Raw genomic sequence first — 55,888 nt, 5'->3', positions numbered from 1 at the left:
AGTTAGGATTTAAAGTAAGACTCCATGAGCTTCTTATCTTCCGATCTAAAGTGGGCTTCTTCTTGGCTTATTTCGCCAGCGATATAGAGGTTTTTGATAGATTCATCCATAGTGATCATCCCTACATTTTTACCTGTTTGCATGATGCCTGGTAGCATGAAGGTTTTACCATCACGGATGGTGGCAGCAACCGGAGCAGTGTTCACAAGAAGTTCTAGCGCCATTACGCGGCCAGTACCGTCTGCTTTAGGAATGAGTTGCTGGGAAATGACTCCTCTCAGTGACTCGGCAACCATGATGCGGATTTGAGAACGCTGATCGGTAGGGAACACGTCAAGAATTCGGTCGAGAGTTCGTGGGGCATTGCCCGTGTGAAGAGTGGCGATCACTAGGTGGCCGGTTTCGGCGGCAGTGAGCGCTAACTGAATAGTCTCAAGATTGCGCATTTCACCCACCACAATGACATCGGGGTCTTCACGTAACGCACCACGTAGTGCTCGTGGAAAGGACTCAGTGTGGGAATGTACTTCACGCTGGTTGATGTGGCAGTTCTTTGATTTGAAGACGTATTCGATTGGGTCTTCCAGTGTCAAGATGTGGTCTTCTCGATCTTCATTGATGAAATCTACCAATGCAGCCATGGTAGTAGACTTCCCTGAGCCAACTGAACCTGTAACTAGAATAAGGCCGTTGTGGTAACGGGTGAGAGGGACGATGTGTTCTTTCGGCAACTTCAAGTCATCGATAGAGCGGATCTCGGTGGTAATGATACGAAATACAAGATCGTAGCCTAGACGCTGGCGAACAACGGATACTCGAAAGCGTCCAAAATCAGTTTGATAGGCAAAGTCGACGTCGCCTTTTTCTTTAAGGTGTTCCCAGTGTTCTTTAGGCAGAAAGGAATTTACCAAGCTCTCTGTGTCTTGTGCTGTCAGAGTTGCGGCATCTTCCCAAATCGGTTGGAGGTTACCAAACCGACGCCATGTTGGACGGCTTGTCGTAGCTAGGTGGATGTCTGAACAATCGAACTCAATACCGATCTGTAGGTAGGTGTCGACGTTGTCGTATGTTTGGATTTGAGACATTAGGTTATAAAATCTATCGCGTGAAGACACTAACAAAGCAATCTGGACGTAGATGACACGCAAAAAATGGTGGAGATGAAAGATTTGTTCAAATACGAGGTTGACGAATGAGTCCAATTAAATAATCATGCTCACATGAACACAATAATAAATGTTATGCAACAGTCCGTGGAGCATCTGAGAGAGATTCTTTCTGATTTGAGACCGAACAGCAAGTCAACAGTTCAGGTTGAGCAAATGGAATTCAGTTTTGGAATGGTCAGAGAGTTTGAGATAAGCTCTAGTGTTTCACGGAAAACTACGAATCGTTAGCCGTTTCTAGCTGCTGAGGGATGTTTGCCCTAATAATTGTCAACTGTTTAGGCCTAATTCTAGGAAAGAGTGTGCTGATTACGTAAGAATTCTAAAATTTCTCATTTTGAGCTTACGGTGGGGTAGTGATCTGTGTATAAACGCCGTCGAACCTATGGTAAGATCAATTTTTGAAAACAGCGAAGGTATTCGCTGGGTGAGTAAAAATCTCGCTCAGTCCTGCTTGCTCGGCATCACCGTCGGAGCGGTTCTATGCTCACATGCCTATGCCCAGAGCTATGATTCACAATTAGCTCAGCAAGAAATAGCAAAACGTTCTGAGAGTGTTGTGCTAGCACAAGAATTACTTCTCAATGGCGATGCTCACTACAATAAAGGGGAATACAAAGAGGCTGTTTCAGTTTATGCTCAAGCTTTTTCTCTGATTCCAGTTGGAGGTTTGAGTAAAGATCTCAAGGGGGCCGCTTCAGAGCGTTATGCACAAGCGGCAGTTGAATATTGTAAGTCACTCTCACGATTTGGTCAGTATGACGAAGCCCGGCAGGTACTCAGTGATGTACTCCGTCCAGGTGTGGCTAAAGGCCATGCTGGCGCGACGCTGATGCTCGGAAAGCTGGATGATCCGATTCGTACGAACCCAGCTCTCTCAGCACAATTATCTCGCGATGCCGAGTCTGCTGGGCAGTGGCTGCGGAAAGCCGAAGGCTATTTCAATCTAGGTAAATTCGATGACGCTGTTTTAGCCTATGAAGAAGTTCTCCACTTAGACCCCTATAATAGTGCCGCTCGTCGAGGCATGGAGCGCGTAGCTGGTGCCAAGTCGGAATATGCGGGTACAGCCTATGATCAGACTCGTGCAGAGATACTGTTGCAGGTGGATAGACAGTGGGAGACTAAGGTCAATCCGAGGATTGAAAACCTACGCACAAGTGAGGCATTGGGCGAAGAGGAAAATAGAATTCAGGAGGTTTATGCAAATAAGCTCCGACAAATCCTTGTGCCAATCGTAGACCTTCAAGATGTTAGCCTTGGTGAGGCCTATGACATGATCAGAGTCTGGTCTAAGGAATATGATCAGTCTTCAGTCGATGATTCTCAGAAAGGTGTCAACTTTGTCCTTAATATAGGTTCTGATGATTCTGAATGGGGCAAAAGTATCCGTCAGAAGCGCGTGACTTTAAATCTCCGCAATGTACCACTCACTAATATTTTAGATTTTGTGAGCCGAGCGACTGGAACACAATGGCGCTATGAAGATTATGTCGTAGTTGTTACACCTAGTGGCGCAGCTGATTCCTCAATCCACCGCCGAACTTTCCGTGTGCCTCCTACCTTTATGCAGGATGCAGCCAGCCAAGCCACAACAAGCAATGATGATCCATTTGCTGAGGATACTGGTAGCAATGGAGCACTGAGCCCTCGGGTGACAGCGAAAGAGTTTCTTAAAAAAATGGGAGTAACCTTTCCTGAGGGATCAGTAGCCAAATACATTCATGGTACAGGCTCTTTGATGGTCGCGAACACACTTCAAAATATTGATCTAATTGAACAGTATGTGACGAGCTACGCACAAGCTGAGAATGTGCAGGTCGTGATGAAGCTTACTATTATTGATGTAGCTCGTAGTGATTTGGAAGAGTTGGGCTTCGATTGGCTAATTGGGGCAAGTGAAGGAAAAACTATTGTTAGTGGCGGAACTCAAGGCAACGGTGAAGATATTACGAGTGACCTAGTTACGACGGTAGATGGTCTAGCGCCAGTGACTTCAGGCTTGAGGAGTGGTGATTCTCTGTCTGATACACGCTTGTTCGATCAAACTGTGACTGGGGATGCTAGGTCTTCACTCGTTAGACAAAATACAGATAGAGCGCCAGGCATTCTAGCGTTGAGAACTGAGGATGTCGCCGTTTTGATGCGTGGTTTGAGCCAGGCAAAAAGTACGGAGCGTATGGAAACCCCTAGTATCGTTGCGGGTGCAGGTGTGAAGGCCACACTTTTTAACGGACGGGATATGTATTACGCTACTGAGTATGAGCCACCAGAGCTTCCTCGTTCTGCTGGTGCTACTGATGCATCAGGAGTCTTCCCCGTGGTACCTGCCAATCCGACAGCATTTGAGCAAAGATTTGTAGGTGTGAACCTTGTAGCTGAAGCGACTATTTCTGAAAATAATAATTATGTCGATGTTAAGGTTGAGTTAGAATCGTCTGATTTTCAAGGCTTTATAAACTACGGCTCACCAATTACCTCATCTTCCCTGGACGCTCTCGGCAATCCTGTACTAATAGAATTAACCAGAAACGCAATTTTGATGCCATTCTTTAAGGTCAAAAACGTAAATACAGCAGTCACTGTGCGGGATGGAGCCACCTTTGTGATTGCTAGCTTAAATGAGAGTTTAATCGAAACCGTGGAGGACAAGGTTCCTTTGTTAGGAGATATTCCTATGCTGGGGCGCTTTTTCAAAAGCGAAGGTATAAAGAAGACTGATAGAGCATTAGTGATTTTTGTTAATGTCGAGCTTAAGGATCCAACTGGTAAAAACTGGAGAGAACGCTAGGTTCTACTTGTTCAAAATTCAGCATAGTTAGTTTGAACTCTTTGAACTCTTTGAATTCGAATTCCAACGATGAAGCATCAGCTTCAAGATCAAACGATCCTGAAGTGAGACGCCGACGAGTTCGGAAACGTGTGACTGGCTCGAGTTCCTTAGGCATAGGAAGCGAGAAGATACGAAGGAGCCACCATCGTTCTAAATCTACCGATAAGTCAGCAAGTCTAAAGCTAAGAAAGAGGCAATTCTATGTTGTCCTGATAGTTTTTCTTTCGGGGTTTTCTATAATCTTAGCTGGAACATTTTCTATAGGCTATCATAATAGCCGTAGTTTCCGAGGTAAGTTACTTGCTGATTTAGAGAGTGGTTCTGGTGCGACTGTGAGCTTGAGTCAACTGCGCGTGAGTCCGACCCTGACAACGGCACGCAAAGTTGAGTACACTTGGGACGAAGAGGAGAGAGCTCTTGGAGGGGTGGTTTTAGAAAACGTATCAAGTCATTATTTTATAGGAGGCCTATTGGGCGGAACTTGGAATGGATCAGATCTTTCAGCTCAGTTAGGAAATATTTATCTGAAACGAGGTAACTCTAGTGAGGCTGATGAGGTGGATCACTTCGACTATAAATCAAAATACGGGTTAGACCGAATAAAGTGTGATGCTTTGAATATTTATTCAGCAGATGGCGGACTTTTGATTAAGGAGAGTTTTGCGTATTTTAAGTGGGGAGCAAATCCGATGCAGTTACAGCTCTCAGGAGGTTCACTGGGTGATACTGAGTTTGGTGACTTTGTTGTAGAGCAAGGTTATGTTCAAATTCGACCTGACTCTAACGAGTTTTTTTTACAATTAAGTGAGGGGAATGGAGAAGGAAGAGTAGAAGTTAAAGGAATCATTGGGGGAATTGATTCCGCTCCATTGGCATTGAAAGTAGAGAACCTACCTTCCTCTGTGATATTCGGAGATATACTAGGTCTGCTTATTCTTGGCGATTGGAGCGGTGACAATGGGCAGCTCTTTTTTAAGCAAACTAACGCAGCAGGCTCCCTGTATGATATTCATCTAACTGCACCCAGCCTGAACCTTGGTCGACTGGATTGTTTTGCTGTGCTGGCGGATGTTTTACAAAAGAATAATTACCGAAGACCAAAATTTAGAAATAGTGGAGAGCTTCAGGTCATTAAAGAGAATGATGGAGTCATGATCCGTGATTTGTCCTTTAGCGATAGGAAGATGTTGGCTCTGAGGGGGACTCTACGGGCTAAGGCTGATGTAGTCGAAGGGATGCTTACAATAGGCATTCCCATACATGAAAAAGTGATTTTGGAGAAGCATTTTAAAGAAGGGACGTTTTCTTCTAGTAGTGATGGTTATTTGTGGGAAACTGTCCATGTGACTGGCAAGTTAGGAGCATTAGAAGATGACTTGAGAGAGAAGCTAAGAGGTAAAGGGACGCAGCAGGCTCAACAACATGATCAACCCGTAAAGAGCATCTTTAATAAAGCTCCTAAAACCCAGGAGGAGATTGAGGCGGCTTTCGATCAGCTTATCTCTAAGTGATGCGAGGATGCTTTATATTTTGGTTGATTGGTCTGATGGCGACCACTTTGTTGGCAGCGCCTCAGCAGTGGAAGAATTCTACCGCGTTAGAGCACATCTCTAAAGTTCAGCAAAGGTCAGGTCCGCTCAATGACCTTTTTATTATTGCTGCGGGGGTTCCTCCTGATCGTATGGTTTGGTTGGAAAGGAAGTTGGCTTCTATCAAGTTGAAGAATCTATCTGAGGAATATCGTTTTAGCGTACTATCGTCTCAGCAGCTTGGTGATTTTGCTATGGTGATTGTAGCGGTCGAAGATCCTAGAAATCCCTTATTCTATGAAACTGTTTCATTAGGTTTTTGTTGGAAAAATCAAAAGTGGAGAGCTGCACCTCTACCTGGTATATTTTCACTCACAGATGTTGGCCGTTACCAAAAAGGTGCTAAAAAACATCGTGAGGCCTTGGAGCTGTGGGTTCATATTGAGTCTAAGCGGCTTCAGGAATTAGGTGAACGCACATTATTGAAAGCATTGGATCAGAAGCTAGCAAAGTACAAGCAGCCGGGTATGCCTCTGCGTGATGGAACTAAGGATGAGGCTGTGGAGTATTTCATGCAGATGGCTCAGCAGAAGGATACTGTAGGCTTGCTGGCTTGTGTGCTAGACGACAGGTACAATGTAGCAGTTGGGGTGCTGAGTCATAAATCAGTGTGGTCACAGCTTCTTCAGAAAAATTTCACTTACAGCATTTTACCCGATGTCGGCATTGATGGTGTAGTGAGTGTTGGGGTTTACTTCCCAGACCGTTCACCATCGCAAGGAATTCTTGAGTTTAGACTCACTATGAGTGAGGGGTGTTGGGTAATCAAAATTCCGGAGAGCCTAAAGTCGCGTATTGATGGGGATTTTCCTAGTAGGCTATCGCAGCATGCCCATCTAGAGCCTTTGAACCGAAAGCGAGTTTCGAATGTAAAGTCATTGATTTTACATTCCTTGAGTAAAATTTCAGTGGAGTCAGATCGAGAGCTACTAGAAAAATTGTTAGTAGTAGCTGCAGAGCAAGATTTCCATAGCTATATCCAACTGATTGATTGGAAAGTTTCTTTTCTGGACGGTGGTCTAGAGCTGTCTTCGGGTGAGCTGGATAAGCGCTTCTCATCGGCTTTCGAATTGTGGCAAAAATTGTCAGTCAAAAAGAGCTCTATACGAGAATATCTTTATGAAGATAGAGGTGATAATTACGTGTTGTGTAATCTTGTGCGTTATTCGGCCTCAACTCCATTAGTGTTATCAAGTCAGCCGCTTCTGATCGTCAATAATGAGACATCATGGACACTCGTTCCTGAATTCACACTCAAGGATGATCACGATCCCAGTCTTTTGAGTAAGCAGAAACTAGCTGAGTTAAGGAAGCACATAGAGGGCGCTAAATCAAAATTTCATAAACGGCTTCTTCAGAAAGCTGTCGATGGAATGAGCTTGGTACTAATGCCCCTCACTGAGAGTGAGCGTCCTCAGATTATAGCCTTCTATAATGGATTCATCAAAAATATAGCTTCTCAGAAACTAGAAGAGGCACTCGGTTGTATGGCTAATACAAGTAAAAAACCGGAGGTTCTATTGTCTACTGTGGGGGCAGATGCTAAGCGGTGGAAGAGTCCAATTAGTCACTCGGAGTTGCATTCCGTTTTGATGGGGGAAAAAATAGCCCTCATTATCCTGAAGGAAACCTATAAAGATAATACCAGCATAGATTTTATAGCTTGTCCCGTTGTGCGTAGCAGCGATCATGGCTATAGGATATTTCCAAATTACTTTAGATATGAGCATGGTCGTGGTGAAAAGATTGCTAATCAAAATATGCTCAAAGAAATGGAAACATCTTTGGACAAAGAATTTAATCAAATCTACCTCAAATTGATCAAAAAATTCACACTGATGGTCAATGAGGAAATAAAACAAGAAAATGGCAATAATGGTGAGTAGTGGAGTGATGGAGGTTGGAAACCAGATTGAGCAAGCTATTGCCAAGGTGGTTCGTGGTCAGGATGGATTGATTCGTCGTTTAGTTTGCTGTCTAGGAGCCGGTGGGCACGCCTTGCTAGAAGATTATCCCGGTACTGGGAAAACGACTCTAGCGAAAGCTTTGGCTTCGACTATCGGCGATGCTAACTTCCAGCGCATCCAGTTTACCCCAGATCTGTTGCCGTCGGATATTCTTGGGGTCTCGATACTGAACCCTAAATCAGGTGAGTTTAAATTCCACCGTGGCCCTATATTTGCGAACATATTGTTAGGTGATGAGATTAATAGAGCCTCGCCACGTACGCAAAGTGCGCTGTTAGAGGTTATGGCTGAGAAGCAGGCTACAATCGAAGGGACTCGCCACACTATGGAGGGATTATTTTTTGTAATAGCCACTCAGAATCCAGTAGAATTTCGTGGAACGTATCCTTTACCCGAAGCCCAGATGGACCGTTTTTCTATGCTTTGTTCTCTGGGGTATGTGGGAGTGGAAGATGAAATTAGCATTCTGACTGACCAGCAAGGTGTGTCACACCCAGTTGAGAATATTGAACCAGTCGTTAGCCATGAAGATGTAATCGAGTGGCAACGTGCCATTACCAAAGTGAGAATAAGTGACGAGCTCAAGCATTACATTGTGAGTCTCTGTGCTGCTACTCGATCGATGGAGGAGGTTAAGCTAGCAGCGAGTCCGCGGGCGTCGATTTCTCTGATGAAGGTAGCGCAAGCTATGAGTTTGATGAGGGGGACTGACTTTGTGACGCCAGAGGTGATTCAAGAGGTGGCAGTGGACGTGATAGCTCACAGGCTAGTGTTAGAAAATGAATCTAAATATTCTGGAAGGTCAGGCCGCTCAGTGGTTGAGGAATTACTGGCAACATTACCAGTGCCGGTGTAGCTAATTATTTTTTGATTTATCGATGAGTGATAAATTACAGAGGCGATTGTTCCATATCTATAGCGTTGGTTCGTTATTAGGGTTTGCGACGAAGCAACGCGTGTCATCGCTAGGCTGGCTACTACTAGTGGGGGTGCCTTCAGTAGGGTTCATGTGCTTGATCTATCCTCGTGATACATTGTTCCGGCTTTTTGGGATACTCGCTGCCCTCATCATTGTGGCATTTTTTGCGGCACTCTCTAGACGGGCGAAGCTGCGGGTTAATCGGCATATGCCAGCGTATGGAACCGTGGGTGAAACCATTGAATACACAGTGGAGTGTGCGAACTCCGGAAGGTTTACCCTCGCGAATTATTATTTGCAGGATCTCGCGCCTGATCCGCGGCCAAGTAAGCCATTATTTTTAAATGGACGTGAGCCCGGTGAAGAGCTGAGGAATGGCTTTGATCGGAGGTATTTAGCTTACCGATGGATGTGGATGACGCGTCGCCGCTTGCTCTTTAAGTCTAAGCCAATGATGGGTGAGACATTGGCTGTAGGAGCAAAAGGTACAATGAGATTGCAGTTTTCACCTCTGAGGAGAGGGGTGATTCAGATGGAAAGGATGCAGGTCATTTTGCCTGATCCTATGGGAGTGTTTCAGCGGGTGAGTAGAGCGGAGCAAGAGTCAGACACCTTGATCGTTTTGCCTAAGCGTTACGCATTTGATGGTGTGAATTTCCAAGGGCAGTCTAGAAATCAGCTTGGTGGTGACTCAACCTCCTCACTTGCTGGTCAGAGTGGCGAGTTTGTCTCACTGCGTGAGTATCGCCCGGGAGATCCACCGAAACATATCCATTGGCCGAGCTGGGGGAAGGCTGGGAAGCCTATCATCAAAGAATATGAGGACATCTTTTTTCCTCGTTACGGCTTAATATTGGATACGGCAGTGAAGGCCGAGCAAGAAGATATTTTTGAGGAAGCAATTTCGATAGCTGCAACATTCGTCTGTAGCCTCGATACAGAGCAAGCTTTGTTGGATCTCATGTTTGTTCAGCAGGGGGCTCGTGTAGTTACTGTTGGAAAAAATGTGGAGCGAGTGGATAAAATGCTCGAGGTGCTGGCTGGATTAGAGATGGAGAGCCAGCCTGACTGGGAAGCTTTGAGAAAGATGGTTTTAAGTCACGCGGATGCCTTGACGACCTGCATTGTCGTTTTGTGCGACTGGAATGACGAGCGAGCCCATTTAGTAAATCGTCTCGCAGCAAGTGGAGTGCAACTCTGCGTTTTACTCGTCATAGATGGGGAGAATGAACCCGTGCTGGTAGAGGACAGTAGTGTGTCGATTGTTCAAATAAAGGTAGGTCAGGCGGAGGCTGGACTTTCCGCACTAGCGAGGTTCTAATGAATGCTCTTAATTTCAGAGAGCCAAACAAAAGTTGTTGCGTATTTGGGCGATGACAGTTAGCAGTGATTCGAACACAGAAATTTTAAATTTTATGGCAGACAAGGAAGATATAAATCCGGAAAACGTAGCTGGAACATTCTACGTAGATAGCCAGTGCATTGATTGTGATCTTTGCCGAGAGACCGCTCCTAATAACTTCACACGTGAAGATGATGAAGGCTACTCCTATCTCTACAAGCAACCCGAAAATGATGACGAGCGCGAACAGTGTGTCGAAGCCATGGAAGGTTGCCCAGTTGAGGCAATTGGTGACGATGGCGCAAAATAAAAAGCCATCTCATTCAAAGAAAAAGGCACTCCCGCACACGAGGAAGTGGATGCGGGAGCTTACTTTACGCCAATGGCGTCATGGGGACCCTGTTGCGGATCCCAATAGAAATATCCATCAAGCCTCAGAGCATCTCGATAAGCTGCTCTCAAAATTGGGAGTATCGGGCGGGATGGATGAACAAAAGCTCCGTAATGCCTGGGTGAAGGTAGCTGGCGACTTTGTGGCCAAGCATGCTGAGCCTGAATCTCTTAAAAAAGGCGTGTTGGTTCTCACTGTGATCCAGCCGTCCATGCGCTTTCATTTAGAACAAATGAAGGGGAAGTTGCTTAAAAACTTCCGTGACGAACTGGGCGAGGGAGTCGTCAAGCAAGTGCGTTTCAAGGTCGGGTAATCAATTTCGATCGATTCTTGAAATTCTCGGAGAGCGAGGTACAAAAAGTACGTGAGTACACAGGATTGGAATTGGATCTTTGATTGGTCAGGCACATTAGTGGATGACTTGGCACTGGTGATTTGTGCCACCAATCATGTCATGCGGATTTACGATAAACCTGAGTGGCAGCGTGAGAGCTTCCGCAGGAGCTTCCGTTTGCCTTACGAGAAGTTCTACAGTGAGCACATTCCTGGAGTTGAGCTCGAAGAGATAGAAAATCATTTCCGCCAAGGTTTTGCGCAATCTCATGAGGCCGTGCCAGTCTTACCGCACGCTGAGGATTTTCTAGCATTTCTAAAAAAGCGCGACAACAGAATGTTCGTGCTCACGAGCATGTGTGCGATAGCATTTTCTGAGCAAGTGGAAGAGCTAAAACTGAACCATTATTTTGAGAATACCTACGCCGGAGTGTTGGATAAGCGCGACCTGATTGGTAAGATTATCAAAGAGAATGGACTCGACCCAAAGAAGACGATTTTTGTCGGTGACATGACACATGATGTTGAGACTGCCCACCATGGTGGTGTGTACTCTGCTGGAGTTCTTACTGGTTATAACCACCGCGAGCTATTGGAGTCTGTTATGCCTAATTTAATTTTAGAAGATTTAGCGGAATTTAAGGCAATTCTCACTGACGAAACCAATTTGCAGAGTTTGATGGAGGTAAAAGCATGAAAGATACGATTTTAGTCAAGGGCTTGGAAGTAGCACTCCACATCGGGGTGCCCGACGAAGAACGTGAGCAGCCACAAATTCTAAAACTCCATCTCGAGCTTGTCCCCGAAAATGGGTTTTCAGGTCTCAATGACGACATAGAGAAGACGGTGAACTACTATGAGGTCTCTTTACGGGTGAAAGAGCTCGCAGCTGAACGTCCGCGCAAGCTGATTGAGACGCTCGCGGAGGAAATTTCTGATATGATCTTGCGTGAGTTCGCCGTGGTTGAATTGGTCTTGGAGATCGAAAAATTCATTTTGCCCGACACCGACTTTGTCGGATTGAGAATGAGCCGCAGCCGAGTCTAGATGATTTCTAAATTCTGATTGATTCGGGTGTAACAGCCGGCAGGTAGTTGACCGAGGGTAAGCTCGCCAATTTGTGCGCGATGGAGGCCTACGACTTTATTTCCTATGGCGTGAAACATCCTTTTGATCTGGTGGTAGCGACCTTCGTAGAGTGTGATTTCTACGCTGGTCTCGCCAAGGATAGTCAGCTCTACCGGACTTGTCGTTAGGTCTTCAAAGGCGAAATAGATTCCTCGCGAAAATATCTCTGCGCAATCGGCTCTGACCGGGTCGCGGAGCTGGACGCGGTAGATTTTAGGGACTTTTTTATCTGGTTCTGTGAGCGATCGCGACCATCTACCGTCATTGGTAAGCAAAAGGAGCCCAGTCGAGGCGCGGTCGAGCCTTCCCGCAATATGCAGATCCGCAGCATAGGTCTCATCGATAAGGTCGATGACTGTGGGATGCTGAGGGTCACTTGTGGCGCTGAGGTAGCCTGCTGGCTTATGCAACATGAGATAAATAGCCTCATTTTCTTGAAGCACTACGCCGTCCATCTCGACCGTGGTGAAGTGGTCGACCTCGAAGCGGTTGAATAACTCGACATGGCCGTCGACGGAAACCATCCCCGCATCAATTTTTTGGCGGACTAGCTTTTTACCTAAACGGGTCTGATGGCTTAAAAAACGATCGAGTCGCATGCTGGCAGACTACGCTCGTGAAGTGGCAGCCCAAGTAAAAAGCCCTTTTTTAAGATTCGGATGGCACAACTTTCTTGCAAATGCCTCATGGTACAGTATCTCAACCCACGTTGAGAGACCTCCTTACAAACCCAGCTTGGACTGACGATGACCTTGGCGCGCCTTTACCGGATGACCGCCATGCGATCTCCGTGTGCCTACCTACCTGGGATGCAGTGCTGGGCTATGAAGAGGGACGAGACAAAATTCTCAAGAGATTACGTTGTGGTTATCCTCGTTTTTTCAAGCACCCTTTAGTTGAGCGTCTTTTTAGCACCGCTGCTGATCAACTTGCTGTTGAGTCTGAGCGGGTCGTTGTTTTTCCTCACCGTGCTGCCGCCCAGCGAGCTTTACGGTTTGTTGAGAAGCGCACTGGAGCTGCTGCCCGCATTGTTAGTTTCGATGGGATGCAGGCATTGATTGTGCCCGAAGCCGCTGCGGTAGTCGCCATGGAATACTGGCGCTACACTGGCGAGATTGTGAGTAGCCGACAGGCTCTAGACGTCCTAGATGGCGATGGGTTTTGGAAGTACGACACCTCTGAGTTACGTGCTAGAATTGCTAATTTTGGTAATTATGGTGCTGAAGATGTCTTTCTCTACGAAAGTGGAATGTCTGGAGTCTATGCCGTGCACCGCGGGGTGACTGGTATGTTTGCAGGTAAAAAGACCTTACAGTTAGATTTCCCCTACGTTGACGTGCTGAAAATTCAGAACTACTTTGGTGCTGGAGCAGTACTGCTCAACGAGAGTGTGGGTGAGTCTTTTGATGAAGCATTGAAGCGGATTCGCCAAGGTGAATTCGCCGCAGTTTTTTGTGAGGTGCCTAGTAATCCACTATTGCGTTCGATCGATCTTAAGAAAGTACATCAAGCTTGCCGTGATGGCGGTGTCCCACTGGTTGTAGATGACACCATTAGTAGTGTGCTCAATGTCGACGTTGCACGCTATGCTGATATTGTAACGACTTCTTTAAGTAAATGGATTTCTGGCAAAGGGGATGTTCTTGCCGGCTGTGTTCAGCTAGTGAAGTCGTCACCTTTCTACGATGATCTAGCGGAGTTTTTCACTGATGATTGTGAGGATGGCAGCCGACTATACGCCGCAGATGCAGCTGTGTTAGATGAAAACTCTAAAGGATTTCCTGAGAGAATGGCACCGGTGAATGCAAATGCGCTCGCTTTGGTCGAGTTGCTTCAGGCTCACCCAAAGGTCGATAAAATTTGGTACCCATCGCTGAGTACGCCAGAATTCTACGCTCAGGTGATGCGTGAGGGGGCTGGCTTTGGTGGCTTGATCTCCTTCACTGTAAAGAATGAGAAGAACTCGGCTAAGGTCTTCGATGCTCTACAAATTTCTAAAGGTCCTAGCTTGGGTACTGATTTTAGCCTCGCTTGCCCCTACACACTGCTCGCGCATTATGACGAGCTTGATTGGGCAGCGGGATGTGGCGTTCCAGCGCACTTGATCCGAGCTTCTATCGGACAAGAACCACAGCAAGTGATTCTCTCTGCCTTCCAGCAAGCGCTAGAGTTCGCATAATTCTCCCTCGTTCTATTTTCTGCAAACGGGTGATATCTATCCACCCAAATAAAAAGCCAACTCGTTGACGAGTTCGCTTTAAAAATGAAATGAGCTTCGAGTTTTATTTGGATGAGCTAGGAAGGAAGCGGTAGTAAACTTCGAGCATGAAGGTGGCCAAGCAGGTGCTCATGTGGAGGTTTCCGCTGTGCTTGTTACTATTTTTCCAAGAGCCGTTCTGATTTTGGTTTGTGAGTAGTTCGTCGCGGAACAGGTCGTTGTAGAATTTCCAGTCTTCACCGCCACGGTTGATCATGGCTTGAGCATTGTAGTAGTGGTAGTAGAGGTCGGAGCTTGGCCCATCCCACTTGAAGTCGGTGTTTGCGCGGATGTATTTGACACCTTGGCGTACTTCTTTAGCATTCGGTTTGCCCCACATTTGAAAGGCGAGTACGCCGCTGCTGTCAGTTTGGCCGGCGATGATCATGTCGCCGGCAGTCTTAGTGACCTCTGCGAGGTTGGGGATCTCGAATCCGAGGCTGTCGCAGAAGGTGTAGGCTTCTGCTAAGGCGTAGGTGGCAATGCCATGTTCGTAGACCCAGTGGTGTGATCCCACTGCGGCAGTTGCTAGCCTGCCGTCACTCTCCATACCGAGATTCACAAGGTAAACGATCGCATTTTCTACTGTTTCACCAAATTCAGCTGAGATTGGTGTTTCACAATGACCGAGTAAGGCGAGGACGGCGAAACCGGTCATGGCGCCTTTGTTTCCTTTGGTCCAGCTGCCATCACTGTTCTGGGTTTTCTGGAGCCAGCGGAGTGATTTCATCACGGCTTCCTCACATTGTTCGCTACCGCCGTTAGCGTCGAGGCGTGCGAGACGGTCAGCTTTGGAACAGCGTTTTTTAATGGTGGTGGGTAGATTTTTGAAGTAAACGCCACTATCGTTTCCGTCACCGTCATTCAAGCCGTCATCGAAGTCGTGATCATTACCAAAGTCGAGTGAAGGTTCAGTGACCTCAATGTCGGGGACTGGAACAGCAGTAGGAGAAGAGGAGGCGCTGGCAAGCATTTTCGCCATAGAGGAGGACGGTGAGGATGGTGAGGATGGTTTGCGCATTACCTCGTTGGGTATTTCGGGGAGATCTCTTTTAGGCTCATCAGTGTTTACTGGTGGATAAGAAATGATTTCTGGTGGACTCTTGATATTTACCGTGAGTGCGATGACCATCAAGATAAGGATGACAAGGCCAAATGCTAAGACCGAAATGATCAGTGCAGAAATGGTTGAGGTTCTTTTTTGCGCGGCTAAAGCAGCTTGTGCTTGAGGGCTCAATTGTGCGTGTAGGCTCATGGAGTTGGTTGTGGTTTTTTTGGGGGGGGCTGAAAGCGTTGACTCACAGGGGGAACTCAGGAGGAATCGGGTTTCTTAGTGAAAATGATAACAAAGATGTATTTATTTCGAAGGGCCTCGCAACTTTCGGGACCTCAGTCATTGGCTGAGTGCGTGGAAATACGCATGCTTTCGCTACATCGTATAATACCATTTGAGCGGTTAGATTGTCGAAATGACTCAGATAGTCTTGAACTCTAGCAAGGAGCTAGGAAAGGAAGCTAGCGAGCTATCTGACTGACGCGTAACGCGGCTAGAGTTTGAAAGGTACAGGGCCTTTCAACGATTCAGCTCTACTGCTAAAATAAAACCTACAAATCCATCATTCCGACAAGATACCTGAGAGAATGGTATAATGTAGGCCACATAGTGGTGCAGGCTCTTCCGCACTAGCAATTTTTTGTGAGTAGTTGGATGCTTCTGGGCAAAGAAAAAGCCAACTCGTTGACGAGTTGGCTTGGAAAATGAAATGAGCTCCGAGTTTATTTGGATGAGCTAGGAAGGAAGCGGTAGTAAACTTCCAGCATGAAGGTGGCCAAGCAGGTGGTCATGACCGGGTTTATCGCACCATGCCCGCCGCCGGTTGGCCACGAGCCGTCTTTTTCTTGTAGGCTCAGCAGGTCATCCCGGAAAAACTCGTTGTATTTTTTCCATTCACTTCCGCCATGGTTGATCATAGCTTGAGCGTTGTAGTAATGAAAGTAGAGGTGACTCAAGCTAAACTTATGGCCGTCGAGGCTTTCAGTGACGTATTTAATGCCGGCTTTGGCTGACTTCGAATCACCCAAGCCCATCACCTGAAGGCAAAGCACACCACCACCGGTCAGTCCGGGGTTTTGAGCTGGGTTAGCGCGGTAACCAAAGGTGCCGTTTGCACCCTGGACCTTAGAGAACCACACTTCTGCACTTGCGTAGACTTTCTTGAATTTGCTATCTTCACTCCACAGTTCGGTCAGGTGGCAGGCTTTGACCGCCTGAATCTGCCAGTATCCTATCGAGTTGTCACCTCCTCCCTTGCCGTAGTTGTATGCCCAGCTTCCGGCATTTCCTTGGCCATCCATTACTATGTCACCTGCTTTTTTGGCGACTATGTCGAGGTTGGGAATGTCTTCGCCCAGTCCCTGGCAGAAGGTGAAAGCTTCGGCCAGGGCGTAGGTTACGATCGCATGTTCGTAAACCCAATGGCCGCCCGCGCCGGGGGTGGTGAGCTTGCCGTCGTTTTTCATGCCGAGATTCACAAGATAAACGATCGCTTTTTCTACTGTTTCACCAAATACCGGGGAATTCGGTGACTCACAATGCCCGAGGAATGCGAGTACGGCGAATCCGGTCATGGCGGCGCGGTACTTTTCTGAGCCCGCCTCGTGACTCCAGCTGCCATCCTCTTCCTGATTCTCCTGTAGCCATAGCAGGGCATCCACCACGGCGTCTTCGCATTTCTTATTTCCTCCATTTTCTTTCAGTAGCTTAAGACGTTCAGACTTGGAACAGCGCTTCTTCATTGAGGATGGAAGGTTGCCGAAGCCGCCACCACCGAAACCTTCTCCATCACCTTCACCCCAGCCTTCACCGAAGTCGTTACCATTGCCGAAGTCGAGCGCGACTTCGGAGGTTTCCATGATGGGTACAGGAACTGCTGTTGGGGAGGCTGAGGAAGTTGCAATCACCTTGGCCATGGAGGAGGAAGGAGCGGAGGGCTTGCGTTCGACCTGATTTGTCGTCTCAGGGCGCTCGATTTCCTCCTCTTCGGAGGTTCCTGATGAATAAGAAATGATTTCTGGTGGGCTCTTAATGTCTATTGTGAGCGCTATCACCATCAAAATTAGGATGACGAGACCAAAGGATAAGATCGAAATAATCAGTGCTGAAATGGTCGAGGTTCTTTTTTGTGCAGCTAAAGCAGCTTGTGCTTCAGGGCTTAATTGTGCGTGTAGGCTCATAGAGTCGGGTCGTGTGTTGGGCTGAGAGTGTTGGGCTGAGAGTGTTGGGCTGAGAGTGTTAGCTCAATGGGGTAACTCCGGTGGAGTCGGGTTTCTTAGCTGTATGCATAACAAATATCTATTTATTTCAAAGCACATACTTTCGGGATTTATGCCATTGGCTGGGTGCCTGGAAGTACACATGACTTCGCAACATGCTCTAATGTCGGCCTCATAGAGGTGCTGGCTCTTTCGCTCTAGCAATTTTTTTGCGAGCAGTCGGATCCATCAGCCCAAAAAAAGCCAACTAGTTGACGAGTTGGCTTGGAAATTGAAATGAGTTTCGAGTTTATTTGGCCGAGCTAGGAAGGAAGCGGTAGTAAACTTCGAGCATGAAGGTGGACAAGCAGGTGCTCATGTGGAGGTTTCCACTGTGTTTGTTTCTGTTTTTCCAGGTGCCATCTTCATTTTGGTTTTTGAGTAGTTCGTCGCGGAACAGATCATTGTAAAATTTCCAGTCTGCCCCACCAGCATTGATCATGGCTTGGGCATTGTAGTAGTGGTAGTAGAGGTCGGAGCTTGGCCCACCCCACTTGAAGTCAGTGTTAGCACGGATATATTTGATACCTTTGCGCGCCGCTTCGGATTTCGATTTGCCCCACATTTGAAAGGCGAGTACACCACCGCCAGTAAGTCCAGGGCTTTTTGAAGAACTGCGACTGTAACCGATCGCACCATTTGCCCCTTGTGCTACGGTTAGCCACTCGAGAGCTTTGCTGGAGACGGATTTAAAGGCGCTGTCTTTCCATAGTTTACTATTTTTGCAGGCTTTGAGAGCCTGAATTTGCCAGAATCCTACGGAGTTGTCACCACCACCGCCGGATTCGTATCTGTAGATCCAGCCGCCGCTGCTAGTTTGGCCGGCGATGATCATGTCACCGGCAGTCTTAGTGACCTCTGCGAGGTTGGGGATCTCGAATCCGAGGCTGTCGCAGAAGGTGTAGGCTTCTGCTAAGGCGTAGGTGGCAATGCCATGTTGGTAGACCCAGCGGTGTGAGGTGGCAGCGGAAGTTGCGAGTCTACCGTCATTTGCCATACCAAGATTCACAAGGTAAGCGATCGCTTTTTCTACTGTCTCACCAAATTCAGCTGAGATTGGTGTTTCACAATGACCGAGGAAGGCGAGGAGGGCGAAACCGGTCATGGCGCATTTGTCTTTCTCCATCCAGCTGCCATCACTGTTCTGAGTTTTCTGGAGCCAGCGGAGTGATTTCATCACGGCCTCCTCACATTTTTTGTTGCCGCCGTTGGCGGTGAGGCGTGCAAGACGGTCAGCCTTGGAGCAGCGCTTCTTGATTGAAGCTGGGAGGTTGCCGAATCCGCCACCGCCAGTGCCTGAGCCATCACCATCTCCCCAGCCGTCGCCAAAGTCGTCACCATTGCCGAAGTCGAGTGCTACTTCGGAGGTTTCCATGATGGGTACAGGAACTGCTGTTGGGGAGGCAGAGGAACTTGCAATCACCTTGGCCATGGAGGAGGAAGGTGAGGAGGGTTTGCGCTCGACCTGATTTGTCGTCTCAGGGCGGTCGATTTCCTCATCTTCGGTGACTCCAGATGAATAAGAAATGATTTCTGGTGGGCTCTTGATATTTACTGTGAGCGCTATGACCATCAAAATTAGGATGATTAGTCCAAAAGATAAGATCGAAATGATCAGTGCAGAAATAGTCGAGGTTCTTTTTTGTGCAGCTAAAGCAGCTTGCGCTTCAGGGCTTAATTGTGCGTGTAGGCTCATAGAGTTGGGTCTTTGTGTAGGGCTGAGAGTGTTAGCTCAACTGGGTAACTCCGGTGGTGTCAGTTTTCTTAGAAACAAGGATAACTAATTTGTATTTATTTCAAAGAACGCTTGCTCACCAAGGTGTCATTGACTGTGAAAAGTGGAAATATGAATGATTCTGCTGTTTGTGTATTACCGATAGAGAGGGAGGCTGTCAATCTGGGAAAAGGCGAGCACACCATAGGAGCCTATGTGCGTGCACCGAATCTATTCAAAAGACTTAGTGATGCCTGATTCGAGTGACTCGGAGAGCCAGTTGAAGAGTTTGTCGACTTCTTCTGAGTCGTTACGGATGGCATCAAGCGCTGCCCAGTCGAGGTGTGGACGGGTGTGTGCCGCCGCAACTCGATTGATGTCTAGGCGCTCCATCAGGGCTTCAGTCTCTCGTGGGTGCGCATTGAGAATGTGTGCTGGGCGGGGGAGGTCATCGAGTTGTTCTAAGCTCAGTCCGAACGATGTCACGCCGAGTCCAAAAGTAGCATTGAGCTTACGGAAGGCTTCATTGAGAGCTTCGTCGTCGATACGAATAGCGTAGAAGAGTTCCCCACTATTGGCCCAGACAGATGCGCTGAGAGCTTGGAAGAAATCCTCACGGAAAGTGTGGATGTTGGCTTGGATGCGCAGGCGTCCTGCGCAGAGGTGGAATGGCGGCAGGCTGAGAGTTTGCTTGAGGCGTAGAACTGCATTCGGGGAGTCTTCTTCGCCAGCTCCTTCCCAATCGACTAACATGACCTCAGGAAATTTCCAAAGATTTCCCATCGGTGAAGTCGCTTTGAAGGGTTCGCGGAAAACAAAAGGCTGACGGCCATTGATCTCACACCAACGGTGGACAATGGCTCTAAACTTTTTGACACGAAGCATTGCTAGATCGACAGCTTCTTGGTTTGATCCAAGATCATCGAGTCGTCCCTGAGTCATGGATAGGAGTTCCTGCGCCCCTGCTAGGGCTGGGACTGCGGCTGTGCGGCGATAGTAGCCTTGGCCTTTCTCAACCTTAGCAATCGCCGAGCCTGGGTCGCAGGACATGATAGAGAAATGATAGCGCAATGAGGCGTCTGAGTAATTTCCGTCGAGGCGCATCCTCACTAGGCGGATGAGTTCTGTACCCTTGATTGCTTCTTTAGGGGAAGCTGGGAGAATGTCAGGAAGTACTGTGTTGAGTTGGTTTCTCAGGCTCATAAAAATTTAGTCGAGTAAGGTGTCGCTGCGACTATAAGCTGTGGAAAATACAAATTCTTCAAGCCTAGAGTACGGATCTTTTTAAAATAGTTATGAGTTGTTAGTAAATTTTGGAAATTTCTTTGAATAGCGCGATTTCACTTGCCGTCCTAGAGAATATGAAGTGTTATTTTTCCAGCATGAAAATCTCTTTTGTTACTCTCTTTTGTAGTTTTGCCGCAATGATGGCTCCCTTGTCAGTTTCAGCAGATGCAAAAGCAGACAAGATACTAGCGACGACACGCTACGCCGCGACGATGCAGACCCAACAGGATCTACATGGCCATATGTCGAAGAATGGCAAGCGCACGCCACTGAGTTTATTTTTACGCAATGAGAACATCCAGTTCTCCTATCAGGTGAAGGGGAAGGACAACCGATTCCACATGCGACTCAAGCAAGATCGCTACGACCTGCTAGAAATCAAGGATGGCAAGACCACTAGGTTTAGCGATGCCAAGCTCTCGCAAAATATCAATGGAACAGACGTCAGCTACGAAGACCTCTCGATGCGGTTTCTTTACTGGAAGGACACAGAGCTGGAAGGCGAAGAGAAGGTCGATCGCCAACTCTGCTATAAGTTGCGTCTCAATAATCCCTCAAAAACAGCTGGCAAGTACCGGATCGTGGATGTTTGGGTGCACAAAAAGCATGGCGGCATGATGAAGCTAATCGGCTACAATGCTGCGGGCATGCCGCTCAAGAAATTTCTTGTCACAGCGCTCATGCGGGTGGGTAAAGGTAAAGAATACACACTGCGCACGATGCGCGTTTCTACGGTGGATGCGAAGTCGAACAAAACGACTGGTATTACCTACCTTAATTTTGAGAAGGCGAAGAAGGCGGCAACGAAGAAAACGCGCTAAACTTAATTTAAGCCTCACTCGCTCCAAGCGGCGTCGAGCCACGCGCACTCCAGATCCCTGAATGATGCGTCCTTTCGTCAGAGAGAAATTTTGTCAATTCTGATAAATTCTAGTAATTCTGTATAAGAAAGTGTCGCGGCATCTGGGGCAGTGCAGAAGCTACGCCACTCCCTCAGCCGCCTTTTGCTTGCGTTTACGCACCCAGAGAAGGAAGGCAACGGTGGTGACTAGCATGAAGACGAGTAGGCCGAAGAGAGCGAATGCTCTGTCTCGTTCACTATCGACGTTCTCGGGAATGGCACCTTCGATGGGCATCTTAGGATCGCTGAGTATGGTGATTTTTCCATCGCTGAGAGTCACCTTACTTAGCTTATTATAGACATCTGCTAGCGCTTTATCTTTACGGTATTCTGAGAAGAGGAAGGTCGGTAATTCTTTGGTGTACTTTTCTGGTACTGGGTTTCCATTGTCAGGAGTGATTTCAGAAACAATGGGAAATACGGAGCCCATGGCGATCATTGGTTCGACGGTCATCGTAGCATTGACATAGCGAAGCCCATCAAAACCGGCTCTGACAGTGAAGCAGATGTCTGAGATGATAGATTTGTCAGTGATTTGGCTGACACTGAGAGTCTCGCGGAACCCTTTAAGTTTTGGGTAATGTGCAATAGCTAAGTTCATCTCATCCACGGTGAATGTGATCTCAGCACGTTTGCCTGATTTGACGGCGTCACTAAATATGTCGACCTTGGCGTCAAGAGCATCTGTGGCAGATGTATCCTCAGTGGAGGCTAGTGCCGGTACGTCTTTTTCTAGTTCAGAAATACTGATTATAGCATCCTTGTTCTCGTGATAGGAATACCAGCCGATGCATGCGAGGAAGACGACCATGCCGAGAATGACGAGGAAGATAATGCAGCCAGCGATAGGAGTAGGCTTGCCAGTGGCTTCGGTATTAGGCGTGGACATGCAGTGGTGATGCGCTTGCTGGGCGGAACTTTCAAGTTTAAACAATGTCGGGTTTGCAAGTTCGCGCGATGTGTTCTACTGGTCGGCATGGCAAAGATTTTGGTAGGCCTCTCCGGAGGCGTTGACTCTAGCGTGGCTGCTGCTCTGATGGTGGAGCAGGGGCATGAAGTCGTGGCCGCCTATATGAAAAATTGGATCAACACCGACAACGTCCCCGGCGATTGCCCGTGGGAGAACGATGTCGATGACGCCCATGCTGTGGCTAAAAAGCTAGGTATCGAGTTTCGCGTGGTTGATCTGATAGACCAATACCAAGACCGCATCGTTGATTACCTACTCGAAGGCTACCGCAGCGGCATCACGCCGAATCCCGATGTCTATTGTAATCGAGAAATGAAATTTGGCGTCTTCCTCGACTACGCCTTGGCGCAAGGCTTCGAGTACGTTGCCACTGGCCACTACGCCCGCAAGCGTGAGCGCCCCGATGGCACCGCTGATATTTTACGTGGTTCTGATACCAACAAGGACCAAAGTTATTTCCTCGCTCTAATGGAGCAACACCAGGCCAAGCACGCACTTTTCCCTTGTGGAGAAATGCTCAAGCCTGAAGTGCGCCAAGTCGCTGAGCGCTTCGACCTTCCCACTGCCCAGAAAAAGGACAGCCAGGGAATTTGTTTTATCGGCAACGTCAAGATGACCGATTTCCTGCGCCACTATGTTCCTGATCGTCCCGGCAATATCGTAGATACCGAGGGCAAACGCCTGGGCCGCCATAAAGGCCTCCACCTCTACACCCTCGGCCAGCGCAAGGGACACGGAGTTGCTTCACCGCGTGATGGCGTGGCCTATGTCGTCGTTGGCAAAGATCTTAAGAAAAACGAACTCATAGTCGGCTACAATGAAGCTGAGACTCCAGGACTTTTCTCCAGCAAATCAGTCGTCGGCACAGTCTCATGGGTCAACAAACCTGTGACCACCAAGCGCAAGATCGAGGCTCAACCTCGCTACCGCGCCAAAGGTGAACCAGTCTGGGTCACCCCACGTGATGACGGTAAGTTAGATGTCGAATTCATCCGCCCTCAGCGCGCACTCACCCCAGGACAAATCTGTGGGTTCTACGAAAATGGTGTCCTCCTCGGCGGAGGTGTTTTTGAGACTGTAGAGTAGTCTTTCCAGTGTGATTTTTTTACCACGGATCGCACGAATTTCACGAATAGCTAGTAGGGATGGTTCTCCGAACCGTCCGGTTAGGTTGATGTATTTTTACCTAAAGGAACGATAGCAAGCTCTTCGGCTCCAATGAAACTCGTGCGGCCTACTTTTTTTGACTTGGAGTGCGGCGGCTAGACACCGCTCTGCGGCTGGCTCGGCTCGACGAGCGTGGTCGGTAAGTCTCCAGTGCAGATAGACACCCAGCGATTCGCTGCTCCGCACCACATGTGTCGAGCCACAGCCATCCGCAAGAGCTGAATCAAGCTTCAGCAGTCCGAGACCGTTCTAATAGACTAACTATTCAAACATGGCACTAAGTCCCGATGCGCGTTGCACGGTGCTCTCGACTGTTTGCTTGAAGCTTTGCTCGGTGCACCAGAGAGTGGCGGACTTCTTGGCTCGGCTGAGTCCGGTGTAGAGGAGTTCGCGACTTAAAATAGGGGAATCCTCTACTGGTGGAATGACCAACAAAATGTGCTCGTACTCACTGCCTTGAGTTCGGTGAATAGTAAGAGCCCAGGCGGTGTGCACCTCGGGAATACGCGCTGGTGAGAAGCTGCGTGTGCCGTCAGTGCCAGCAAAGCTAACGCTAGGGTTGCCCTCGGCGTCTGTCCCAGTGAGGCCAGTGTCACCATTGTAAATTCCTAGAGCGTGGTCGTTTTGTTGAACCAGCACCGAGCGCCCAGGGTACCAGACTTGTTGGGTGTCTATACCGTGGCTAGCTAGGATTTGCTCTACTGTCTGGTTGATGGCGGCGATACCATATGACCCTTTATGCGTCGGGGTTAGAATCCGGAAGTTGTCGATTCCTGTCAGCTTTTCAGCCGCGCTGAGTTCACTATTTTTAAGGACTGGAAGCCAATGAGTTTCGACAAAGGGAGTGAGCGCATTGCGCAAGCGAGATGGAAGCTTTTGAAAGACCGTCGCGCCAGTCACGTCCTTTGGTGAATCGAGTACAGTTTGCCAGGCTGAGCTGCGTCGCCATCACGGATGTGAGCACAAGCCGCATTGATAGGACCTTGGGTGCGGAAGCTCTTCCGGAGGGTGATTGTGGATTTAGAAAGCAAGCTATCAGTTTGCTCCGCAGCTAGCATGAAGTCGGAAAGGACGGTGCCTACTTGAACCGAAGAGAGCTGATTTTTATCTCCTAACAAAATAATCCGAGCATCGTCGGGAATGGCATCCAGAAGGCGGTGCATCAGTGGTAGGTCGACCATAGAGGACTCGTCGATCACCACCACTTTTGCGGAAAGCGGATTGTTAGCATTATGGCGAAATTCGATGCTGCCGGGCCTGTATCCGAGAGCTCGGTGAATCGTTGCCGCCTCTGTGGGGAGGTCGATCGGTAGCATTTCTAGTTGGCTGATGCCTCCTAGAATCGATTGGCGGAGGCGGTCTGCAGCTTTCCCTGTGGGGGCAAGAAGGAGGCAATCACTTGGGTCGCTGAAGTAGCCTTGCTCACGCAGTAGCAGTAAAACTTTGAGGACGGTAGTTGTCTTACCCGTTCCGGGGCCGCCAGAAATGATGGTGAATCTTCGCTGCAGAGCGGTCATTGCGGCAAGCGCTTGATCGTCACCTTCGCTAGTTGGAAAGTAGCGCCGATAGAGCTTTTTGGTGGGGGAGCTTACTTTATCTACAGGTTGGCTTAGCCATTGGTGAACTTTCTCGTAAATTCCTTTTTCGTGAAGGAAATAGCGCTGGAGGTAGAGTCTTCCTTCAGTCGTTAGAATGAGCGGAGAATTTCCGCCAGGACTAGAGACCGTGCTGTTTTCAGCATCGGAGGCGAGTATCGTTTTCCAGTCCCCGAGTGAATGCTTTTTGTGGGAACGTAGGTCGAGACAGGATGATCCCGCCTCGACAGCTTCACTGAGACGCTCGACCAAAGTGGCAAAGTCTCGGGACGCGGGTTGGTGGCGTTTACTGATGAAGTCGGAGAAATGTTTGGCGAGCATGTTAGGAGAGGTGAGATGGTTGCTTAATGAAGGCATTGCGCAGAGCAATCAGGCGGGCGGGGCTCAGCGTGTCTGAGTAAATTCCGCTGTGCGGGGAGCCAGTATCGACCCCTCGAAGAAAGACGTAGATGCTGCTACCGAGGTGGATAGCTGGGTCGTAACGAGCGCCGAGTCTCTGCTGCAGTAGTTGGTCGAGCGCCAACGTGTAGAGGTGGTACTGGAGGAAATAATGGTGGTCAGCCATCATTTCTGGGAGTGAACTAGCTAGCTTGTTAGATTTCCAATCGAGGATGTGGTAGCGGCCATTATGTTCAAATACGAGGTCAATAATACCATCGAGAAAACCTTCTACGGCAAGCGCTGAGACATCACGAAGTTGCTCGATGTAGCCAACTGGGAGACCCTCTGGTGGATCACTTGCCAAAATGTCGCACAGTGCTGAAAGTGAGAAGTTAGAACCAGATAGAAGGAACTGAGCTTCGTTGAGCCGTTGTTTTTGGCTGAGTTGATTAAGCTGTATACCGGGAGCAATCTCATGCTTTAGCAGTTGCTCAATATTGAGGACAATTTCTTGAATAATTTCAGTAATTTCAGTACCAGACGGCCTCTCGCGCCATGGACTATACTTGTGGAGTTTTGAGTCGACGAGGCTTAGTAACTCGCTGGTGTCCTGGAAGTCGAGTTCTTCGAGAATCTCGTGGAAGACCAATCCAAGCGACGCACCGGCTTGCAGTTTGCTCCAAAAACCTTTCTCGACCCTACCAATTGAGTCGAGTACCGTGCCATCGACATCATGGAAAATGTCTGGGGCATTGCGTGTGATTCCAGTGAATGAAGTCGTGCGTTTTTGGGTGACGAAGTGGATCTGAGAGGAGTCCCGAATGCTGAGTTCTTGGACGTCCTTGCTCGTCTGAGCTGTCCATTTCTCCAGTTGGAGATCTAGAGTTTCTTCATCTAGTGGAGTGTAGACGATCGTGTTATCTGAGTCTCCACAGAGAGCTTCGATCTCTGGCTGGTCGATTTCACCTAACATCCGATAGACAGCATGGTCGTAGGCCGTTTTTTTTGCAGGAGGATCGTAGTAAAAGTAGCAACGGTGTTTCGCCCGGGTGAGAGCCACATAGCTGAGGCGGACTGAGTCAGCTTGCTCTTCGGCTTTACGGATTTCAAAGCTCTCATGAGAATTGTCCCCATAGGGAGCGAACAGTGTCTCACCAGTGTTAGGGTGGTGGTAGGTGTGGCTGAGACGTGTCGAGCTGATCTTGCTGTCGCACGATGGGAGCACAAACACGATGGGGTACTCGAGGCCTTTACTTGTGTGCTGAGTGAGGATCTGAACGGCAGCGTCATCGGTAGCGATACGGAGCTCAAGTTGCTCGGCATCTGTGTCGTAGGTGCTTCCTTGAATTGCCATTTCTAGCCATTGCAAGGTTGCAGACGGGGTCATTTTGTCTTCACGCGCTTTCGTGTCTAACAATTCAGCGAGATGGTTGAAATTAGTCAAACGCCTTTGGCCATGTGTCAGCTGGAGAAATCTGCTGCGCACTGAGAAACGGGCAATGAAGGACTGCATCATAGGCATCAGCCCATGTTCATTCCATAGGATATGAAGCTCCGAGAAATCGTTAGAAACTTGATCAAATGCTGCATCGCTCGCTAGCAGTACACCACTTCCGAGAGCAGGTGTGAGCAATGCTGAACGAATGGCTGGGGTACTGCGGGGATTGAGCAGGGCGGAAAGGATGGTGAGAATTTCAGAGGATTCTGCGCTGGCAATGAGCGAGGTGCGTGTGCTTAGAGTCGCTGGTACTTTGTGTTCACTCAGCAGTATGTTGAGGGATTCACCCTGCTTCTTACTGCGCACAAGTACGGCGAAGTCTGACGGCTGGACCGGCTCAGTTCTTTCAGAGTTAGGATCAATTTCGCTCCACGCTGTGTCGAGTAACTCGAGGATATTACGGCAGATGTCGTTGTAGAAAAGTTGACGTTTCTGATCGGCAGTGGACTTTTCCATTTCTATCGACTGAAACCAAAGCGCAGGTTGTGCTGGGTCTGGAACGTTTCCAGTTTGTTCGGGCCATTGTGAGGGAGTGAATGAGATTCCGCCTTCCACGAGGAATGAGTTTTCTGAAATGCTGAAAACCTTGTTCACTGCATGGATCATGCTCGGGCTGGATCGATAGTTTGTCAGCAAGCTGTAGTGGTGGTCAGCCCTGCTTGCCGCAGCGATATAGGAAAACACATCAGCACCACGGAAGCGATAGATAGATTGCTTCGGGTCACCGATGATGTGGAAGTAGCGCTCGTCTTCAGCCTCACGTTTTTCTTGGTTAAACAACTGGATGAAGACGTTGCATTGTTGCGGCGACGTGTCTTGGAATTCGTCGATCAAGGCTGCTTTGTAGCGCTTGTAGATTGCCAACTTGATCGCTTGCGACGCCTTTGAATTACTCACAAGTATGTTCGAAAGTGTGGTCGTGACGTCGTTGTAGCTTTGGGTGTTGAGGTCGGCTTTGAGTTCGTTCAGACGTTGCTCGACGAATCGATAGATTTCACCGTAATAGGCTGAGCTGATGTTTTTAGGGCGGGCATCAATCAATGACTGAATTGCTAAGAATAAATCAGCGATAGCTTCACCACTGAGGTCGATGAATTTGTTTTTGTTAAATGCGGCTTCGGTGAGCAAGTGACTAGAACGCAGGTGGTCTATCAGTGGCGTGCTTGATAAAACGGCACTTGGATTACTGAGGATGGCGTCGATCTCTACAAAGATTTTCACATCGCCACCTTTTCTAAATGGTCCAGCAGTCTTCTTGATTCCGGCTGTAGGATTGTCGATGAAGTCGCGGAGTGTGTCTTCGTGTTGTTGGAGAACTGCGACAAAAGAATGCCATGCTTTGGCGTAGTCAGCATTGAGGGCATCGGCTGATTCAGAATAGGCGTGGTCAAGGGTGACTTCGCTGCTGCGTAGAGCTTCACTGAGGAACTTTTTGGCCTTATTGAAGTCGACACTTTGCTGGAATAGCGCGAGTGCGTCGCCCTTGAGATTGTAGACGTGCTGGCGCCAGTAATCCTGCAGCGCTGTATGAATCAGAGGCGAGTCGTCCGGTTCTAGCTCGATAGAGAAGAGCACATTTGATTCAAAGGCGTATTCCTTGAGCAAGCGCTGGAAGAACCCATCAATCGTGAAGATCGGGATACTGTCGAAGGCTGAGAGAGCGATCGACAGACGACGCTTGGCATTCTCTACCCACTCTTCACCTTTGTTGATCCACGCCTTTGCAATGTCATTGTTCATTTCATCCGCTGGTAATTTGAGCTCGCGGAGAACCTCTGAGAGTAAGTCGTGAAGACGACTTTTGATTTCGGCCGTGGCAGCACGGGTGAAGGTGACGGTCACGATCTCGCTGGGATCGAGCTCTTTTTCGACGAGTTCGCGCACGATGATGCGGACCAAGGAATAGGTTTTCCCGGTACCAGCACCAGCTTCTAACAAAGTGAGGCCGTGTTCTATTGGCGAGCTGACTGGATTAAATTGAGTGATCATGACACGCTAGTTTTTTACTGGTGGGAGGATGGCTTGGGAAAGGGGCTGCCAGATGTTTTCATAAATGGCATGGAAGGTGTCGCTGCTGAGAGCGCTGTCGGTGAAGAAGAGTCCAATCTCTGGATCGTGTCCTTCTCCAGTTTTGAATTCGGAATTTTCTGACCATGATTTCAATCCTGCAGATTGTTGTTTAAGTTCAAAAGCATCCTCATCATCTGTCTCCTTGCGCGTCACTTGGCTGATTGCGTAGCTGGTTTTGGGGAAACTAGCTTGGGGGGATTTGAGGTTATCTAGGTAAATTTGGAGAAGGAACTTTAGGGTGTTCTGAGTGAATTCAGGAGCGCTGAGGTTTGTTTCAACGAGCTGTTTATCGATGTTGATGATCAGCTCCTGTGGCTTGTTCAGAAGCGTGGGTCCTTAGGATTTGATAGATCCAGAGCTGCAACAGGTCTCGGCCTTTTGGTGCTTTTGAGGGAGAGAGGATTAGGACGCGTCCATCAGGGTGTGTCGGAACATTGCCGGTGATTTGGATACCGTTGACTTTGATATCGATGGGAGTGATTTCCAGCTCAGGCAAGTCCTCGATCAGAGATTCGATAGATCCCAGTTGCTTGACTAACTGGAGGTGGCCAAATTCACCTGAGGGGATGAGTCCCTGCTGGCGCCACGCTGATTCATGAGCTGGATCGAAATGGCGACTTTTGAGTAATTGGTTTTTTAGACCCCAGCCGACAAGGCCGTTGATTTCGAGTGATTCATCTTCTTCCAATGGTGCGTCATAGTAATGGCGCCGCGCTTGGAGGCTCTTTCTTAGAAAATGTGATGTCGATCTGGTCAGGCCAGAAATGAAGTCATCCAGATCGATGTGTGTTGGGTTTTCGTCGAGAGTTACGGACACTTCAGCCCGAGGTTCTTTTGATTCTTTGGTTGAGCCTAGAGTCACCGCGGCTTGCATAAGGTGTGCGTCATGGCTACTGGGCACTTCTAGGAAATAAGCTGGGTCGTAGGCGTGGAGTTTTTCTCTGACAACTGCTTTGGCTAGACCGGGGGTCGTATCGATGAGAGTTTGCAGAGCAGTCGATGGTGGACGTGGCTCTCCGTCTTTGATCGAGGTTCCCACATAGCTGAAGTAGAGGTTTTCACGGGCAGAGAGAATGGCCTCGAGGAAAAAATAGCAATCGTCATCGCGAGTGGAACGGTCACCCGCTTGTCGTGAATCCTTGGTCAGGTCGAACTGCACATCGGACGTGCTGCGTGGGAACGCATCGTGGTTCATCCCAAGTAGGCAAATCACCCGTGCGGGGATGGCGCGCATTGGTTTAGTCTCACAGAAAGTTATCGATCCATTGAGGAACCCGAAGGCTGGAGATGAGTCGTTGAGGTAATCTTTAAGGTGCTCGGCAAAGACATCGCTCGGAATTGTTTCTTCTATCAGTGAAGACTGATCGTGAAGCTTCTCTAACACTTGTAGCAAAGGCTGGATAGATTGCTGGGCGTCTGGAGATTTTGAAAACCCGAGATCTATCCATTCCTTTGTAGCCGCCACCCAATCTTCCAGACTTCGTTTGTCTCTGAGCTGGTTGCGAATGGCAGCACACCACTCGACAAAAGAACAGAGCGCACCAAGAAGACGCGTGGAGCTGCCTTCGATGTCGTGGTAGGGGAGAATGTTTCGCCAAAGCGTGAGTTCTTTACACGGCATGGCGTAGCCGAGTAGTAGCCTGTCTAGTCCGTCACGCCATGTCCAGGTGGAGTCCTTGCAGTCGGGAGCGATCTCACGGATGTGTTTGAAGTCGAAGCCCCATCGGATACCAGATTGGGTGACCCATTGGCGAATCGTACCGAGGTCTTGTTCATTTAGATTGAGGTGCTCGGCGATGGCCGGCACGGAGAGTAGGTCGAGAGCTTCGCGATTGGTGAAACGCTTTTTGTTTAGATCGAAGAGTTGTGCAACTGCAGCTATGGCAGGTTCGTTGACGGGGGCAGACCTATCGCTGATGCGGTAGGGGAGATAGAATTCTTTCTGGCGCTGTAGAGCTCCAAACACAGCCTCGATAGAGGGAGCATAGCTTGCAATGTCTGGGCAGAGCACAATCACGTCTCCGGTGTCGAGCGGAGATTTTTCAGCGAGCTGGAGTAGGTAGTCCTTGAGAGTTTCCAGCTCGCGGAGGGGAGTGTGGCAGGAGTGAACGGCCAGTGAGGAGTCGATAGATGTATCATCGCTCATCGGGCGTCTATCGAAGATACTGTGCTGTAGCTGTTGGAGGCTGTTAGTAGCTGTTGGGTGCGTGGTATCCTGCGGCTGGAAGTTGTGAATCTCCGTGTTTCCAGTTTCGCCACCATAGAGCGTGTGGACGAACTCGCGGCCCATCCTGCCGAAACTCGCTAACAGCGGATTACCTTCTATGAGAATTGAGGATTCATCAAAGGCCTCAGCCATTGTCCATTGGCGCTTGGTCGGCGCATCTTCCCAGTAACCTTCATCGATAGAGACCGGGTTCATCCAGTAAATGTGTACCGGTATCTGTTGGCTGAGAAGGTAAAGGAAGCGCACATAGATCGGTGCGAAGTTTGAAATTCCGAAAACGTGGAGTGCGCTGGGAAGTTCGGAATCGATTTCTAACTGCTCTGTCGCCAGCAACTTTTGCGACCAATGTTGGATCTCGTTTTTAGTCAACTCCTGCCAGAGAATGCGTTGCCATGCTTCGTGGGAACTAAAGGCTGAAATACTCTCGCCTGCATTCCAGGCGGTGATCCACTCAGGTCGGTAGAGCAGGTACTTGTCGTAGAGCGCCGCGATCTGGCTAGAGAGTTGGTAGCGCTTGAGCGATGCCTCGATCTCAGTGACCGAGCTGGAAAGGTAGGTCTTGAGGATTTCAAACTCAGGTCTGTCGATCAATCTCGGCAGTAGCTCGTAGATCGGCCATTTAAGCTCGTCGAGCTGGACCGATTTTTCATCAATCAATCCCTGAAGAAAACTATTGGGCTGTGGGAAGTCGACCAACATCGCCAGCCCAGTCTGCTTGGCAATACGCTGCCGCAACCACGTCGCCATCCCCTGGTTCCGCACGAGTACAGTCGACTTGTGAAAAGGCGAACCAGCTCCTTCTTTAGCAAGGTTTTCTAGCAGTAACTCGGCAAGGTCTTCTTGTTTCGGGAAATGATGGAGGTTGAATTGAGCGTTTGGCATGGACGAGAAGTGAGAAGTGAGAAGTGAGAGGTGAGAGGTGAGAGGTGAGAGGCACCGGGAAACGACATTCTTTTTTTGGGTGGGAGGATGTTCGTTAAGATAGCGATGATCTGAAAGTCGCGTTATTCTATGACTTCAGATTCAATTTGTTGGAGGATAACTTGTTTTAGAATATTTCGAGTGGACAGGTCTTGAGTGTAGTCGGAGACAGTCCAACAAGCCCGAAGCTAGCAGCTATACTTCCAGAGACTTCTTTATAATCTCTAGCGAAAGCTGGTACTTGTCATCTTTCGGCAGAGCTTCGGTGTGGTTTGCATAGACTAGGCTGACCTCATTCTCGCTGGCATTGAAGCCGATGTCTTGGCGTGAGACGTCGTTTGCGACAACAAAGTCACATCCTTTACGCTGGAGTTTTCCGCGAGCATTGTCTTCGACATTTTCTGTCTCTGCGGCGAAACCTATCAATGTTCCTTTATAGCCGAAGACTTCTCTAGCTGATCCTAGAATATCCGGATTTTTGACCAGCTCGAGTGTGAGCGTGTTGCCCGTTTTCTTGATCTTTTGTTCTGGCACATTGACTGGGCGGTAGTCAGCAACGGCGGCGGCGAAGATGGCAATTTGCGCTTTGCCGATGTAGCGAGAAACGGCCTCGTACATTTCTGCCGCAGTTTCCACTGGCAGGTAGTCGACTCCTTCGGGGACCTCGAGGTCGCAGGGACCTGAAATCAGAGTGACCCGGTGGCCTTCGTGGGCTGCAGCTCCGGCGAGGGCGTAACCCATTTTTCCGGAGGAACGGTTGGTCAGATAACGGACGGGATCAAGTGGCTCGTGCGTCGGGCCAGCGGTGATGAGAAAGTGTTTTGCCACAATGGGAAGGAGAGAGTAGAGAGAAGTTAGGGGAGGTGGGTGCGGATTTCTTCGAGGATCGAGTCGACTGGCATTAGCCGGCCTTTGCCTTCGTAACCGCAGGCGAGCATGCCATTTTCATCGGGGCCGAAGAATTCGACGCCATCGGCTTTGAGTTGTTCTACATTGCGCTGGGTGGCGACGTGGTCCCACATTTTGCCATTCATCGCAGGGCAAATGAGCACCTTGGCCTTGGTGGCGAGGTAGATGCTAGAGAGGGGATCGGGAGCAAGGCCGTTGGCGAAGTTGCCTATGGAATTAGCGCTGGCTGGGACGATAACCATCAGCTCAGCACTATCCGCGAGGTCAATGTGACCAGGTTTCCACGACTGTTTTTCATCCTGCAGGCTTACCAGCACTGGGTTGCGCGACAGGATCTGCAGGGTGAATGGAGGGATGAACTCGGTGGCTGATTGGGTCATCACACAGTGCACCTCGTGGCCGTCTTTGACGAGAGCCGAGGCGATGTCTGCTGTTTTATAGGCGGCAATGGAACCTGTGATGCCGAGGACGATAGTGGCCATAGGCAAAGTGTGGAGTGCGAAGTGGCGAGTGTGAAGTGAAATACTTACGGATTATACAACTCGGAGTTTCAAAAGAACCCAATGTCATTTTTTTGATTTCAGAAATGGCGCTTCGCTGAAGAAGCGGTTACAGGGCACTTTCTTGATAAATCAGCGTTTCTCCTCAGTCACGGTGCTCGAACCGCTTCTTCGTTGCGCCTCGATTTCTCAAGAAATCACTCCAGCATTAGGTTCTTTCGAAACTCAGAGTGGTATTAGTTGGAATGCTAGTTTGACGGATGTGTTGTTAGTTTTTAGGTTGTCTCTATGAAATGGGATGATGCTTCAGAGAAAATTTTGGTAACGATGCTCGGTCACCTAGGCTTTTCCATTGAGGTGGAAAGGATAACGACTGACGACGGCCTCTGTCTGCAGATCAAAGTTGACGATACCAAGACCATCATTGGTCGCAATGGTGATCGACTGGAGGACTTGCAATACCTGGTGAATCGGATTCTCAATAAACATTTTCCAGATGCGCCAAGGGTCAAGGTCGACTGTGATAATTACCGCCACGAGCAAGAAGGCAATTTGGTGGAGAGCTCGCGCGAGCTAGCACAAAAGGTGGTCGAGACTGGTAAGTCTACCCGCACCCGCCCACTCAATGCCTACTACCGTAGAATCGTCCACAATGCACTGGCTGACACGACTGGAGTCAACACCGCCTCCCCCAGCGGCCATGATCGCTACAAGAGGATTGAAATCACACCAGCTTAATACCATGGAAACACATCGACTCGTACTGACTGAAGATCTCAACCAATATGGCTTTCTTTTTGGTGGCCGCTTGCTGAGCTGGGCTGACGAGGCTGGCTACATTGCTGCTAGTCAGGATTTCCCCGAGGCCCGCTTTGTAACGATTGGAATGGGAAAGGTCGAGTTTCTCCAATCGGTGAAGAATGGCGCAATTATCCGCATTTGTGCAAGTTTGCAGATGAAGGGGACCACATCAGCCAGCTACCGAATCGATATTTATTCCGGCAAGGAGCCCGAGCGAGGTGCAATTTTCTCCACCGACATCAGCTACGTCAATGTGGGGGAGGATGGAGTGAAAAAGCCCTTGAGCTGAACAGATATCGACGGCAAAAAGTAAGATCAAATTGAACCAAGGGAAAGTCTCTAGGTTTCAGGGCTTTAGTTTTTCAGAGGCTTGAGCCAATGGCGCTTTAGAGTTGGACGCTTGGTTTTAACCACAGATTACTCAAATTTCATAGATGGCTGTTGCAGTGATTCACGTGAGAGCTACGTCCCCCTCGTTAAACGATGCTGAAGGAGTATTCGTGCTAGGAGCATTATGTGCTCCATCACTTCGCCAGACTAGAGGCAGAACACATGCCATTTTTTTAATCTACTCCTCCAACACCAAATAGGAAGAAAGTATCGTGGGTCTCAATCTGCAATTGGACGCCCCACGACAGCCCACCATAGACTCAAACATTTTTTAGAGTTACCTTCATAGACAAAGGGGATGTAGTGTTCTCCCTCAGATATTGTGTGACTATATATTTTGTTGTTGCTCGCTCACCATCGCCACGTGTTCCTTCGAATAAATCATCGATAAACGCTCAATTACAGCCGCGTTATCGAGCTGCTGATCACACTTTGGTGGCACTTCTCCGAGAATGTGGAAATGGTTGCTCATGATGCAATAGGTCAGCACACGAACCCCGCAGATGGCCTCATACATCCGCATGAAGCGGACAAATTGTTCCTTGCCTTTACTATCTAGCAGGAAATCCTGATCAACGATGCGTGATACAACGTAATAATGTGCAGAACGATCTTCTGCCCTACCCACGGTGCCAATAAACGAGCTTTATATATATCTGTAACCACTTTGTAATCAGCATTTTAGCGCAAGTCGATTCTTGATTTCTAGGAATTTGCTTATTCAGGGTGTCCCTGAGGACGTTGTTGGGGAGAGGGGGGAGAAAGGGGGTACTATTGAAAAATGAGGCCCACTGTTTAGCAAAATGAGTTCTAGTCCGCTAACGTATTACTTAGTAACCGTCTTGCCAATCGGCCTGGAGAAACTAGAGCTTCGATCGTTTCATCTTTGAAATCAGGATCTTTAAGTAATAAAATTTTTTGGTGAATAGGTGTAATAATCGCTCAGTTTGAAGCATTTACTGAATGTGAAAGACTGAGCCTCGTTAAAAAAAATACGTACAAACATATGAGCCTTCACGCCAAAACGACCCCCGAGGCTGCCGCAAATCTTGCTGCACCGAAGAGAACATCTACCGTTTCGGCATTGATTATTTCAGTACTTTCAATGTTTTTGATTGGTTTGATCCTTTTTGTCATTGCCTTGACTGTGGAAGTGAAAAGGCCGCCTGAGATTATTTCTTATAATGCTGGAGTCGATGAAACAGAGGAAATAGAGAAGCCTGAGACGACAAATCAGGTCGAGCGTAAGCCCTCGGCACCATCTTCATCAATGGCGAAGGTGATTGCCTCGAATACAGCTTCACCAACAGCGGTACCTGTAACTGACACCGAAGTAACCGAACCATCAGTAGATTTTGGTAATGGCGATGACTTCGGTGACGGCTGGACTGATGGCGATGGATGGGGCAGCGGCGGAGGCGGCGGAGGAGCTTCCTTTTTTAATCAAAAAGTCAAAGCTGAGCGTATTTGTTTCGTGATCGATTATTCAGCCTCAATGAGAGGGAAACGTTTCGAATTACTTAAGGTTGAACTAGCTCGTTCTGTTGCATCTCTACCTGACTCCATTGAGTACCAACTCGTTTTTTCTGCGGGCCCAGCATGGGTTGCTGGCTGTGATCTGCAAATGAATGGCAGAGGTGCTGCAGTGGTGGAGTATGACGGAGAAAAGTATGAGTGGATCGGAAAGGGTGCTACTGATTGGCGTACAGAAAATGAAAAACTACCTACCCCACTCTGGTTGAAGGCTACTAACAAGAATTTAAAGGAATCACTTAAAATTATTGAAGAGACAAAACTCGTTTATGGAACGGCTTGGCAGGCACCTTTGGAAATGGCACTCGCTATGGAGCCTCAGCCAGACATAATTTTCTTTATGACTGACGGCAGTTGCGGTGGGAAATCTGCTCAAATTGCGGAGGAGATAGCAAAAAAAGCGAAGAAAAAAGATATTGTAATTAATGCAATCGCAATGATGTCCCCGTCAGCACGTGATGCCATGGGGTCTCTCGCGGAGATTACTGGTGGTCAATTCTCCATGGTCGATAAGTCTGGTAAGACTAAGGTGCTGATCAAGGGCAAGGAAGACGAGTAATCCCCAAAAACAGTTTTTCATAGAGTTGGGAGAACCCTCGGACCATTATCGAACGCAGCACTATAAGCAAAGCTGGGCCAGCATGCGTAGGCCAGTGATAAGTAGCACAACAGAGAAAACCTTCTTTAGCTTTACGGCATCCAATTTAGCGGCCAGTGATGCGCCGACAGGAGCGAATAACACAGTTAGCGGCACAATGCAGATTAAGCCGCCTAGGTTGACTAAGCCGAAAGTGCCAGCTGGAGCATCAATAGGAGCTTTACCTAACACCAACATAGTCAGTGCACCGGGCAACGAAATGATGAGTCCAATGGCTGCGGCTGTTCCCACAGCCCTATGAGCAGGGTAGTTATAGAGGGTGAGTAATGGAACAGAGATAGTGCCGCCGCCAATACCGATCATAGAGCTGAAGAAGCCAATGGTGGCGCCCATTACTGTTTGTCCTGCTCTACTTGGTAATTGTTTGAAGATTGCGGGTTTCCCAGTCCTTAAAAGCATATTAAGTGCGGACAGGGTTGCGATCACACCAAACAAGCCAGTAAGCCAAGTGCCATCAACACGAGTCACTAACCAGCTGCCAGCCAAAACACCTATAAGAATAAATACAGCCCAGCGCTTTATAAGACTAAAGTCCACATTACCTTTCCGATGATGTGAGTGAATGGAGCTAATCGACGTCGGCACTATGGTTGCCAGTGAGGTTGCTGTAGCTACCACCATGGCCGATTCTGGTGACACTCCATAGCTTTGAAATAGAAAAAAGAGTACCGGTACGATGACGATACCGCCGCCTACGCCTAGTAAACCGGCTAAAATACCAGCGAATACCCCCGTCGCAACCAATCCCATAAACGTTGAGATATTGTTCGTTATGAGTTCAATGATTTCCATGAATGACTACTTAATTATTACTAAAGATAGGGAGCTTAGACTCAACAAGATGGTGCATTGCGGCCCCTTTTGTGTGCTGATTAGTATCCACTAGAATGTGCATGTGGCCGAGAGTTCTTGTCGGACTATCTCTGCACCAGCAGATAAGGCATTGAGCTTACCTCTCGCTACTTCACGTGAGAGCGGAGCCATACCGCAGTTAGTGCACGGGTAGAGCTTATCGGCGTCTACATACTTGAGCGCTTCTCGTATGGTCGCTGCCACATCTTCGGGAGTTTCAATCGTGTCGGTAGCGACATCAATTACGCCGACCATGACCTTTTTACCTCGAAGCAACTCGATCAGTTCGACAGGAACACGGGAGTTTTGGCACTCTAGTGAGACGATATCGATGTTTGATTGCTGTAGCTTAGGGAAAACCTCTTCATACTGACGCCACTCAGAGCCTAACGATTTTTTCCAATCATTATTGGCTTTGATGCCGTAGCCGTAGCAAATGTGGACTGCGGTTTCACATTTGAGCCCTTCGATTGCTTTTTCTAAGCAGGCGATACCCCATTCATTCACTTCATCAAAAAAGACGTTAAAGGCTGGCTCGTCAAATTGAATGATATCAACACCGGCGGCCTCTAATTCTTTCGCCTCTTGGTTGAGAATCTTGGCAAATTCCCATGCCAGCTTTTCACGGCTTTTATAATGTGCATCGTAGAGAGTATCCACCATTGTCATAGGCCCAGGTAGCGCCCATTTAATCGGCTGATCAGTTTGCTGGCGTAAGAATCTGGCATCTTCAACAAATATTGAACTCGGTCGACTCACTGGCCCGACAACTGTCGGCACACTTGCCTCATAGCGGTCACGAATCTTAACGATCTCACGCTTTTTGAAGTCCACGCCATCGAGGTGCTCGATGAACGTGGTCACAAAGTGCTGACGTGTTTGCTCACCATCACCAATAATATCAATGCCGGCATTTTGTTGCTCCTGTATAGACACACGCAAAGCGTCGAGTTTGCCGTAATTTAATTCTGTGCCTTGTAATTTCCAGGGCGACCAAAGTTTCTCAGGCTCAGCGATCCAAGATGGTTTAGGTAAGCTTCCAGTTGTGGAAGTTGGGAATAATTTTTTCATAATAAAATTTCTAAATACTTGAGTGCTTTATACTGCGTGACTATCTGACCATTGCTGGAGGAATGATCGGTAAGGCTTTATAAAGGCTTCCTCTGTAAACTTCCCTTGCTGGAGTGCCAGTTGACTACGTTCCTCACGGTTATACACAATTCGAGTGATTGAGTGATCTGGGTGTGTCAAACTTGGTTGGTATTGATTGCCTGCAATGGAGTTCGCATTATAGATCTCAGGACGGTAGATTTTCTGGAAGGTTTCCATCGTGCTAATCGTGCTGATGAGCTCGAAGTAAGAGTAATCACTAAGCAGGTCACCAAAGAAATAAAATGCCAGGGGAGCCACGCTGTTAGGAGGCATGAAGTAACGTACCTCTAAGCCCATTTTCTTGAAGTAGAGCTCCGTCAAAGAAGATTCGTTCGGCTCATATTCGACACCTAGCGCTGGGTGCTGATTTTGTGTGCGACTGTAGATTTTCTTATCTGAAACGCTGAGGCAGATCACTGGCAGTTTCTCGAAATTTTCTTGGTAAGTATCAGATGCTATAAAGTCCTGGAATAGTTTGCCATGAAGCTCGCCAAAGTCTGATGGGATACTGAACTTCTTCTGAGCTTTGATGTGATCTGGCAGTAATATGCTGAAATCATAATCACGCACATAAGAGGAGAAGTTATTACCTACAATACCATCAATGCGCTTGTCGGTTTTGTGGTCAAGAATGCTGGTCTTCAGAATTTCGATAGATGGGAAATTTTGGCCATTCCCTTCAATATCAACATCGACAGAGATGATTTCCAGATCAACTGTGTAGCGATCACCTTTGGGGTTATCCCAACAAGCTAAAGCGTTGAATCGGCTGTTTATCATTTTCAATGTGTTTCCCAAATTCTCTTGGCGGCTTTCTCCCCTCGCCAAATTGGCAAAGTTGGTAGTGACGCGGGTATTTTCTGAGGGATGGTAATTTTCATCGAAGCGAATTTTCTTAATAGTGTATGCAAAACCTTTCTGGGTTCTAGCTAGGTTTGCTGTTTCTTGTGATTTAATCTGAACGGTATTCATTGTTATTTTTGAATGTTTAAAGTGCGGTTTAAAGCAATCAGCTCATCGGAAATGAGTGCCTCTGTTTGCTTTGATATTTTGAGCATAACAGGATTGACCGATGAATAAAAATGGTGGTTACTCATCGAACTATGAGTAAAGCTCATGCATAATTATGACCTACTTAGAACGCATTCATCTGGAGATCATTCTAGCAGTCGAAAAAGAAGGAAGCATGACAGCGGCAGCTGAATCACTGCACCTTACACAATCGGCCCTCAGCCACAGCATACGTAAACTAGAGGATCAGCTGGGAGTTAAGCTTTGGCAGCGAAAGGGGAGACAGCTGCTGCCAACTCAAGCTGGGCAACATTTACTCAAGACTGCTAAGCGGCAAATCCCGCAGTTTATTCGCACCGAAAACCAGCTGATTCAATTTAGCCGAGGTGAGAGAGGTTTGTTAAGGATCGGGATGGAGTGTCATCCTTGCTACCAGTGGCTTCAAACCATTACAAATTCCTACCTACAGGACTGGCCATCGGTCGATTTGGATGTCATCCAACGCTTCAAATTTGCAGCGATGGAGGCTTTGCTAGCACATGAAATTGACATTATCGTCACACCAGACCCGGTGAGAAAGAAACAACTCACTTTTGTGCCAGTATTTGATTACGAGCCAGTCTTAGTTGTGGGTGCAGATCACCCATACAAAGACTATGATTATGTTGAGCCCAAGGACTTGAGCGAAGAAACTTTATTCACCTATCCTGTCTGTTCTGATCGTTTGGATATTTTTTCTAACTTCCTCACTCCTGTTGGGAGGACTGTAAAAATCCAGAAACTCATCGAAACAACTGAAATCATGATTCAGATGGTGGCATGCGGGCGAGGAGTCACTGCGCTACCACGTTGGCTGGTGGACGAATTTGCCGAAAGCTACGACATCTTTCCTGTGAAGTTAGGCAAAGAAGGCGTGCAGAAACAAATTTATCTAGGGATCCGCGAAGAGGATGCTGACGTTGATTACATCCAAGCATTCCTCAATCAAGCACAGTCCCCATCTGTTGTAACTTAATTGGAGGTTTTAGCCATGGCTCAGCTTGTCATTTTGTGACTCATTGACAATCGTTGCCAATGGGGCTAATTTGAGGGTAAGTTCATCTATACAGGAAAAATATGCCAACTCAGAATGTAAACTTAACATCAGTGCTTGATAGTTTTGTCAAAAAACAGGTTCAATCGGGTTACTTCAATAATGCTAGTGAAGTGCATCGGGCCGCTTTGTCTGCGATGTGTAAGCTGGATGAGGAAAGGCGATACAGAGTAGAACGTCTTAAAGTTGAGGTTCAAAAAGGGATTGATACTCTTGCTGAAGGGGACGTATTGAACTCTTCAGCAGATATTCGATCTTCGATTCGTGGAGCTTTGGATTCTTTGCTAGCTGGTTCTGAAACTAATCCTCAATGAGGCCTCTACATCGCTCGTCGAAGGCAATTGATGACATCAATGCGTGCCTAGAATGGTCGTTAGATAAGTTTGGTCGGTTAGCAACCGAACGCTATGCTGAACTACTTAGTGTGAGCTTGGAGGAGATTTGTAACGATCCTTTTACTATAGGCTCCGAACCTTTTCCTGAAATGGGGGAGATTCGCTTGATTCACACCAAACACTTCAGAAAGTTAGCTCCTGTTGAGGGATTGATCGTGAAAAATCCTCGACATTTTCTCGTTTACCAAGAGTTAGATAACAAAATCTTTCTTGTTCGAATATTACATGATAATATGGAGCTTGAAGAGCATGTTTGAGATGGTGGCTTGGCTGTAGGCGTGATTGCATTGCCTCGCTGGTTAGTGAACGAATTTGCCCGAACGATACGATATCCACCCTGTGAAGTTAGGCAAAGAAGGCGTGCAGAAGCAAATTTATCTAGGCATCCGCGAAGAGGATGCAGACGTCGACTACATCCAAGCGTTCCTCGAGCAGGCGCAGTCCTCCACGAGCTAGCAGCAAGTGCGACTGATGCAGCTTTTAAGTTAATTTTTGAGATTGGAGATTGCTGCGAAATCTACCTGATGCGTCTGGTTCTCCACATTTAGCCTCATCACCTCAAGCCCTCTGTGGAACGAATCCCCCAATTCTTCGACATTCAAAGTTCGGTGGTAGTGGACGTAAATGATGGCCTCTCTGAGAATAAAGAATTTCTTGAGACGTGAGGTGTCGACTGCCTTTGAGGGGCTATTTATTAGGTAACCTTTCAATAGAGGTCCCCATAAAAATTTGATTCGAGAGTTTAGTCCTTCATCGGCGAATTTGTTCAATACTTTGCAATAGATCGAATCATAGAGGGTCGTAGCAAGGTCTTGTAGGTGGTAGCCATATTCGCAGTTGTCGAAGTCATAGATCCATAGCTCTCCATTGTCTTGGTAGAAGTTTACGAAGTTGATGTCTCCATGTGTTAGACCGAATGACTCAGGAGTTCTTCTGCCTTCGTTTAGCTCACTGATCATGTCTAGGATGCTGTCTCTAAACTTGGGGGTGATAGACTGCTTAAACTCTAAAAAGTCTTCATTTAATAGACGTGATTCATGGCACATGAGTCGATCTAATGGGTGACCTGTTGTTGCGAAGGATTTGGCTGTTTGGTGCATCTTTCCATTCAGGGCTCCTAGTTTTTCGAATACTACCTCATCGGCGTCTTGGCGTAGTGCTGGTAGACCTGGTGCGTGTTCGAAGCTCGAAACAATGTAGTGCACACCTTCAATTACGCAGCTGAGAAAAGTTTGACCATTCTCCGTGGGAACTGGGCGGCACACACTGATATTTTGCTTCGCCAGATAGTTTACCCAATCTAACTCAGCCTTTGTTTGGGATTCAGTTCGATACCTTTCTTTTGAAATACGAATAACACGCTTCCGATTTAGCTGTCGGTAGACAATATTTTGAGAGTGTTGTATGAACTCTAAGTCCGCATCCGAAATCCCAAAGGGTCTGACAAGAGTATTAAGGAGTTCGATGTTTAGCATACTCTGTTAGTTGGTTTTATGCGGTTTTATGCGGTTTAGTGTTGTTTGAGAGGTTGAGGTATCAAATTCTACGAACTCTAGCTAGAAATCAAAAAAGCGGCGGCCTATTACTAGGACGCGCTTTGAAATATTTTTTATCATGCGCACCAGCGCATCTAGCTAACTATTATCGATTAACGATTAACTAAAGTAGGCGACGCCTGCTTTAAACAGTGGCTGGTGCTTGTTGCCTGCGATGTTCTTGGCTACGTCTTGGCCGCGACGCTCTGTGTGGCCCATCTTGCCAAAGACCCGTCCACATGGCGATGTGATGCCTTCGACGGCGAAGAGTGAGCCGTTCGGGTTGTGGGCGATGTCCATTGACGGTGCGCCGGCTAGGTCCGTGTATTGGGTAGCAATCTGGCCATTTGCAGCGAGCTGCTTGATCTCTTCCTCAGTGGCGTAGAACTTGCCTTCGCCGTGTGAGAATGGGATGCTGTGCAGATCACCGACCTGCGTGTTAGCGAGCCAAGGTGACTTGTTGGATGCAATGCGTGTTGTTGCGTAGCAAGCGATGTGGCGGCCGATGTCGTTGAATGTGAGTGTCGGTGCGCCTGCCTGTGGGTCTTGAATTTCACCGTAAGGCACGAGTCCAGTTTTGATGAGAGCCTGGAAGCCGTTACAAATACCGAGCACGAGTCCTTCGCGGTTCTTGATGAGGTCCATCACTGCGTCGCGAACCATTGGGTTGCGCAGCACAGTTGCGATGAACTTGCCTGAACCGTCGGGCTCATCACCAGCGGAGAATCCACCAGGAAGCATGAGGATCTGAGATTCGTTAATCTGCTTAGCTAGTGCTGCGAGTGACGCGTTCACTTGATCTGAAGTGATGTTGCGGAACACTTCGATGTGCGCATCTCCACCCGCTTCGTTGAACATCTTAGCTGAATCGTATTCAGAGTTTGTTCCAGGGAAACATGGGATGATTACCTTTGGGCGAGCCGTAGAAGAGCCTTCTAGGCTCTTTGTTCTATGTGATGAAGTGCTCTTAGGTGATTCGCCTAAGAGGCTGGAAGCTTCTTCTACGTAGCTGAATGTCTCTAGTTCGCTGTGAGCCACAGTAGTGTTGGACGGGTAAGTGCTTTCAAGCGTTCTAGTCCAAGCTGCGATGAGTGTGTCGATATCGAGAGTTTCACCAGCAACAGTGATGTTCTGAGCTGCTGTTGTCTGACCGATTTTCTCTGCGTTGAGTTCAGCTGGGAGTGTTGCTCCAGCTTTGACTTCGAGGATGAAGTTGAAGTAACCTTCAGTGAAGAGTGCGTCTTCAGCGAGTGTGAGTTCTGCGCCGATCTTGTTACCGAAGGACATCTTGGAAATGCCGACTGCGAGACCGCCTTCTGCGAGGGTGTGCATTGCGTTGATGTCGCCAGCTTCGTTAGCAGCGTACAGCGCTTTAGCAATTTCCATCAGCTTTTTGAAGTCTGGAAGGTGATTTTCGTCACGTGGAGTTGTCACGAGGTAGAGGTCGCTGCCAGCTTCTTTGAATTCAGGAGAAACTGCGAGAGTTGTCTTACCAGGAGCCACTGCGAAGGAAACGAGTGTCGGTGGAACGTCGATTTCATTGAACGAACCGGACATCGAGTCCTTGCCGCCGATGGCAGCGAGGCGAAGCTCGTTCTGCACGGTGAAAGCACCGAGCAGAGCTGCGAATGGCTTGCCCCATCGTGCTGGATCAGTGCCGAGCTTTTCGAAGTATTCCTGAAGTGTGAGGCGAACGTCGCTGAGACGACCACCTGCGGAAACAATACGACAGACTGACTCAGTAACCGCGTAAACTGCGCCGTGGTATGGTGACCAGCTAGCGATGTTAGGATTGAAGCCCCATGACATGTAAGAACAAGTCGTGGTGTTGCCAGCAATGAGTGGGATTTTAGCCACCATTGAGTCAGTGGGAGTGAGTTGGTACTTACCGCCGAATGGGCTGAGAACCGTGCCAGCACCGACTGAGCTATCGAACTGCTCGCCGAGACCTTTTTGACCACATGAGTTGAGGTCAGAAAGTGCTGTTGTAAATTTAGATTCCAGATCTGAGCAATTAGAAGAAAGGAGAGAAGCCATCGGCTTGCCTAAAGGAGTCTCAGTTGTAGGTGCGTTGACTTGGAGGTCAGCGCTGAGAGTCACACCATTGGTGTCGAGGAATGCGCGGGAAAAATCCACGATTTTCTTGCCGCGCCATGTAATGACGAGTCGGCCAGAGTCAGTAACGTCTGCTACTTTAACGCACTCGAGGTTTTCCTTGTCGCACTCAGCGAGGAAGTAATCGATCTCGGATGGGTCGACGCAGATTGCCATACGTTCCTGTGACTCGGAAATTGCGAGCTCAGTGCCGTCGAGGCCGTCGTACTTCTTCTTCACGGAATCGAGGTTGATCACCAGTGAAGGAGCGATTTCGCCGATAGCGACAGAAACTCCGCCAGCACCAAAGTCGTTACAAATCTTGATTTTCTTAGTCAGCTCACCATTACGGAAGAGACGCTGCACCTTGCGTTCAGTAGGAGCATTTCCTTTCTGAACTTCAGCTGAGTTGTCGAGGGCTGTGTCTGTGTGCTCCTTAGAGGAACCAGTAGCTCCACCAACACCGTCGCGGCCAGTGCGACCACCGATGAGGAGGATTACGTCGCCAGCAGCTGGTGAGCCGCGGAAGACGTTTTCTTTAGGTGCTGCTGCCACCACCGCACCGATTTCCATGCGCTTGGCAACGTAGTTCGGGTGGTACACTTCAGCTACCTGACCAGTCGCGAGACCGATTTGGTTGCCGTAGGATGAATAGCCGTCAGCTGCGCCCTTACAGATCTTACGCTGTGGCAGCTTGCCTGCCATTGTGTCAGCGAATGGTGTGCGTGGGTCCGCAGCACCAGTTACGCGCATTGCCTGATAGACGTAGGAACGGCCAGAAAGTGGGTCACGAATACAACCACCAAGACAAGTCGCCGCGCCACCGAATGGCTCGATCTCAGTTGGGTGGTTGTGTGTCTCGTTTTTGAACATGAGCAGCCACTCTTGATCGACGCCATCGACGTCGACTGGAATGACGATAGAAGCTGCGTTGATTTCCTCGGAAACCTCCACGTTGTCGAGTTCGCCTGTCTTGCGAAGCTCTTTCATGCCCATCAGAGCGATGTCCATTAAGCACTCAGGGCGAGAGTCGATCTTTGCACCGTAGACTTCTTCACGAGTCTCTTGGTATTTGACGTAAGCAGCTTTGATCATTTCTGTGCCGTCAGCGAAAGTAACTTCGTTGAGCTTAGTGGCGAAAGTCGTGTGGCGGCAGTGATCAGACCAATAGGTGTCGAGCATCTTGATCTCTGTGATGCTCGGGTTGCGGCCTTCTTCGTCGCGGAAATAACGCTGTGTGAAGATGAAGTCCTGCGCGCTCATCGCTAGTCCTAGCTCGTTGCGCTTGGCTGTGAGTTCTTCGTCAGAGGATGTGATGAACCACTCGAGGATCTCTACGTCTGCTGGAGTGGTGATTTCCTGAGCAAGTGACTCGGGAGCTTCCATCGATGCTTCGCGTGAATCAACGGCATTGATCACGTAACCTTTGATCGCGACAAGTTGCTCAGCGGAGATGCAGCCCTTGAGAATGATGACGCGGGCTGAAATCACGATTGGCTTGTCCTGCTGAGTAAGGATCTGCACACACTGCGCTGCGGAGTCTGCACGTTGGTCGAACTGACCAGGAAGGAACTCAACTGCGAAAGCTGTTTCGTCTGCTGCAACGCTGAGGTCAGCGGAAGCTGTTTCCACCTGTGGCTCGGAAAGGATCAGCTGGCTCGCTTGTGCGAAATCAGCATCGCTGAGGCCATCGATGTCATAGCGCTGAATCACGCGTACGCCTTCGAGGTTGGTGAGACTCAGATTTTCTCTGAGGTCGTGGAGCAACTCCTTAGCTGGAGAGTTGAACTCTGTTTGTTTTTCGACAAAAACGCGATGCATTGTGATGAGTGATGTTAAGTTCGTGAAATGGAAAATGTGTCACTTGGGAGTAGGGGATCAACGCTCTAAGAGCAAGTGAGATTTCTGACTATTTGAAGGGTTTCGAGCATTATTCTTTCACCCTTATCTAGCTCTGGCATGAGCTATATGTTAGATTGCTGTTGTCAACCCCTGTGGCTTGGTCTTATGGTAAGTCTATGCGTTGTTTTCTGATAATTTTAGCTCTCATTGGATCGTTCACTTTTCAGAGTATTTGTGCGGAAAAAAAACTCACAAATTACATGCAGAATAAATTAGCTCTAGAGCGTACCGTGAAAATGTATCTTGCCTTTGAGGCTCGACACGACGTGGAACCAGGTATCGAATCTGACTTGAACCTCCCAGAAAAAGCCAAGTTTCAAAAGTTTACAGGAGAATTCAAGGCTTGGGTCTACCCGATTGCTCTAGGTTTGGAGGTGAAAATTGGCTCGCCACAACGACGGATTGTAGTGATTGCTCCAGCTTCAGCTAATGGTCGGTACCTTATCGGTACGGATGACTTAGTCGTGAAGTCGTACACCAAGTCTGAACTTAAGCGAGTTTTCGAGGCGCTTGAGAAGCGGCGAGAGAAACTCTCAATGAAGCCGCTAGATTAGCCTTGGACTTTAGCAAAAAGTATAGAGCCAGATGCTACGATCAAGTGGAACATGCCAAAGGCTATGGACATGAAGAAGTTTGCCAAGTGAATCGGGTGAATAACTTCTTGCGTGCGCAAGCTTACCCAAAAGCAGGCGAGGCCTAGAGCTAGCATCAGAATGCCCAAAAAGCGTGCTGATTTTGTGGTGTAGAGCCGAATAGATAATAAAGCGACTCCATAGCTAGCAATCCAGAGCGATGCTGTAAGCGGTAAGAATCTGATGTCGTGAAAGCTCAGGGCTGTTCCAGTCACGAAACCCAGCAGCAGTGAGGGGAGGAGACTTCTAAAAACGTGTTTCAGTTGTGGTGTGTTGAGCTTGTGTCCATCGGCCTTGGCCTGCTTTCCCGCAAAAAATAGTGCTACGATGAGTGCGCAAAAGGCTGCAGAGATCCATGTCCATATCCAATCTCCAGCGCTGATCGGGTAGGTGTAGAGGTCGATGCCGCGTCCAGTTTTGAGGGTGATGCTGGTACCTAATACCAAAGACGCAATTCCAGTCATCAGCATAGTGGGGATCATGATGCCTCTGTGCTGCTTACTGCGGAGCATGAGTGACTCAATGATTTGAACGTGCTCAGGTAGTGTCTTTTGCTTAGCCATAATGCTTCCTGAAAGATAAAGAAAAAGCGCTTCGAGGGGAAGCCCGAAACGCTTTTTGAAATGGTGGAGTGCTTTCCCTTCTAGTCACGACCAGCGAGGGACATGAGAATCTGAATCACATACCAGAACAGGAGGGCTATTGAGGCAAAAAGACCGAGTGAAGCTGCGACATATTGCTCAGTTCCGTACTTGTGGATGATATTACTCGTGTCGCGTAGGATGGCTACGCTGGCGAAGATAGCCATTGCCGCGCTGAAGATGAGGCCTAGGTTGAAACCGAAAATCATGGAGGAAAATATCAAGCCTAGAGCAATAAAACCACCAATCATCAAAAAGCTATTGAGGAAGGAAAAGTCCTTCTTCGTTATAAAGGCTATCGCTGTGACCCCTACAGTGAGAGCGGCGGTTATTATTCCAGCCTGACCAATGAGTGCGGTGCTTCCAGTGATAGCGATAGCCATATAGAGTAGGGGAATAAATATGATAGCTTGCGCTACGACATAAAGTCCTAGTCCTGCATATTGCATAGCGAGTGATGTGTTGCTAGTTGCCCATTTATTTGCAAGCCAAGAAATTCCCATGAATCCGATGAGAATCATCCACCAATTTCCCATCATCGGTTGCACAAGGTTGAGCATGGTCTGAGATCTCAGGAAAAAATATTCGAGGATCGCGAAAAGCCCGATGGCTCCACCGAGGTGAGCATAGGTCTTCTTGATGAAAGTGGCGCGAACGTCAGCTGGCTGAGCTGCTACGGTGTATGGAGAGGCGTATGAAGTAGATTCTAACATTGTTATATTGGTTCGCTGTAATCTAGCGCGACAATTGAAAATATCAAGTAATCTTGAGAGAAGAATAAGGGGGCAGTCAGTTTTGAGTCGAATTGAGAAAAAGAATGCCGACCGCGATGACTGAAAGGCCTCCGAGTAGAGTGAAGCTTGGGCCACGTAGGGTTCGGTCCTTCCTTGTAAAAACACAGCGAGTCCACGAAAGAAGCTTTTAGCGCACAGTGCTTGCCGTCATAGAACGATCAAGATCGTGAAAGTCGTACGCGTGTTCCTTATTTTGCTTAAAGGTGAGCGAGGTCCAGCTGATGCGGAGAACTAAAATTCCAGTAATAATACCACTTAGTGTTTCAAAAGAGGTTGATGCTGGAGTGATTTCTTTAGAAATCAAGGCTCGACGAAGGAGCGATGTGAGCATCGTAACTGAGGAGAAACGCCGAATCATATGGAAAGCGCCCAGCCACTCAATTCTGCCGCGAAGCGAACATTCTAGAACCTAAAAAACAACATCTGTCTCTTTTGAAATGCTAAGTGGTACAGGTAGACCAATGCCGCAGATGAGGCGGGTGTCAGGGTGCATGGTCTAGCGTTTGGTGAGAGCCGAACGGTAGCGCATGATGCCTTCTGCTATTCCCATTGCCACGTTGAATTGGTAACTAGATGAGTGGATGAGACGCGCCTCGGTCGGGTGGCTCAGGAAGCCGCCTTCTATCAGGATCGCGGGGTGCTTCACGCTGGTGAGAACACTGTAGCGAGCGCGCTTGATGCCGCGGTCAGGGATGCTGGCCGAGCGGGTGCGCTGGAGTGTGCGTCCGTGGATGGCGGTGGCCAATGCGATATTGGCAGAGTCTTGGTGGTTTCCATTGCGCTCTCTGTGGTCAGACGCTTTCACAGAGCGACCGTAATGGGCAATACCCACAGGTGAGAGGGTAAATGTCTCAATACCGCGGGCTTGACGGCGACCACCAGCGTTGAAGTGGATCGAGATGAAGATGGCATTTTGGTAGCGGTTGGCAAAGGCGACCCGCTGCTGAAGTGAGAGGTAGCGATCGCTCTCACGCGTCATGATCACGTTGTAGCTGTGACGCTTAAGGATATCGCGAACCAGTCTTCCGACGATAAGATTGTAGCCAGCCTCGGTACCGTATTGATTGACGGCTCCAGCATCTTTCCCGCCGTGGCCGGGATCCAGAATGACTGTGCGGAAATTTCCAGCGCCTCGAATGTAAGACGGGCGAAGAACGGGATCGATTAACTTTGAGAGATCAATCCGAGAGACAAGCAAGCGGCCAGAGTGCTCAACGACTGGATAGCTCAAAATGAACTTCACACTATTCATTATACATTCTTGGCTATTGGCCGAGATTTCCATTTTGACTGCCGTGTTTTCAAGAGTGGCTTTCCTGCCGGATCGGGTGAGAGTCTTGAAAGCGTAGAAGGACTTTAAGCTCCGCGCTGTCACGTATTGCTTGTCACGGATGTTCACAGTCTCCCACCCAGCCATCGCAGCATTAGCGAAAAGTAAGGAAAAAAGCAGGGTGGTGAGTAGTCGAAAGTGCTTGGTCATAAATGATCAATCGTAACAGTGAATGAAATTAGCTTTCGTCAATCTAGTGACATCTTTTAGCGATAGCAAACTCAAAGTTGGGGTTTGGTGGATATGTTGGGTCCTAAAATAAATAATTAGGATTTATTGATAGCTCGGCTTGTAATTCCCCGTTTTTTAACAACGATAGCAGACAGAGCAGGTGAAATGTGCTAAAGCTCAGAACAGATGGACGAGAAGCAACAAGATAAAGAGCGTGACGAAATGCTGAAACAGAGCTTTGCCAAGACGCGCAAAAGTTTGATAGCTCGACTCGATAACTGGGAAGATCAGAGGACTTGGGATGAATTTTATCAAACCTATTGGCGTTTGATTTATTCTGTTGCCATCAAGAGTGGCTTAAGGTCTGAAGAGGCATTTGATTGTGTGCAAGAAACGATTCTCTCCATCGCTAAGCAGTCTAAGAAAAAGCTGTATGATCCAGCTCAAGGTTCCTTCAAAACTTGGCTCATGAATATGACGCGTTGGAGGATCAATGATCAGTTCCGTAAACGTAAAAAGGACACTGCTACGATTGGTGGCGCTTACGATGATGATCGTAAGACTGCCATTATTGATCGAGTGGAAGACCCTAAAGGTGATGTGCTCGACCGCTTGTGGAAAGTGGAGTGGAAAAAGAACTTGGCTGACGCGGCTTTAGCGCGTGTGAAAGCACAAGTCTCACCCAAGCAATATCAGATTTTTGACTATTATGTAGTAAAGCAATGGGATGCCTCAAAAGTGCAGGATCATCTAGGTGTCAGTATGGCTCAAGTATACCTAGCCAAGCATAGAGTTGGCTCAGTGCTGAAGAAGGAGTTGGCTAAATTAGACCAAGATGACGACTAATCCCCGGCTAGAGATCCATATCCCTGATCACGAAGTTCTGCGCAAAATTGGCGGCGGTGCTTATGGTGAAGTGTGGCTGGCTCGTGGAGTGACTGGCGCATGGCGTGCTGTCAAAGTTGTCTGGCGCGAGGATTTCGATGACGAACGTGGCTTCGAGCGTGAATTTGACGGAATTCTCCAATATGAACCGCTTTCTAGGGATCACCCTGGATTGGTCAATATCCTCCACGTCGGACGGAGTAAAGAAGGACAAGAGATCTTCTATTACTACGTCATGGAGTTGGGAGATGACTATCACACAGGCGTTGAGATCAATGCCGTTGAGTATGAAGCCCGCACCCTACGTTCAGATTTAGTCACAGCCGATGGCACTCCATTGGATCTTGATTTTTGTTTAGATGTGGCACTGCGTCTAGCTAATGCATTGTCGTACCTCCATCAGCGCGGCCTAGCGCACCGTGATGTGAAGCCGTCGAATGTGATCTTTGTGGGGGGGAAGGCAAAATTGGCTGATATTGGACTAGTGGCACCACGCGATCAAAGGACATTTGTTGGCACCGAGGGGTTCGTTCCTCCTGAGGGGCCCGGCTCGGCGCAAGCTGATCTCTATAGTTTAGGGAAGGTACTCTACGAAATGATGACGGGTAAGGATCGTCTTCAATTTCCTGAGTTGCCAGATGAATTGCCTTCAGGGGATAAGCGAAAGGTTTGGTTGGAGATGAATCGTCTCATCTGCGATATCTGCGAGCCTAAGCAATCAAAACGTACTATCACCACCGCTGAAGAGCTTAGTGAGACCGTGAGTAGGCTGCAGCAGGGAAAGAAAATGCGCAAAAAGCGTGCTGCCTCGCTCTTTAAGAATACTCTCATATTGCTAGTGTTCGGTTTGTTGGCCAGCGCCGCATTCTATTGGGAAGCTTGGTCACGTATTCAGCCTATTTTCAGTTATTCGTCCGTGACTATTCCTATCGTCGATATTCCAGATCCAGTTCCAGATCCAGATCTCAGTCCAAAGAATGAAGTTTGTGCGATCAAGGTGATTACTAGCCCACCCTACGCGCAGGTCTCTGAGAATGGTGTATTGCTCTATGAGGTGACTCCTACGGAATTTCGCAATTTTGAGCCAGGCGATGTCGTAACCTATCGATTCGAGCTCGATGGCTATGGCGTTTTGGAAAAGACGTACACAGTCCCGGATCAAGAAATTTTTGTGGTCAATGAGCAACTCAGTGTCTTTCGACCACCACTAGAGGATGATGTCTGGACTGGTCCACTCGGAGTGGAGTATCAGCCACGCGACGGATTCCATATTTCTGGCTTTCTTCGCTCTAGCGATTTTAAGCAGTTTCTGCAAGATACCGGAAATAAGCATGCTGCTAAGTATATCCCATTCAGCGAGAGTGTGGATAGTATTGAGATAGCATTACTTACCGAAGTGCAGGCAGTAGCATACATAGTTTGGTTGGAAGCAAAGGCTCGAGACGAAGGACTGTTGGAGGAGGGGCAGATGATGGATTTTGTGCAGGTGCCAGATCTAGCTGCTACCGATTATACGGCTGTGGATCGCAATAAGGGAGTCTTGCCTACTCGGTCTGTGGTGAAAAAAATTGCCTATGCCTCGATCCTATTCAACTCGAACCCCGAGGGAGCGCGTATTTATGTTGATGAAGAATTCATAGGGACTACCCCGTTCCAATTAGAGCAGTTGCGTCCTAAGAAAATGCAGATCGAGCTTCGTGTCGATGGCTACCAAAAGCATAAGTATACTATCGATTTAGCTGACAATGAGGCATTTATTTTAAATGCAATTCTGAAAAAAAATAACGGGGTCATCTTTGGTGCTAAGTGGAAGAATAGTTTAGGCTTAACTATGGTGCCGATCCGTGACGGTCTGATGGCTTCGGAGTTCGAGACGCGCGTTAAGGATTATAATTTGTTCATGCAGGAAACAAAGCATAGACGTTTCCGTAGTCCAGGCTTCAGGCAGGAACCGAATCATCCCGTAGTTGGGGTCAATCGAGCAGACGCTATCGATTTCTGTAAATGGCTTACTGCTAGAGAGCGAGCATCGGCCACTATTAGTGAATCTCACCGATATAAGATTCCATCTGATCTTGAGTGGAGCGAGTTAGCTGGCTTCGAGGAGGCGCCTGAGCAATCGCCATCTGAGAGAGATCACCGCGCACAAAATGACCCAAGACTCTCGAACCTCTATTTTTGGGGGGCGGATTTTCCACCGAGTAATCTAGTCGCGAATCTCGCCGATGAAACAGCAGCCAAGGCTGTTGGAGTTTCCATGGACCGCACAGTTGAAGGCTACAATGATGGCTTTGAAAAAACCTCTCCAGTGGGAAGTTTTCCAGCAAGCGCCAACGGCCTTTATGATCTTTGTGGCAATGTGTATGAATGGGTAGATACAGACTATGAAGAGGGTACCGAACTCGCAGTTGTCCGCGGTGGTAGTTGGGCCACTTTCACGAAAAATCATCTCCGTGTATGGTCGCGCTTCCAGATGTCAAAGTCGTTTCGTGATAATCAATTCGGCTTCCGAATTATACTCGTAGATGAATCTCAAAAATCAGAATAATATGGTCGAAATTACAACGAGCTATGAAGGTCAACTCCGCTGCAAATCGACTCACGGTCCATCTGGGATGACATTAGAAACTGATGCGCCTGTCGATAATAATGGTAAGGGTGAGACATTCTCACCTACAGATCTCGTGGCCTCAGCGCTGGGTAGTTGCATGCTCACTATTATCGGTATTGTTGCTGAACGTCGCGAAATCCCTCTCGATGGGCTCACACTTAAAGTGCAAAAAATCATGTCTGATGATCAGCCTAGACGAATTTCAAAGTTGCCCGTATGTATTGAAATGCCCCTGCCTGCTGATTCTCCTTTGAAAGATCTCTTTATCAATGCCGCTCTCACGTGCCCAGTCCATCAGAGCCTTAGAGGGGACATTGAGATTCCGATTGATTGGGTTTGGCAAAATACCTAGAGCGGGGGCTCAGCCTGACGGAGCCACGAGTCAAGATGCGCGCCATCAAAATAGCACTAAATTCCCTCTTACTTCAGAATAACAGGTTTTACAAATAATCTGATAGATATTTAGTGGTCATGGTTTAGGCTATTAGCAATGAAATGTGCCGTAGTGAGAGAACTGGATAGCCTTGAGGCTTTCTTGAAACAGAAAGGTCAATTGCACTGTGCTGTAGTTCAGGGCCTGGACTTTACTGATGTTGAAATCAATTGGGACCGCTTAGATTTTCAAGGCGCAGTTTTCTTAGGATGTCATTTTCCCGTTGAGGTGACTGCTGACTTTTTACTCAACAAGGGCGCAGTTATTTTCCCTAATTTCCCCAGCCTTCCATACAACCCATACCGCAATCGCTTATATTCGCGAGAAGAGCTAATGAAGGGCTGGACGAAACAGCAAGATAGAAGTCTCGATAAGATGATCTATGATCACTTTGTCCAAAAGGGCAAGAGCAAGGCTGACATATTAGAGTCATTAGCTCAAAGGCTTCACGATCACGCTATTGATGATGGAGTGAGGGATCTACTCGGAGGCCGGATTGAAGAGGGCGGAAAGAAGAAAGTAGTCGGTGTCATGGGGGGGCATACCACAGGGCGAGATTCCGAGAGTTATGCAAAAGTTGTCAGAGTGGCCAGAAGTCTCAGTAGAAAAGGCTTCTTCGTTGCATCAGGAGGTGGGCCAGGCATTATGGAGGCTGCAAACCTTGGCGCTTGGATGGTAGATGCTTCGGATGAGATGGTGGATCAAGTATTAGATCTATTGAAGTCTACTCCACACTTCGCATTGGATGGTTATCAGAAGGCGGCTCTTTCAGTCCTAGACCTGATTCCGAAAGGTGGGTCCAGCCTCTCGGTGCCTACTTGGTTTTATGGGCATGAACCTAGTAATCTATTTAGCACGCATATAGCGAAGTACTTTTCTAACAGCATTCGGGAGGACGGTTTGCTGTCAATAGCGACTCATGGCGTGATTTATGCCCCTGGAAGTGCGGGTACCACCCAGGAGATCTTCATGGATGCGACTCAGAACCACTACCTAACCTATGATGAAATCAGTCCGATGGTATTTTTAGGTAAGCAGCGATACATTGAGGATACAATGCTATACCCCTGTCTAAAGCAATTGGCCGAAGGCCGAGAATATGGCGATTACCTATTTTGCACGGATGAGATAGATGAAGTGGTTTCCTTTATCGAAACCCATCCTCCTAAAAGGGGCTAATGCCATTTCCCCAGTTATATTGTCGGAATGATGGCTTTGTAGGTTTCATTTTAGCTGCAGAGCTGCATCGTTGAGGGGGGGGACTTGGGCTGATGCCTGCGGCGCTGGACAGAATTAACCTACGAAACTGGAGCTTTTCACGGCGATTTCCGGGAAACTATGATGTCTGATGTCGTTGGTCTGCGCTACCCATGAAAAATTCTGCCCAATTTTGTTAACTGGGTCTAAAAATCGCTTTCTTGCTGCCTTGTTTAAGAATCCTGGGATTCTGAACTTTCGCGACAATCTAATCGCTCAAATGCTATAAATGGTGGTGTAGATGGAGATTGCCGCAGTAAATTATTCACCCAATCCTTAGCATTTTCTAATGCTGCGCGCTATTTGTTGAAATGAATTCAAATGTCTAATTGTTGGTATTT

Annotated in this window: 47 protein-coding genes and 1 pseudogene; 24 read left to right on the top strand and 24 right to left on the bottom strand. The window is 48.2% G+C overall.

Annotated features, from left to right (window positions below; genetic code table 11):
- Nucleotides 1-2 precede the first annotated feature (2 nt).
- Entirely contained in the window at nt 3-1,085 is a 1,083-nt protein-coding gene (locus tag BSZ32_RS00240) for a type IV pilus twitching motility protein PilT (RefSeq protein WP_105041571.1), read from the bottom strand.
- A gap of 466 nt (nt 1,086-1,551) precedes the next feature.
- Here BSZ32_RS00240 and BSZ32_RS00235 point away from each other — a divergent pair, with 466 nt between their 5' ends.
- The 9 genes from BSZ32_RS00235 to BSZ32_RS00190 all read left to right on the top strand — a co-directional run bounded on the left by BSZ32_RS00235 (nt 1,552) and on the right by BSZ32_RS00190 (nt 11,587).
- On the top strand, nt 1,552-3,957 hold the full coding sequence (locus BSZ32_RS00235; RefSeq protein WP_105041570.1) for an Amuc_1098 family type IV pilus outer membrane protein: 2,406 nt from the start codon (nt 1,552-1,554) through the stop codon (nt 3,955-3,957).
- 380 nt (nt 3,958-4,337) lie between these two features.
- Nucleotides 4,338-5,510: a hypothetical protein gene (locus BSZ32_RS00225; RefSeq protein WP_129589509.1), complete on the top strand. Its 1,173-nt coding sequence runs from the start codon at nt 4,338-4,340 to the stop codon at nt 5,508-5,510.
- A 35-nt stretch (nt 5,511-5,545) separates the two neighbouring features.
- On the top strand, nt 5,546-7,474 hold the full coding sequence (locus tag BSZ32_RS00220; protein WP_129589508.1) for a hypothetical protein: 1,929 nt from the start codon (nt 5,546-5,548) through the stop codon (nt 7,472-7,474).
- Nucleotides 7,455-8,411, top strand: coding sequence for an AAA family ATPase (locus tag BSZ32_RS00215; RefSeq protein WP_206018665.1), 957 nt, complete (start codon nt 7,455-7,457; stop codon nt 8,409-8,411). The genes BSZ32_RS00220 and BSZ32_RS00215 overlap by 20 nt, the downstream gene beginning before the upstream one ends.
- A 22-nt stretch (nt 8,412-8,433) precedes the next feature.
- Nucleotides 8,434-9,795 carry a DUF58 domain-containing protein gene (locus BSZ32_RS00210; RefSeq protein WP_105041566.1) on the top strand — a complete coding sequence of 454 codons (1,362 nt, stop codon included), beginning with the start codon at nt 8,434-8,436 and terminating at the stop codon, nt 9,793-9,795.
- 94 nt (nt 9,796-9,889) lie between these two features.
- Nucleotides 9,890-10,126 carry a ferredoxin gene (locus BSZ32_RS00205; RefSeq protein WP_105044720.1) on the top strand — a complete coding sequence of 79 codons (237 nt, stop codon included), beginning with the start codon at nt 9,890-9,892 and terminating at the stop codon, nt 10,124-10,126.
- Nucleotides 10,113-10,520 carry a DciA family protein gene (locus BSZ32_RS00200; RefSeq protein WP_165788546.1) on the top strand — a complete coding sequence of 136 codons (408 nt, stop codon included), beginning with the start codon at nt 10,113-10,115 and terminating at the stop codon, nt 10,518-10,520. Before BSZ32_RS00205 ends, BSZ32_RS00200 begins: the two co-directional genes overlap by 14 nt.
- A 51-nt stretch (nt 10,521-10,571) precedes the next feature.
- Nucleotides 10,572-11,237 carry an HAD family hydrolase gene (locus tag BSZ32_RS00195; RefSeq protein ID WP_105041564.1) on the top strand — a complete coding sequence of 222 codons (666 nt, stop codon included), beginning with the start codon at nt 10,572-10,574 and terminating at the stop codon, nt 11,235-11,237.
- A complete protein-coding gene (locus BSZ32_RS00190; RefSeq protein ID WP_105041563.1) occupies nt 11,234-11,587 on the top strand; it encodes a dihydroneopterin aldolase in 354 nt (117 codons plus the stop codon). The genes BSZ32_RS00195 and BSZ32_RS00190 overlap by 4 nt, the downstream gene beginning before the upstream one ends.
- Here the strand turns inward: BSZ32_RS00190 and BSZ32_RS00185 are convergent.
- The gene (locus BSZ32_RS00185; RefSeq protein ID WP_105041562.1) at nt 11,584-12,267 is read right to left on the bottom strand and encodes a pseudouridine synthase; all 684 of its coding nucleotides are present in this window, start codon (nt 12,265-12,267) and stop codon (nt 11,584-11,586) included. The genes BSZ32_RS00190 and BSZ32_RS00185 overlap by 4 nt on opposite strands.
- An 80-nt stretch (nt 12,268-12,347) precedes the next feature.
- Here BSZ32_RS00185 and BSZ32_RS00180 point away from each other — a divergent pair, with 80 nt between their 5' ends.
- Entirely contained in the window at nt 12,348-13,847 is a 1,500-nt protein-coding gene (locus BSZ32_RS00180; RefSeq protein WP_240610520.1) for a PLP-dependent transferase, read from the top strand.
- Between the two features lie 103 nt (nt 13,848-13,950).
- On the opposite strand, the gene BSZ32_RS00175 is transcribed toward BSZ32_RS00180, so the two are convergent.
- From BSZ32_RS00175 to BSZ32_RS00160, 4 genes are all read right to left on the bottom strand, one after another.
- Nucleotides 13,951-15,180, bottom strand: coding sequence for a prenyltransferase/squalene oxidase repeat-containing protein (locus BSZ32_RS00175; RefSeq protein WP_105041561.1), 1,230 nt, complete (start codon nt 15,178-15,180; stop codon nt 13,951-13,953).
- Nucleotides 15,181-15,701: 521 nt separating this feature from the next.
- Nucleotides 15,702-17,159: a prenyltransferase/squalene oxidase repeat-containing protein gene (locus BSZ32_RS00170; RefSeq protein ID WP_105041560.1), complete on the bottom strand. Its 1,458-nt coding sequence runs from the start codon at nt 17,157-17,159 to the stop codon at nt 15,702-15,704.
- A gap of 328 nt (nt 17,160-17,487) precedes the next feature.
- Complete coding sequence (locus tag BSZ32_RS00165) at nt 17,488-18,933, bottom strand: prenyltransferase/squalene oxidase repeat-containing protein (protein ID WP_105041559.1); 1,446 nt, start codon at nt 18,931-18,933, stop codon at nt 17,488-17,490.
- Nucleotides 18,934-19,182: 249 nt separating this feature from the next.
- The gene (locus BSZ32_RS00160) at nt 19,183-20,154 is read right to left on the bottom strand and encodes a hypothetical protein (RefSeq protein WP_105041558.1); all 972 of its coding nucleotides are present in this window, start codon (nt 20,152-20,154) and stop codon (nt 19,183-19,185) included.
- A gap of 179 nt (nt 20,155-20,333) precedes the next feature.
- Between BSZ32_RS00160 and BSZ32_RS00155 the strand changes: the two genes are divergently transcribed.
- Complete coding sequence (locus BSZ32_RS00155) at nt 20,334-21,059, top strand: outer membrane lipoprotein-sorting protein (protein WP_165788545.1); 726 nt, start codon at nt 20,334-20,336, stop codon at nt 21,057-21,059.
- A 159-nt stretch (nt 21,060-21,218) separates the two neighbouring features.
- On the opposite strand, the gene BSZ32_RS00150 is transcribed toward BSZ32_RS00155, so the two are convergent.
- Complete coding sequence (locus BSZ32_RS00150; protein WP_105041556.1) at nt 21,219-22,028, bottom strand: hypothetical protein; 810 nt, start codon at nt 22,026-22,028, stop codon at nt 21,219-21,221.
- Nucleotides 22,029-22,115: 87 nt separating this feature from the next.
- On the opposite strand from BSZ32_RS00150, the gene mnmA reads away from it, so the two are divergent.
- Nucleotides 22,116-23,195, top strand: a complete 1,080-nt coding sequence (gene mnmA, locus BSZ32_RS00145) for a tRNA 2-thiouridine(34) synthase MnmA (RefSeq protein WP_105041555.1) — start codon at nt 22,116-22,118, stop codon at nt 23,193-23,195.
- A gap of 342 nt (nt 23,196-23,537) precedes the next feature.
- Here the strand turns inward: mnmA and BSZ32_RS00140 are convergent, their stop codons facing one another.
- The 7 genes from BSZ32_RS00140 to BSZ32_RS00110 form a co-directional block, all read right to left on the bottom strand.
- Nucleotides 23,538-24,176 (bottom strand): ATP-binding domain-containing protein, encoded by a 639-nt coding sequence (locus BSZ32_RS00140; RefSeq protein ID WP_105041554.1) that lies wholly within the window; start codon nt 24,174-24,176, stop codon nt 23,538-23,540.
- Entirely contained in the window at nt 24,173-25,228 is a 1,056-nt protein-coding gene (locus BSZ32_RS00135; RefSeq protein WP_105041553.1) for an AAA family ATPase, read from the bottom strand. Before BSZ32_RS00135 ends, BSZ32_RS00140 begins: the two co-directional genes overlap by 4 nt.
- Nucleotides 25,194-28,739 carry a UvrD-helicase domain-containing protein gene (locus BSZ32_RS00130; RefSeq protein WP_105041552.1) on the bottom strand — a complete coding sequence of 1,182 codons (3,546 nt, stop codon included), beginning with the start codon at nt 28,737-28,739 and terminating at the stop codon, nt 25,194-25,196. Before BSZ32_RS00130 ends, BSZ32_RS00135 begins: the two co-directional genes overlap by 35 nt.
- Nucleotides 28,740-28,745: 6 nt before the next feature.
- Entirely contained in the window at nt 28,746-28,973 is a 228-nt protein-coding gene (locus BSZ32_RS00125) for a hypothetical protein (RefSeq protein ID WP_105041551.1), read from the bottom strand.
- Nucleotides 28,974-29,106: 133 nt separating this feature from the next.
- On the bottom strand, nt 29,107-31,929 hold the full coding sequence (gene recC / locus BSZ32_RS00120; RefSeq protein WP_105041550.1) for an exodeoxyribonuclease V subunit gamma: 2,823 nt from the start codon (nt 31,927-31,929) through the stop codon (nt 29,107-29,109).
- A 234-nt stretch (nt 31,930-32,163) separates the two neighbouring features.
- Nucleotides 32,164-32,796: a phosphopantothenoylcysteine decarboxylase domain-containing protein gene (locus tag BSZ32_RS00115; protein WP_105041549.1), complete on the bottom strand. Its 633-nt coding sequence runs from the start codon at nt 32,794-32,796 to the stop codon at nt 32,164-32,166.
- Between the two features lie 26 nt (nt 32,797-32,822).
- Complete coding sequence (locus tag BSZ32_RS00110; RefSeq protein WP_105041548.1) at nt 32,823-33,359, bottom strand: flavoprotein; 537 nt, start codon at nt 33,357-33,359, stop codon at nt 32,823-32,825.
- Between the two features lie 306 nt (nt 33,360-33,665).
- Between BSZ32_RS00110 and BSZ32_RS00105 the strand changes: the two genes are divergently transcribed.
- Together BSZ32_RS00105 and BSZ32_RS00100 are read left to right on the top strand one after the other, a co-directional pair.
- A complete protein-coding gene (locus BSZ32_RS00105; RefSeq protein WP_105041547.1) occupies nt 33,666-34,115 on the top strand; it encodes a Jag family protein in 450 nt (149 codons plus the stop codon).
- 4 nt (nt 34,116-34,119) lie between these two features.
- The gene (locus BSZ32_RS00100; RefSeq protein WP_105041546.1) at nt 34,120-34,467 is read left to right on the top strand and encodes an acyl-CoA thioesterase; all 348 of its coding nucleotides are present in this window, start codon (nt 34,120-34,122) and stop codon (nt 34,465-34,467) included.
- Between the two features lie 429 nt (nt 34,468-34,896).
- Here BSZ32_RS00100 and BSZ32_RS00095 read toward each other — a convergent pair whose 3' ends face one another.
- A complete protein-coding gene (locus BSZ32_RS00095; RefSeq protein WP_165788544.1) occupies nt 34,897-35,196 on the bottom strand; it encodes a transposase in 300 nt (99 codons plus the stop codon).
- Between the two features lie 378 nt (nt 35,197-35,574).
- On the opposite strand from BSZ32_RS00095, the gene BSZ32_RS19020 reads away from it, so the two are divergent.
- Nucleotides 35,575-36,660 carry a vWA domain-containing protein gene (locus BSZ32_RS19020; RefSeq protein ID WP_129589506.1) on the top strand — a complete coding sequence of 362 codons (1,086 nt, stop codon included), beginning with the start codon at nt 35,575-35,577 and terminating at the stop codon, nt 36,658-36,660.
- A 60-nt stretch (nt 36,661-36,720) separates the two neighbouring features.
- Here the strand turns inward: BSZ32_RS19020 and BSZ32_RS00085 are convergent, their stop codons facing one another.
- From BSZ32_RS00085 to BSZ32_RS00075, 3 genes are all read right to left on the bottom strand, one after another.
- On the bottom strand, nt 36,721-37,551 hold the full coding sequence (locus BSZ32_RS00085; RefSeq protein WP_105041544.1) for a sulfite exporter TauE/SafE family protein: 831 nt from the start codon (nt 37,549-37,551) through the stop codon (nt 36,721-36,723).
- Between the two features lie 90 nt (nt 37,552-37,641).
- The gene (locus BSZ32_RS00080; protein WP_105041543.1) at nt 37,642-38,682 is read right to left on the bottom strand and encodes a methionine synthase; all 1,041 of its coding nucleotides are present in this window, start codon (nt 38,680-38,682) and stop codon (nt 37,642-37,644) included.
- A gap of 27 nt (nt 38,683-38,709) precedes the next feature.
- Nucleotides 38,710-39,735, bottom strand: coding sequence for a DUF1852 domain-containing protein (locus tag BSZ32_RS00075; RefSeq protein ID WP_105041542.1), 1,026 nt, complete (start codon nt 39,733-39,735; stop codon nt 38,710-38,712).
- Between the two features lie 154 nt (nt 39,736-39,889).
- Between BSZ32_RS00075 and BSZ32_RS00070 the strand changes: the two genes are divergently transcribed.
- From BSZ32_RS00070 to BSZ32_RS18535, 4 genes and pseudogenes are all read left to right on the top strand, one after another.
- Nucleotides 39,890-40,789, top strand: coding sequence for a LysR family transcriptional regulator (locus BSZ32_RS00070; protein WP_105041541.1), 900 nt, complete (start codon nt 39,890-39,892; stop codon nt 40,787-40,789).
- Nucleotides 40,790-40,890: 101 nt separating this feature from the next.
- Nucleotides 40,891-41,181 carry a type II toxin-antitoxin system ParD family antitoxin gene (locus tag BSZ32_RS00065; protein ID WP_105041540.1) on the top strand — a complete coding sequence of 97 codons (291 nt, stop codon included), beginning with the start codon at nt 40,891-40,893 and terminating at the stop codon, nt 41,179-41,181.
- Nucleotides 41,178-41,519 carry a type II toxin-antitoxin system RelE/ParE family toxin gene (locus BSZ32_RS00060; RefSeq protein WP_105041539.1) on the top strand — a complete coding sequence of 114 codons (342 nt, stop codon included), beginning with the start codon at nt 41,178-41,180 and terminating at the stop codon, nt 41,517-41,519. The genes BSZ32_RS00065 and BSZ32_RS00060 overlap by 4 nt, the downstream gene beginning before the upstream one ends.
- 18 nt (nt 41,520-41,537) lie before the next feature.
- Nucleotides 41,538-41,718, top strand: a pseudogene (locus BSZ32_RS18535) (LysR family transcriptional regulator); the annotation flags it as partial.
- A 29-nt stretch (nt 41,719-41,747) separates the two neighbouring features.
- Here BSZ32_RS18535 and BSZ32_RS00055 read toward each other — a convergent pair.
- Both BSZ32_RS00055 and BSZ32_RS00050 read right to left on the bottom strand, forming a co-directional pair.
- On the bottom strand, nt 41,748-42,737 hold the full coding sequence (locus BSZ32_RS00055; protein ID WP_105041538.1) for a phosphotransferase enzyme family protein: 990 nt from the start codon (nt 42,735-42,737) through the stop codon (nt 41,748-41,750).
- Nucleotides 42,738-42,917: 180 nt separating this feature from the next.
- Complete coding sequence (locus tag BSZ32_RS00050; RefSeq protein ID WP_105041537.1) at nt 42,918-46,712, bottom strand: phosphoribosylformylglycinamidine synthase; 3,795 nt, start codon at nt 46,710-46,712, stop codon at nt 42,918-42,920.
- Nucleotides 46,713-46,993: 281 nt separating this feature from the next.
- On the opposite strand from BSZ32_RS00050, the gene BSZ32_RS00045 reads away from it, so the two are divergent.
- On the top strand, nt 46,994-47,347 hold the full coding sequence (locus tag BSZ32_RS00045) for a hypothetical protein (protein ID WP_129589505.1): 354 nt from the start codon (nt 46,994-46,996) through the stop codon (nt 47,345-47,347).
- Here the strand turns inward: BSZ32_RS00045 and BSZ32_RS00040 are convergent.
- The 4 genes from BSZ32_RS00040 to BSZ32_RS00025 all read right to left on the bottom strand — a co-directional run bounded on the left by BSZ32_RS00040 (nt 47,344) and on the right by BSZ32_RS00025 (nt 50,340).
- Complete coding sequence (locus BSZ32_RS00040; RefSeq protein WP_105041535.1) at nt 47,344-47,988, bottom strand: hypothetical protein; 645 nt, start codon at nt 47,986-47,988, stop codon at nt 47,344-47,346. The two genes, BSZ32_RS00045 and BSZ32_RS00040, sit on opposite strands and share 4 nt — an antisense overlap.
- 80 nt (nt 47,989-48,068) lie before the next feature.
- Nucleotides 48,069-48,779 (bottom strand): Bax inhibitor-1/YccA family protein, encoded by a 711-nt coding sequence (locus BSZ32_RS00035; RefSeq protein WP_105041534.1) that lies wholly within the window; start codon nt 48,777-48,779, stop codon nt 48,069-48,071.
- Between the two features lie 208 nt (nt 48,780-48,987).
- On the bottom strand, nt 48,988-49,191 hold the full coding sequence (locus BSZ32_RS00030) for a hypothetical protein (RefSeq protein WP_129589504.1): 204 nt from the start codon (nt 49,189-49,191) through the stop codon (nt 48,988-48,990).
- Nucleotides 49,192-49,356: 165 nt separating this feature from the next.
- Nucleotides 49,357-50,340 (bottom strand): N-acetylmuramoyl-L-alanine amidase family protein, encoded by a 984-nt coding sequence (locus tag BSZ32_RS00025; RefSeq protein WP_105041532.1) that lies wholly within the window; start codon nt 50,338-50,340, stop codon nt 49,357-49,359.
- Between the two features lie 207 nt (nt 50,341-50,547).
- Between BSZ32_RS00025 and BSZ32_RS00020 the strand changes: the two genes are divergently transcribed.
- From BSZ32_RS00020 to BSZ32_RS00005, 4 genes are all read left to right on the top strand, one after another.
- On the top strand, nt 50,548-51,207 hold the full coding sequence (locus BSZ32_RS00020; protein WP_105041531.1) for a sigma-70 family RNA polymerase sigma factor: 660 nt from the start codon (nt 50,548-50,550) through the stop codon (nt 51,205-51,207).
- On the top strand, nt 51,197-53,794 hold the full coding sequence (locus BSZ32_RS00015; RefSeq protein ID WP_105041530.1) for an SUMF1/EgtB/PvdO family nonheme iron enzyme: 2,598 nt from the start codon (nt 51,197-51,199) through the stop codon (nt 53,792-53,794). The genes BSZ32_RS00020 and BSZ32_RS00015 overlap by 11 nt, the downstream gene beginning before the upstream one ends.
- Nucleotide 53,795: 1 nt before the next feature.
- A complete protein-coding gene (locus BSZ32_RS00010) occupies nt 53,796-54,209 on the top strand; it encodes an OsmC family protein (protein ID WP_105041529.1) in 414 nt (137 codons plus the stop codon).
- A 138-nt stretch (nt 54,210-54,347) separates the two neighbouring features.
- On the top strand, nt 54,348-55,469 hold the full coding sequence (locus BSZ32_RS00005) for an LOG family protein (RefSeq protein WP_105041528.1): 1,122 nt from the start codon (nt 54,348-54,350) through the stop codon (nt 55,467-55,469).
- The last annotated feature ends 419 nt before the right edge of the window (nt 55,470-55,888 follow it).

This window comes from Rubritalea profundi, from assembly GCF_002954445.1.
GTDB lineage: Bacteria > Verrucomicrobiota > Verrucomicrobiia > Verrucomicrobiales > Akkermansiaceae > Rubritalea > Rubritalea profundi.
This window is presented reverse-complemented; position numbering and strand designations above follow the sequence as displayed.

Coding starts and splice junctions, on each gene's coding strand:
- BSZ32_RS00240 (WP_105041571.1), bottom strand. CDS start 1,085: ATGTCTCAAATCCAAACATACGACAACGTCGACACCTACCTACAGATC.
- BSZ32_RS00235 (WP_105041570.1), top strand. CDS start 1,552: ATGGTAAGATCAATTTTTGAAAACAGCGAAGGTATTCGCTGGGTGAGT.
- BSZ32_RS00220 (WP_129589508.1), top strand. CDS start 5,546: ATGGCGACCACTTTGTTGGCAGCGCCTCAGCAGTGGAAGAATTCTACC.
- BSZ32_RS00215 (WP_206018665.1), top strand. CDS start 7,455: ATGGCAATAATGGTGAGTAGTGGAGTGATGGAGGTTGGAAACCAGATT.
- BSZ32_RS00210 (WP_105041566.1), top strand. CDS start 8,434: ATGAGTGATAAATTACAGAGGCGATTGTTCCATATCTATAGCGTTGGT.
- BSZ32_RS00205 (WP_105044720.1), top strand. CDS start 9,890: ATGGCAGACAAGGAAGATATAAATCCGGAAAACGTAGCTGGAACATTC.
- BSZ32_RS00200 (WP_165788546.1), top strand. CDS start 10,113: ATGGCGCAAAATAAAAAGCCATCTCATTCAAAGAAAAAGGCACTCCCG.
- BSZ32_RS00190 (WP_105041563.1), top strand. CDS start 11,234: ATGAAAGATACGATTTTAGTCAAGGGCTTGGAAGTAGCACTCCACATC.
- BSZ32_RS00185 (WP_105041562.1), bottom strand. CDS start 12,267: ATGCGACTCGATCGTTTTTTAAGCCATCAGACCCGTTTAGGTAAAAAG.
- BSZ32_RS00180 (WP_240610520.1), top strand. CDS start 12,348: ATGCCTCATGGTACAGTATCTCAACCCACGTTGAGAGACCTCCTTACA.
- BSZ32_RS00175 (WP_105041561.1), bottom strand. CDS start 15,180: ATGAGCCTACACGCACAATTGAGCCCTCAAGCACAAGCTGCTTTAGCC.
- BSZ32_RS00170 (WP_105041560.1), bottom strand. CDS start 17,159: ATGAGCCTACACGCACAATTAAGCCCTGAAGCACAAGCTGCTTTAGCT.
- BSZ32_RS00165 (WP_105041559.1), bottom strand. CDS start 18,933: ATGAGCCTACACGCACAATTAAGCCCTGAAGCGCAAGCTGCTTTAGCT.
- BSZ32_RS00160 (WP_105041558.1), bottom strand. CDS start 20,154: ATGAGCCTGAGAAACCAACTCAACACAGTACTTCCTGACATTCTCCCA.
- BSZ32_RS00155 (WP_165788545.1), top strand. CDS start 20,334: ATGAAAATCTCTTTTGTTACTCTCTTTTGTAGTTTTGCCGCAATGATG.
- BSZ32_RS00150 (WP_105041556.1), bottom strand. CDS start 22,028: ATGTCCACGCCTAATACCGAAGCCACTGGCAAGCCTACTCCTATCGCT.
- mnmA (WP_105041555.1), top strand. CDS start 22,116: ATGGCAAAGATTTTGGTAGGCCTCTCCGGAGGCGTTGACTCTAGCGTG.
- BSZ32_RS00135 (WP_105041553.1), bottom strand. CDS start 25,228: ATGCCTTCATTAAGCAACCATCTCACCTCTCCTAACATGCTCGCCAAA.
- BSZ32_RS00130 (WP_105041552.1), bottom strand. CDS start 28,739: ATGATCACTCAATTTAATCCAGTCAGCTCGCCAATAGAACACGGCCTC.
- recC (WP_105041550.1), bottom strand. CDS start 31,929: ATGCCAAACGCTCAATTCAACCTCCATCATTTCCCGAAACAAGAAGAC.
- BSZ32_RS00110 (WP_105041548.1), bottom strand. CDS start 33,359: ATGGCCACTATCGTCCTCGGCATCACAGGTTCCATTGCCGCCTATAAA.
- BSZ32_RS00105 (WP_105041547.1), top strand. CDS start 33,666: ATGAAATGGGATGATGCTTCAGAGAAAATTTTGGTAACGATGCTCGGT.
- BSZ32_RS00100 (WP_105041546.1), top strand. CDS start 34,120: ATGGAAACACATCGACTCGTACTGACTGAAGATCTCAACCAATATGGC.
- BSZ32_RS19020 (WP_129589506.1), top strand. CDS start 35,575: ATGAGCCTTCACGCCAAAACGACCCCCGAGGCTGCCGCAAATCTTGCT.
- BSZ32_RS00085 (WP_105041544.1), bottom strand. CDS start 37,551: ATGGAAATCATTGAACTCATAACGAACAATATCTCAACGTTTATGGGA.
- BSZ32_RS00080 (WP_105041543.1), bottom strand. CDS start 38,682: ATGAAAAAATTATTCCCAACTTCCACAACTGGAAGCTTACCTAAACCA.
- BSZ32_RS00075 (WP_105041542.1), bottom strand. CDS start 39,735: ATGAATACCGTTCAGATTAAATCACAAGAAACAGCAAACCTAGCTAGA.
- BSZ32_RS00070 (WP_105041541.1), top strand. CDS start 39,890: ATGACCTACTTAGAACGCATTCATCTGGAGATCATTCTAGCAGTCGAA.
- BSZ32_RS00065 (WP_105041540.1), top strand. CDS start 40,891: ATGCCAACTCAGAATGTAAACTTAACATCAGTGCTTGATAGTTTTGTC.
- BSZ32_RS00060 (WP_105041539.1), top strand. CDS start 41,178: ATGAGGCCTCTACATCGCTCGTCGAAGGCAATTGATGACATCAATGCG.
- BSZ32_RS00055 (WP_105041538.1), bottom strand. CDS start 42,737: ATGCTAAACATCGAACTCCTTAATACTCTTGTCAGACCCTTTGGGATT.
- BSZ32_RS00050 (WP_105041537.1), bottom strand. CDS start 46,712: ATGCATCGCGTTTTTGTCGAAAAACAAACAGAGTTCAACTCTCCAGCT.
- BSZ32_RS00045 (WP_129589505.1), top strand. CDS start 46,994: ATGCAGAATAAATTAGCTCTAGAGCGTACCGTGAAAATGTATCTTGCC.
- BSZ32_RS00040 (WP_105041535.1), bottom strand. CDS start 47,988: ATGGCTAAGCAAAAGACACTACCTGAGCACGTTCAAATCATTGAGTCA.
- BSZ32_RS00035 (WP_105041534.1), bottom strand. CDS start 48,779: ATGTTAGAATCTACTTCATACGCCTCTCCATACACCGTAGCAGCTCAG.
- BSZ32_RS00030 (WP_129589504.1), bottom strand. CDS start 49,191: ATGCTCACATCGCTCCTTCGTCGAGCCTTGATTTCTAAAGAAATCACT.
- BSZ32_RS00025 (WP_105041532.1), bottom strand. CDS start 50,340: ATGACCAAGCACTTTCGACTACTCACCACCCTGCTTTTTTCCTTACTT.
- BSZ32_RS00020 (WP_105041531.1), top strand. CDS start 50,548: ATGGACGAGAAGCAACAAGATAAAGAGCGTGACGAAATGCTGAAACAG.
- BSZ32_RS00015 (WP_105041530.1), top strand. CDS start 51,197: ATGACGACTAATCCCCGGCTAGAGATCCATATCCCTGATCACGAAGTT.
- BSZ32_RS00010 (WP_105041529.1), top strand. CDS start 53,796: ATGGTCGAAATTACAACGAGCTATGAAGGTCAACTCCGCTGCAAATCG.
- BSZ32_RS00005 (WP_105041528.1), top strand. CDS start 54,348: ATGAAATGTGCCGTAGTGAGAGAACTGGATAGCCTTGAGGCTTTCTTG.